Annotated in this window: 45 protein-coding genes (1 of these 45 running past the window's edge); 20 read left to right on the top strand and 25 right to left on the bottom strand. The window is 47.6% G+C overall.

Translation table 11 applies throughout. The features are described 5' to 3' along the window. The 6 genes from ACN5NT_RS07955 to ACN5NT_RS07930 form a co-directional block, all read left to right on the top strand. Window positions 1-307: the end of an amidohydrolase family protein gene (locus ACN5NT_RS07955; RefSeq protein WP_419175070.1), read on the top strand. The gene continues 1,007 nt to the left of window position 1, outside the view; 307 of the gene's 1,314 nt are visible here — the last part of the coding sequence; its start codon lies off the left edge, out of view; it ends in the stop codon at window positions 305-307. Window positions 308-461: 154 nt separating this feature from the next. Further along, window positions 462-656, top strand: coding sequence for a twin-arginine translocase TatA/TatE family subunit (locus ACN5NT_RS07950; RefSeq protein ID WP_136797873.1), 195 nt, complete (start codon window positions 462-464; stop codon window positions 654-656). A 60-nt stretch (window positions 657-716) separates the two neighbouring features. Further along, window positions 717-962 carry a twin-arginine translocase TatA/TatE family subunit gene (tatA, locus tag ACN5NT_RS07945; protein WP_136797874.1) on the top strand — a complete coding sequence of 82 codons (246 nt, stop codon included), beginning with the start codon at window positions 717-719 and terminating at the stop codon, window positions 960-962. A 667-nt stretch (window positions 963-1,629) separates the two neighbouring features. Next, a complete protein-coding gene (locus ACN5NT_RS07940) occupies window positions 1,630-2,772 on the top strand; it encodes a class II glutamine amidotransferase (protein ID WP_136797875.1) in 1,143 nt (380 codons plus the stop codon). Continuing rightward, the gene (locus ACN5NT_RS07935; RefSeq protein ID WP_419175069.1) at window positions 2,730-4,370 is read left to right on the top strand and encodes a glutamate synthase-related protein; all 1,641 of its coding nucleotides are present in this window, start codon (window positions 2,730-2,732) and stop codon (window positions 4,368-4,370) included. The genes ACN5NT_RS07940 and ACN5NT_RS07935 overlap by 43 nt, the downstream gene beginning before the upstream one ends. A 67-nt stretch (window positions 4,371-4,437) precedes the next feature. Then, window positions 4,438-6,795, top strand: a complete 2,358-nt coding sequence (locus ACN5NT_RS07930) for an FAD-dependent oxidoreductase (protein ID WP_419175068.1) — start codon at window positions 4,438-4,440, stop codon at window positions 6,793-6,795. A gap of 69 nt (window positions 6,796-6,864) precedes the next feature. Here ACN5NT_RS07930 and ACN5NT_RS07925 read toward each other — a convergent pair whose 3' ends face one another. After that, window positions 6,865-7,371 carry a methylated-DNA--[protein]-cysteine S-methyltransferase gene (locus ACN5NT_RS07925; protein WP_419175067.1) on the bottom strand — a complete coding sequence of 169 codons (507 nt, stop codon included), beginning with the start codon at window positions 7,369-7,371 and terminating at the stop codon, window positions 6,865-6,867. 357 nt (window positions 7,372-7,728) lie between these two features. Here ACN5NT_RS07925 and ACN5NT_RS07920 point away from each other — a divergent pair, with 357 nt between their 5' ends. From ACN5NT_RS07920 to ACN5NT_RS07910, 3 genes are all read left to right on the top strand, one after another. Next, a complete protein-coding gene (locus tag ACN5NT_RS07920) occupies window positions 7,729-9,804 on the top strand; it encodes a metallophosphoesterase (protein ID WP_136797879.1) in 2,076 nt (691 codons plus the stop codon). 425 nt (window positions 9,805-10,229) lie between these two features. Then, window positions 10,230-10,916, top strand: a complete 687-nt coding sequence (locus ACN5NT_RS07915; RefSeq protein WP_136797880.1) for a TIGR00153 family protein — start codon at window positions 10,230-10,232, stop codon at window positions 10,914-10,916. Between the two features lie 9 nt (window positions 10,917-10,925). After that, window positions 10,926-12,191, top strand: coding sequence for an inorganic phosphate transporter (locus ACN5NT_RS07910; RefSeq protein ID WP_136797881.1), 1,266 nt, complete (start codon window positions 10,926-10,928; stop codon window positions 12,189-12,191). 112 nt (window positions 12,192-12,303) lie between these two features. Here the strand turns inward: ACN5NT_RS07910 and ACN5NT_RS07905 are convergent, their stop codons facing one another. Continuing rightward, on the bottom strand, window positions 12,304-14,040 hold the full coding sequence (locus ACN5NT_RS07905; RefSeq protein WP_419175066.1) for a penicillin-binding protein 1A: 1,737 nt from the start codon (window positions 14,038-14,040) through the stop codon (window positions 12,304-12,306). Window positions 14,041-14,293: 253 nt separating this feature from the next. Here ACN5NT_RS07905 and mutL point away from each other — a divergent pair, with 253 nt between their 5' ends. The 3 genes from mutL to trmFO all read left to right on the top strand — a co-directional run bounded on the left by mutL (window position 14,294) and on the right by trmFO (window position 18,242). After that, a complete protein-coding gene (gene mutL / locus ACN5NT_RS07900; RefSeq protein ID WP_419175065.1) occupies window positions 14,294-16,297 on the top strand; it encodes a DNA mismatch repair endonuclease MutL in 2,004 nt (667 codons plus the stop codon). Between the two features lie 101 nt (window positions 16,298-16,398). Then, on the top strand, window positions 16,399-16,848 hold the full coding sequence (locus ACN5NT_RS07895; RefSeq protein WP_419175064.1) for a 3D domain-containing protein: 450 nt from the start codon (window positions 16,399-16,401) through the stop codon (window positions 16,846-16,848). A 77-nt stretch (window positions 16,849-16,925) separates the two neighbouring features. Beyond that, window positions 16,926-18,242 carry a methylenetetrahydrofolate--tRNA-(uracil(54)-C(5))-methyltransferase (FADH(2)-oxidizing) TrmFO gene (gene trmFO, locus ACN5NT_RS07890; protein ID WP_136797885.1) on the top strand — a complete coding sequence of 439 codons (1,317 nt, stop codon included), beginning with the start codon at window positions 16,926-16,928 and terminating at the stop codon, window positions 18,240-18,242. Between the two features lie 29 nt (window positions 18,243-18,271). Here the strand turns inward: trmFO and ACN5NT_RS07885 are convergent, their stop codons facing one another. From ACN5NT_RS07885 to ACN5NT_RS07860, 6 genes are all read right to left on the bottom strand, one after another. Next, window positions 18,272-18,610 (bottom strand): EAL domain-containing protein, encoded by a 339-nt coding sequence (locus tag ACN5NT_RS07885; RefSeq protein WP_419175063.1) that lies wholly within the window; start codon window positions 18,608-18,610, stop codon window positions 18,272-18,274. 282 nt (window positions 18,611-18,892) lie between these two features. Next, entirely contained in the window at window positions 18,893-20,680 is a 1,788-nt protein-coding gene (locus tag ACN5NT_RS07880; RefSeq protein ID WP_136797887.1) for a DnaB-like helicase C-terminal domain-containing protein, read from the bottom strand. A gap of 38 nt (window positions 20,681-20,718) precedes the next feature. Continuing rightward, the gene (locus tag ACN5NT_RS07875; RefSeq protein WP_136797888.1) at window positions 20,719-24,111 is read right to left on the bottom strand and encodes a cyclic nucleotide-binding domain-containing protein; all 3,393 of its coding nucleotides are present in this window, start codon (window positions 24,109-24,111) and stop codon (window positions 20,719-20,721) included. 396 nt (window positions 24,112-24,507) lie between these two features. Next, a complete protein-coding gene (locus ACN5NT_RS07870) occupies window positions 24,508-25,107 on the bottom strand; it encodes a Maf family protein (RefSeq protein ID WP_419175062.1) in 600 nt (199 codons plus the stop codon). 122 nt (window positions 25,108-25,229) lie between these two features. Beyond that, complete coding sequence (gene fabL / locus ACN5NT_RS07865) at window positions 25,230-25,982, bottom strand: enoyl-[acyl-carrier-protein] reductase FabL (protein WP_136797890.1); 753 nt, start codon at window positions 25,980-25,982, stop codon at window positions 25,230-25,232. A gap of 58 nt (window positions 25,983-26,040) precedes the next feature. Next, window positions 26,041-26,982 carry a DUF362 domain-containing protein gene (locus ACN5NT_RS07860; protein WP_136797891.1) on the bottom strand — a complete coding sequence of 314 codons (942 nt, stop codon included), beginning with the start codon at window positions 26,980-26,982 and terminating at the stop codon, window positions 26,041-26,043. Here ACN5NT_RS07860 and ACN5NT_RS07855 point away from each other — a divergent pair. Then, window positions 26,981-27,247: a hypothetical protein gene (locus ACN5NT_RS07855; RefSeq protein ID WP_136797892.1), complete on the top strand. Its 267-nt coding sequence runs from the start codon at window positions 26,981-26,983 to the stop codon at window positions 27,245-27,247. The two genes, ACN5NT_RS07860 and ACN5NT_RS07855, sit on opposite strands and share 2 nt — an antisense overlap. 227 nt (window positions 27,248-27,474) lie before the next feature. On the opposite strand, the gene ACN5NT_RS07850 is transcribed toward ACN5NT_RS07855, so the two are convergent. Together ACN5NT_RS07850 and ACN5NT_RS07845 are read right to left on the bottom strand one after the other, a co-directional pair. Next, entirely contained in the window at window positions 27,475-28,656 is a 1,182-nt protein-coding gene (locus ACN5NT_RS07850) for a 3-phosphoglycerate dehydrogenase family protein (protein ID WP_419175061.1), read from the bottom strand. Between the two features lie 140 nt (window positions 28,657-28,796). Then, entirely contained in the window at window positions 28,797-30,542 is a 1,746-nt protein-coding gene (locus ACN5NT_RS07845; protein WP_419175060.1) for a DUF4080 domain-containing protein, read from the bottom strand. Window positions 30,543-30,673: 131 nt separating this feature from the next. On the opposite strand from ACN5NT_RS07845, the gene ACN5NT_RS07840 reads away from it, so the two are divergent. Further along, window positions 30,674-33,805, top strand: a complete 3,132-nt coding sequence (locus tag ACN5NT_RS07840) for a ChaN family lipoprotein (protein ID WP_419175059.1) — start codon at window positions 30,674-30,676, stop codon at window positions 33,803-33,805. A gap of 30 nt (window positions 33,806-33,835) precedes the next feature. Here ACN5NT_RS07840 and ACN5NT_RS07835 read toward each other — a convergent pair whose 3' ends face one another. After that, window positions 33,836-35,020, bottom strand: a complete 1,185-nt coding sequence (locus tag ACN5NT_RS07835) for a 3-deoxy-D-manno-octulosonic acid transferase (protein WP_167495789.1) — start codon at window positions 35,018-35,020, stop codon at window positions 33,836-33,838. 390 nt (window positions 35,021-35,410) lie between these two features. On the opposite strand from ACN5NT_RS07835, the gene ACN5NT_RS07830 reads away from it, so the two are divergent. After that, window positions 35,411-36,376 carry a peptidylprolyl isomerase gene (locus tag ACN5NT_RS07830; RefSeq protein ID WP_228721323.1) on the top strand — a complete coding sequence of 322 codons (966 nt, stop codon included), beginning with the start codon at window positions 35,411-35,413 and terminating at the stop codon, window positions 36,374-36,376. 96 nt (window positions 36,377-36,472) lie between these two features. Here ACN5NT_RS07830 and ACN5NT_RS07825 read toward each other — a convergent pair whose 3' ends face one another. Further along, window positions 36,473-37,240: a DUF169 domain-containing protein gene (locus tag ACN5NT_RS07825; protein WP_419175058.1), complete on the bottom strand. Its 768-nt coding sequence runs from the start codon at window positions 37,238-37,240 to the stop codon at window positions 36,473-36,475. Window positions 37,241-37,597: 357 nt separating this feature from the next. On the opposite strand from ACN5NT_RS07825, the gene ACN5NT_RS07820 reads away from it, so the two are divergent. From ACN5NT_RS07820 to ACN5NT_RS07810, 3 genes are all read left to right on the top strand, one after another. Next, a complete protein-coding gene (locus ACN5NT_RS07820) occupies window positions 37,598-38,146 on the top strand; it encodes a chalcone isomerase family protein (protein ID WP_419175057.1) in 549 nt (182 codons plus the stop codon). A 16-nt stretch (window positions 38,147-38,162) separates the two neighbouring features. Further along, window positions 38,163-38,711, top strand: a complete 549-nt coding sequence (locus ACN5NT_RS07815; RefSeq protein WP_136797900.1) for a DUF2878 domain-containing protein — start codon at window positions 38,163-38,165, stop codon at window positions 38,709-38,711. Window positions 38,712-38,920: 209 nt separating this feature from the next. After that, entirely contained in the window at window positions 38,921-39,484 is a 564-nt protein-coding gene (locus ACN5NT_RS07810; protein ID WP_419175056.1) for a hypothetical protein, read from the top strand. A 47-nt stretch (window positions 39,485-39,531) separates the two neighbouring features. Here the strand turns inward: ACN5NT_RS07810 and ACN5NT_RS07805 are convergent, their stop codons facing one another. The 7 genes from ACN5NT_RS07805 to ACN5NT_RS07775 form a co-directional block, all read right to left on the bottom strand. Continuing rightward, window positions 39,532-40,329, bottom strand: a complete 798-nt coding sequence (locus ACN5NT_RS07805; RefSeq protein ID WP_136797902.1) for a M55 family metallopeptidase — start codon at window positions 40,327-40,329, stop codon at window positions 39,532-39,534. A 47-nt stretch (window positions 40,330-40,376) separates the two neighbouring features. Then, complete coding sequence (locus tag ACN5NT_RS07800; RefSeq protein ID WP_419175055.1) at window positions 40,377-41,168, bottom strand: NlpC/P60 family protein; 792 nt, start codon at window positions 41,166-41,168, stop codon at window positions 40,377-40,379. A 29-nt stretch (window positions 41,169-41,197) separates the two neighbouring features. Continuing rightward, entirely contained in the window at window positions 41,198-41,971 is a 774-nt protein-coding gene (locus tag ACN5NT_RS07795) for an ABC transporter ATP-binding protein (RefSeq protein WP_419175054.1), read from the bottom strand. Next, window positions 41,958-42,833: an ABC transporter ATP-binding protein gene (locus ACN5NT_RS07790; protein ID WP_419175053.1), complete on the bottom strand. Its 876-nt coding sequence runs from the start codon at window positions 42,831-42,833 to the stop codon at window positions 41,958-41,960. The genes ACN5NT_RS07795 and ACN5NT_RS07790 overlap by 14 nt, the downstream gene beginning before the upstream one ends. A gap of 67 nt (window positions 42,834-42,900) precedes the next feature. Further along, the gene (gene nikC, locus ACN5NT_RS07785) at window positions 42,901-43,821 is read right to left on the bottom strand and encodes a nickel transporter permease (RefSeq protein WP_419175052.1); all 921 of its coding nucleotides are present in this window, start codon (window positions 43,819-43,821) and stop codon (window positions 42,901-42,903) included. Window positions 43,822-43,837: 16 nt separating this feature from the next. Further along, window positions 43,838-44,815, bottom strand: coding sequence for an ABC transporter permease (locus ACN5NT_RS07780; protein WP_136797912.1), 978 nt, complete (start codon window positions 44,813-44,815; stop codon window positions 43,838-43,840). Between the two features lie 241 nt (window positions 44,816-45,056). Beyond that, on the bottom strand, window positions 45,057-46,640 hold the full coding sequence (locus ACN5NT_RS07775; protein WP_419175051.1) for an ABC transporter substrate-binding protein: 1,584 nt from the start codon (window positions 46,638-46,640) through the stop codon (window positions 45,057-45,059). Between the two features lie 568 nt (window positions 46,641-47,208). On the opposite strand from ACN5NT_RS07775, the gene ACN5NT_RS07770 reads away from it, so the two are divergent. Both ACN5NT_RS07770 and ACN5NT_RS07765 read left to right on the top strand, forming a co-directional pair. Next, the gene (locus ACN5NT_RS07770; RefSeq protein ID WP_419175050.1) at window positions 47,209-48,369 is read left to right on the top strand and encodes an MFS transporter; all 1,161 of its coding nucleotides are present in this window, start codon (window positions 47,209-47,211) and stop codon (window positions 48,367-48,369) included. Window positions 48,370-48,890: 521 nt separating this feature from the next. Beyond that, on the top strand, window positions 48,891-49,319 hold the full coding sequence (locus tag ACN5NT_RS07765; protein ID WP_419175049.1) for an FKBP-type peptidyl-prolyl cis-trans isomerase: 429 nt from the start codon (window positions 48,891-48,893) through the stop codon (window positions 49,317-49,319). A gap of 556 nt (window positions 49,320-49,875) precedes the next feature. Here the strand turns inward: ACN5NT_RS07765 and ACN5NT_RS07760 are convergent. The 6 genes from ACN5NT_RS07760 to ACN5NT_RS07735 form a co-directional block, all read right to left on the bottom strand. Further along, window positions 49,876-50,802 (bottom strand): hypothetical protein, encoded by a 927-nt coding sequence (locus ACN5NT_RS07760; RefSeq protein WP_419175048.1) that lies wholly within the window; start codon window positions 50,800-50,802, stop codon window positions 49,876-49,878. Window positions 50,803-50,977: 175 nt separating this feature from the next. Further along, a complete protein-coding gene (locus ACN5NT_RS07755) occupies window positions 50,978-51,913 on the bottom strand; it encodes a retron St85 family RNA-directed DNA polymerase (RefSeq protein WP_419175047.1) in 936 nt (311 codons plus the stop codon). Window positions 51,914-52,095: 182 nt separating this feature from the next. After that, window positions 52,096-53,019 carry a retron St85 family effector protein gene (locus ACN5NT_RS07750; RefSeq protein WP_419175046.1) on the bottom strand — a complete coding sequence of 308 codons (924 nt, stop codon included), beginning with the start codon at window positions 53,017-53,019 and terminating at the stop codon, window positions 52,096-52,098. 59 nt (window positions 53,020-53,078) lie between these two features. Then, entirely contained in the window at window positions 53,079-54,365 is a 1,287-nt protein-coding gene (locus ACN5NT_RS07745; RefSeq protein ID WP_419175045.1) for a hypothetical protein, read from the bottom strand. Window positions 54,366-54,432: 67 nt separating this feature from the next. Then, entirely contained in the window at window positions 54,433-55,752 is a 1,320-nt protein-coding gene (locus ACN5NT_RS07740; protein ID WP_419175044.1) for an FRG domain-containing protein, read from the bottom strand. Between the two features lie 83 nt (window positions 55,753-55,835). Then, the gene (locus tag ACN5NT_RS07735) at window positions 55,836-57,398 is read right to left on the bottom strand and encodes a hypothetical protein (RefSeq protein ID WP_419175043.1); all 1,563 of its coding nucleotides are present in this window, start codon (window positions 57,396-57,398) and stop codon (window positions 55,836-55,838) included. Window positions 57,399-57,671 lie beyond the last annotated feature (273 nt).

Below are 57,671 nucleotides of genomic sequence, written 5' to 3'. Positions count from 1 at the left end.
GGACGCGGAAACCACTCTCACTGCCGCCACCATAGGTGGTGCGATAGCCTTGAATGCCGACCAGAATATCGGCACGCTGGAGGTTGGCAAAAAAGCGGACTGCATCGTCATCGACCTCGATCAGCCTCACCTGACGCCCTGTTATAATATACCATCACACATGGTCTATGCTGCACGGGGCGGGGATGTGCTTCACTCGGTCATTAACGGGAAGGTCGTCATGCGAGACAGGAAACTCACCACTCTTGACGAGGAAAAAATTCTCGCAAAAGCTGCAGCAATCGCTCAAGTCATAAAAAGCACATGACATAATTTGATAATTGTCAGGGCAATCGGCCGGGAATCCAACATCCTTGACTTTCTGTCGATTCTACTCTACATTCTAGTGGCACTTTTTTAAGACCATCCGTCTAGGCTAAAGATGGTCAGTTTATTGTAATTTCTTTCGCCGAGGTAAATATATGTTCGGACTTGGAATGCCGGAACTCATCGTTATTCTGGTTATTATTGTAATTATTTTTGGAGCAGGTAAACTTCCAGAGATCGGCTCCGGAATTGGTAAAGGTATTAAAAATTTTAAAGAGGCTACCCGTCAGGAAGAGGATCCCAAGAAAATTGATGAGGACAAGAAAGACAACAGCGACAAGACCGCTTAGTTTTTTGATCAAACCTCTTGCTACATCGCATTAGAAGCAACAGCCCCTTAGGAGCAAATCATGTTTGGACTCGGCACACCTGAGCTAATTGTAATTCTTGCCATAGGAGTGCTCGTTTTCGGTGGCAAAAAGCTTCCAGAGATCGGACACGGACTTGGCAAGGCCATCTCCTCTTTCAAAAAAGGCGTCAGTGACGTTGAAGGAGAAACCAAGAAGATCGTCGATGATATCCCAGGCGTCAAAGAAGCCGCAGAGATCAAAGAAAAAGTTGATCAGGTCAAAGACATCGGCCGCATTTTGAAATAGCCCCTTTCACTCTGATTTTTAAACGCCAGCATACTCTGCGACTCCATCGCTAAGGTAACTGGCGTTTTTTATTTCCTACCACTCCCCAGGCACCGGCATCTCAAGCAGCTGTGTTGGGCCTGCATTTCTTCTCAACTGCAATACTTCCGTCGGCAGAGAATCATTCACTCCACCCGGGTCCTGCAAGGTGAGCCCTCCAACTGGTATTCCACCAGATCAGGCTCAGTTCAGATCATAGTGCCACCTTTACGATGAAACTCAATATACAGTTCCTGGCACCAACAGCCTAATCTTCACATTTCACGAGATAAACAGGGCGCCTGCCCCATCTTTACAGATAAAAAATCCTGATTTTAACCAATCCGTACAATTTTTCATTGAATGACCTCCCTGCTCCTCTTACTCCGTAATTGCCCATACCGACAATTGAGCACCTCTTTTTTTACATTTTTGAATATTATTCTGAATTTTTGCCAGAAATCTGACAATATAGTATTTTTCTTGACTTTCTCTGGAATTTTATTTAAATCTACAAATCCAACTTCGCAGTATCGTAATTTTCTAGTCTTTGTTCATCCGGCAGGAATCCCCGTCCCGGCTTGTACCTCATAGACGCGTTTAACATAGCCCATCCGGGCTACTTTCTTTATTTTCAGCAGGAGAAACCATGTGTCGCTTAGCTCTAAAAACAGCGAATGAACCATTCTCCCCGTACGAAGTGATACAGGCAATGGAAGCCATGCAGGAAGGTTATGATGGCTCCGGGCTTGGACTGCTACTTCGCGGGATGGAGTTTGAAGATTTCAAATACAATCCGCGCTTCCCGATTCTTTCCGGAATCGCACATTCTAAAAAAGCGGAACAGCGCATGGATGAGTTCATGGATGAACGCGGATACGAGCTCAAATATGACCATCGTTTCACCATGCGTCCGGAACTCATCGAAGCCAAAGACCGCTACAGATACTTTCTTCGTGCCTACCGCATGCCTGTTGAATTTAAAGACAAACCGCAGGAAGAGCGCGAAAGGGAATTGCTACTCACTCGTCTCGCCTTAAGAAAGCTGGGTGAGGACAACAACAACGACCTGACAGTATTCTCCTTCTATCCTGATGTTGCGATGATCAAGGAAGTCGGTTGGCCGCTTGAGATCGGTAACGCACTCTCTTTATGGGACGGCCAGATCAAGTCGCGTGTCTGTATGGCCCAGGGTCGGCAGAACACCAACTACGGCATTAACCTGTACGCCTGCCACCCATTCTTCATCGAAGGTATTGCCACCATGACCAATGGTGAGAACACCGCCTTCGTGCCCATTAAAGATTGGCTGCTTGGCAAAAACATCCCAGGGTACATTGGCTACCAGAGTGACTCTGAAGTATTTGCCCATATCCTGCATTACACACTCAAACAGCTCAAGCTGCCGCTTGAGGCGTACAAACATATCATCACTCCACTCAGTTCCAAAGAGCTTGAAAAGCATCCCCAGGGAGAGTTCTTAAAAGGTCTGCGCAATGTTTGTCGTCGCCTGGTAATCGATGGTCCCAACGCTGTCATCGGCACCCTGCCGGACGAAACCTGCATGCTGGTAATGGACCAGAAGAAACTGCGCCCGGCAACCGTTGGCGGCCGTGATGGCGCCTGGGCCATTGCCTCAGAGATTTGTGGCGTGGACGCACTGGTTCCCGACCGGGACCCATCCCTCGACTTCCAGCCAATGCGCGAACATACAGTTATCATCCCTCCCCATAGAAAGGAATTAACCATATGGTCTCAACACAATCAGTTACCGTTACCCCAAGCAGCCTAAGCTACACTGATTTACAGTGGATCATCCAGCATCGGGAGGATCGCTGTACCCTGTGTGGAAAATGTACTGCCATATGCCCAAAAGGTGCAATTCACCTCACCTACCGGAGACAAAGAGTCCCTCGTGTAGATGTGCTGAGCAAAAAACGTGGCAGCGATTATAAAACCTTCGTCGGAATTCGTCAGAGAACCAAGATGGCTAATGCCTGCATTGGCTGCTCCATGTGTTCCATGGTCTGCCCCAATGAGGCAATCATGCCGGTGCCGAATTCCAACGAAAATCGTTCAGTATTCTTCAACAACCAGAAAGGTGAACCGAACAAGCGCGGCGGCCGTAGAAATGTTGAGGGTCCGACCCTGCTCGATCGCATCATGTTCGACCGTATTTCGATGCTGACTGACCCTGCGCTCGATGCAGGTCGTCACGAGTTCAATGTCACCACCACCCTCGGTCGCGTACTTTCCCCAGAGGATTTTCTCGACAGAACCATTAACGGCGGCTGGATACCACCAACCCGCGAAATATTTCCGTTCGTGATCGGCTCCATGTCCTTTGGTGCGCTGTCGCCAAACATGTGGCTCGGAATGCTGCAGGGTGTCGCCTACTGTAATGAAGTACTCGGTATTCCGGTCGTCATGTGTACCGGAGAGGGCGGCTGCCCACCTTGGGTATTAAGAAGCCCTTACCTTAAATACATTATTTTGCAGATAGCTTCCGGCTACTTCGGCTGGGATGAGATCATCCGTGCCATTCCGGAGATGCAGTGCATGCCTGCAGCCATCGAGATCAAGTATGGCCAGGGTGCCAAGCCTGGAGATGGCGGACTGCTCATGTGGTATAAAGTTTCCAAACTGATTGCACGCCTGCGTGGTGTTCCGGAAGCTGTTGATCTGCCTTCACCTCCTGTTCATCAGACTCTCTACTCCATTGAAGAGAGTGTCATGAAAATGGTTCAAACCCTCTCCACAGCGTTTGAGCACAAAGTGCCGGTATATCCTAAAATTTCCGCATCAACTTCTGCCAAATCCGTATTGAACAACCTGGTTCGTAACCCATACGCAGCCGGCTTGATGATAGACGGTATCGACGGCGGAACCGGAGCGGCTTATAACGTCTCCATGGATGCCACCGGTCATCCGGTCGCTTCCTGTGTCCGCGAGTGTTATCTCGATCTCGCAGCACAGGGCAAGCAGAACGAGATCCCGATCTTTGCAGCCGGCGGTATCGGCAAAAACGGTAACGTTGCCCAGAACGGCATGGCTCTCGTTATGCTCGGTGCATCAGGTGTCCATATCGGTAAATATATCATGCAGGCCGTCGGCGGCTGCCTCGGCAACGAGAAGAACCGCTGCAACGTCTGCAACACCGGTATCTGCCCGAAGGGCATTACCAGCCAGAGCCCGAAACTTTACAGACGTCTTGACCCGGACAAGGTCGCCGAACGCGTTGCAGACGTATATATGTCTATCAACACTGAGGTCAAGAAGATCATGGCTCCGCTCGGACGCTCCCAGTGTTTGCCGGTCGGTATGTCCGACGCCCTGGGTATCGCAGATAAAGCTGCCGCAGAAAGGCTGCAAATCAAATACGTCTGCTAGACCGACATAATGAACAAAGACGTAACGGAGTTCAATATACTCCGTTACTTGACATGAGGAGTTATCAGTGACTACGACTGTTATAAAAGGTCTCGACAACAACGGAATACGCATCAGCTCAATGAAGTTTGAGAAGATGGTTCGCTCTGCTGCGTCTGAGTCCTCATCCCTGCTATTAGAAACATACGGCCAGCATAATATCGGTATCCGGCTTCAACACGAGGACGGACTCGACATCAATGTTAAAGGCCCATCCGGGCAGCGTCTCGGCTGTATGGGTTTACCCGGCACCTCCATCAAATGTGAAGGTGCAACTTCAGACGACCTCGGTTACCTGAACATCGGCGCGGAAATTACCGTTATCGGTGATGCCACCAATGGCGCCTGTAACGCCATGGCCGCTGGTAAAGTATACGTTGCCGGCTCAATTGGTGCCCGCGGTCTCACCATGACCAAGTGGAACCCGGCCTATGAAAAACCCGAGCTTTGGGTTCTCGGTTCGACCGGTGACTCTTTTGCCGAGTTCAACTGTGGCGGTATCGCTGTAGTTTGCGGTATCGATGCCAAAACCCCGGAGAATGTCCTCGGCTACCGTCCCTGTGTCGGTATGGTTGGTGGTACAATCTACTTCCGCGGTGAAACCGACAGCTCATTTTCCCGTAACAATGCCCGGCTTGATGTACCTAACGACGAGCAATGGCAGTGGCTTACTGAAAATATGGCCGGCTACCTGCAGAAAATTGGCCGGGAAGAATTGCTTGAGACCCTCACCAAGCGTGATGAATGGCAGATCCTGATCGCCATTACTCCACAGGAGCGCGCCCTGATGTGGTCGGGACCTATGCCTATGGCTGAGTTCCGCAACGAGCACTGGAACAAAGCTTTCGGCGGCGACCCGCTGCGCGATCTGGCCCCGGGCCTTGATCGTAGCCCGATTACAGCAATCGTCACCGACGACCTGCGCCGCAAAAAACCTTTCTGGGCCAATCAGGAATCAGCCGCCCCTTGTACCTACTATTGCCCGGTACATATACCGACCATTGACCGGCTGAGACTCATTCGCGAAGGAAAAGCGGATGAAGCTTACGAAATGCTGCTCCGCTACACCCCGCTGCCAGCCTCCGTCTGCGGCGCCGTATGCCCGAACCTCTGTATGGAGAACTGTTCCAGAACAGGTGTTGACGACTCCATCGACATGCATATTCTCGGTCGGGCTGTCGGTAACTTTCATGCCCCTGAAGCTCAAGCATCTACCGGCAAAAAAGTGGCCATCATCGGTGGCGGCCCTGCAGGAATGAGTGTTGCCTGGCAGCTGGCTCTGGCCGGCGTCCACGCACATATCTTCGAATCAGGTGACCAGCTTGGCGGTAAGCTTGCCCAGGTTATCCCCTGGGAGAGACTCCCCCGGGCTATCTGGGACATTGAGATTGAGCGTTTTAACTCCATGGAAAACATCGAGGTAAGTCTGAATACCGAGATGAGCAAGGAGAAGTTCACCGCATTACAGAAGGACTACGACTACGTAGTTATTGCAATTGGTACTCACGAGCCTCGTCGTCTGCAGTTCCCTGGTCACGAGAATGTAACCGCCGCGCTGGACTTCCTCAAATCAGCCAAGAGCAGCTCACCGATGGAAGTGGGCCGTGAGGTGGTTGTGATCGGTGCCGGTAATGTGGGCTGTGACGTTGCCTGTGAAGCGTATAGGCTTGGTGCAGAGAAAGTCACCCTGGTGGATATCCAGAAACCGCTTGCTTTCGGCAAGGAAAAAGAGGCAGCCCAGGAACTTGGCGCCCAATTTCGCTGGCCTGTTTCCACTAAGGAAATCACCAAAGAGGGGCTGATAACCGCCGAAGGTGACCTGATTCCGGCTCAATCGGTCTTTATCTCTATCGGTGATGTACCGGCTCTCTCGTTCCTGCCTGATACCGTAGAGACAATCACAGTGGGCGGTGCCGCCTGGATCACCACCAACAAGGCTCATGTCACTTCCAGTGGCAATGTACTCGCCGTCGGTGACGTGGAAAAACCAGGACTTGCCACCAACGCACTCGGTGCCGGTAAGGAAGCTGCCGAATTCATTATCGCCCAGTGCAAAGGTGAAGAGTTCAAACCGTTTAACAAATCGGTTATCAGCAAACGAGCACTCACCATTAATCACTACTCTCCTTGTTCCAAGGGATCGACCGAAACGGATCAGGCGGAACGATGCCTCTCCTGCGCTTCGTGTCGTGACTGTCATCTCTGTGAGACCATCTGTCCCACCGGGGCCATTACCCGCCGCGAGATAATTATCGGTTCGCAGAACGGATATGAATTCAAGTCAGATTTCGACTTTGAATATGTCTCCGACGATAAAAAATGTATCGCCTGTGGATTCTGTGCAGATACCTGCCCTTGCGGTATCTGGACCATGAACCCGCTGTAGCAGTCAATCTGCTTCCGATATATTCAGCCGATCTACCGTTTGTTCAGCGGTGGATCGGCTTTTTTTCCCTTACCAAAGTCGATCACGCCGCTCATGGCTGAGCAGATACGACTTCAGCTCCACACCGCTTGCAAAGCCTGTAAGTTTCCCTCCCGCTCCCACTACCCGATGACAGGGTATAATGAGCGGAATCGGGTTTTTGTTTGCTGCCTGCCCTACTGCTCGGCTCAATCCCGGACTCCCTAGTTTTGCAGCTATTTGCCCATATGTTAACACTTGGCCATGAGGAATATCCTCTATGATGTGCCAGACTTTTCTTTGAAATTCTGTGCCATTCAGCTGTATTGGCAGGTCAAACGAACGTAATCTTCCATTTATATATTCCTCAAGTTGCTCATGTGCCCTACGGTGGAGTTCACACTCGCTATGACGGGGATTACGTTGTGATAACAGTCGCTCCTTTTCGATAGACCCGATAATAAATTGTAAAGATTGCAGGCTTTCACCATCACTCGTCAAAAATATCCCTGACAACGGTCCCTGATCAAGCGAACAGAAGGTTTGTATACAATTCATGGTTATATATGTGGAAAATTAAATTATAATAATAAACTCTGATTCCCCACAATCTTCAGCTTAAAGAGGTGAGAAGAGAGATGCGGCAGATTGGCATGTGGCCCTCCGGAAATCGATTCATTATATTGAGTTGCCGGGAACACTTCTTTAGCTTTGGGCTGTTACTCCTCCCCCCTAACTACTTGCTCCTCACGCCTCGATTCGTGAAGCTGGGCTTTAAGGGGAATCAGATCATTAATTAAGGTGAGATATACGACACTTTATATCCCATTGCGTTGACAGCAAAGACAAACAAAGTGTATTCTTGGCAGGAAGTTATGTTACATTTCTATTAACGCTTTAATACCCCTCGTGAAAATGCAAGACCCTCTACATAAAATACTGGTACCGATCAAGGATATCCAGAATATTCGCGGCGTGGCGATGCCCATTGGTCTGGAATACCTGCAACTTGTGGTAACCGGGCCACCGGGAGCTGGAAAATCGTATTATATCAACCAGATCAAAGGGTGGCCTAACGAAGGGTATATCGACCTTACCCGAAAAGGGTGGTGGAAAGACCAGACGCTGATCTACAGGCCGCGGGAGGTCCACCTCGGCATGCCTTTTGCCGGGCACAAAGAAGCTCTTACTGTCTTTGAAAAGGAATGGCTGGAGCAGGATCCTCCGCCACCAATCGAATTTGAACGCCTCAAGATTCCGCCTAAAAAGCAATATTTTTTCCAGACCAACTGGCGGCAACGGTATATTTTCGAATTCCTTCTTCCCGACTATGAGACAATTTACAGACGCCGGAAAGAACGTCAGAGCCGCGGTTATTTTCCAGTTGATACAGAATTAACCGAGGAAATTGTTCAGAAACAGATCCAGGCATACCAGGAAATTGCCCTCTATCTGCATCGGGCTGGTTTAAATGTTTATATTCGCATAGGGCTTGAGGGCAAGCCGATGCGTATAGCCGAAAAGGGCGTTGCCACCATACCTAAATGGGCGATCAGTTATAGCCCACCACGCCCGAGCCTTAAAACCTGGGCAGGCTGGAAGCAGGTCATTGGTATGAAACAAGGCAATTGGTTTACTATCACCAATGACATACGTCGTATCAGGGGGATCAATAGAATCGCCCATGATGGCCGAACATTCGAAATGCTTCTTGGTGACCAGCGCCTCTGCTTCCACCCTGAAATTCCACTGGGAGTCAAACGGAAAGATATACGAAAGAGCTGGATCATCAACACCCCCCAGGCATGCTCAAGCACAGACCCCACCGGTTTTGTCCGCATCGCTCCTGGTGAAACGGTGATCCTCGGTAAAGCCAACAGCGAATACGACACTATTCTTCAGTTCTCGGAACAAGTAGCAAATCGCCACGCCACTATCACAAATAACAGGGGAGATCTGACCATAACCCCGCTTGACGAGAAATACGGTGTCAAACTTGTTCGTTTTGATGATCTGGACTACCGGGAGCAGGTCGAGGCAAATCGACAGAAAGCCTTTATCACCATACGGCATCTTTATGGAGGCCCGATCGCTTTGCTTGAGCCTGATGTGGCGCTAAAACGGATTCAGGAACTCAACACCCTGATGGATAATGAACCAATGCGTCCACCCAGGCGAGACGGCATGCCAGGAGGAATCATTGAACTCGATCAGCGCGCGTTGCCCCTGATTATCGGTGATCTGCATGGAATGGTTGATAACCTGCTAAAAATTATCGCCGAGAACTGCCTGCTCAATTGCCTGCAATCTAAATCAACGACAATCATAATTCTTGGCGATGCAGTTCATTCAGAACTCCTCGACGAGATGGAGTCAATGGATAGCTCAATCCTGTTGATGGATCTGATCATAACACTCAAACTTCGCTTTCCTGAAAACTTCTTCTACATACGCGGAAACCACGACACTTTTGCCACGAATATCAGTAAAAACGGTATTCTTCAGGGAGTGCTGATGCGTAACCGCCTGGTTGAACTCCGTGGCGAAGAATATGCGCAGGAGATGGAAAAGTTGTATGACAAACTCGCCTATGTCGTCAAATCCAAACACTTTTATGGTTGCCACGCGGCCCCACCACGTACTCAGGTCACGTACGATGACATAGTACATATCGCCGACAATCCCGTACTCATCAGAGAAGTGACCAAAAACAGGCTCCAGCGGCCTCATTATCTGGCAGGATACACCAAAAGCGATGTTAAAAAATTCAGGAAGGCATTGAAGGTTAAAAAAGGAACACCTTTCATAGTCGGTCATACACCACTTGACCCATTCGGCTCAATCTGGAAAAACGTTGGCTCAATCAAGAACCACCATATTATCTACAGCGCCCATCAAGAGGGTCCCGCCATTTTACAACAGCTGAAAGGTGGCCTTATCCCTCTGACCTACCCTGCAGAGCCTCTGACCAAACTGATAAATAATATCTGACTTTCATTGCCATGTTCATACAGGCCGCACAATGGTTGTCATATTGGACTCCAACTGGAATCATCGCCACCTGCCCCTGGTCACACCCGGCGGTTGTTCCGCCGTCAATCCCGGTTGCTCGTCTGCCGGATCCCGCACATTACCTCCTGATCAATTCCTGCCAATTTCTTTGTGTAATATAGTTTTCTTAACACAATCTTAATATTCAGTATTTTTTCAAAGATTCCATAACTAACTGGTCCAACGTACTTATTCAATTTATCTACCCTTAATTGCAGCCCAATATTTGATTGGCAATTCTTGATAGTTCGGTTTAGTTTAACCTGTTTTTAATATTCGCCTAATATTAGTGTTAGGAGAGAGACAATTCTAGCTTGAATTGAACCAAAATGCCTGATGGCAAAAAAACAAAAGTGAAGAGGTCAATGATCATGCGATCAACTACGCCCCTGTCGGGCCTGTTCCGACGTTCACCGTTTAAGCCGATTCAGGAACACATGCGTGCAGTGTTCTCCTGTATCTGTCTGGTACCACCCCTATTCGACGCAATCTATGCCAAGGATAAAGGACAGACCAGAAATTTATCCCGACAAATCAGTGAACTGGAAACTGAAGCGGATAAAATCAAATCCACCTTCAGACTTAACATGCCTACCTCGTTATTGATGCCGGTAGACAGAAAAGATTTACTCGGTCTTATCAGCGATCAGGACTCCATCGCCGACACGGCAGAAGCTATCAGTCAGATAGTCACCTTCAGGGATATGATTGTCCCCGACAAACTCAAATCCCATCTTGACGAGCTGCTTGAGGGAACCATGGAGGTAACTTCCGAAGCCAAGGAAATGATTGAACAACTCGACGAGTTGCTGGAAGTTGGCTTTGGAGGACGTGAAATGGCACGAGTCACCGAAATGATTGCCGGTGTGCGCCGCAGCGAACACAATATCGACGCCATCCTCCATCGCGCACGCAGGGCGCTTTTTGAAATTGAGGCTGAATTAGATCCAGTTTCTGTGATGTATTGGTACAAGATACTCGAACTTCTTGGCAACATTTCAGACCAGTCTGAGAATATGGCTGACCGCGTACTTTTGTTCCTGTCCAAATAAGAGGGGAAAATGGAAATTATTGCTACTTATGGAACCGCCATGGTCATCCTGGCGGTTATCTTCGGACTCTACATGACCTGGGGTATTGGCGCCAATGACCTTGCCAATGCCATGGGAACCTCTGTTGGTGCAGGTGCCATCACCGTAAAACAGGCTATATGCATCGCCATTATCTTCGAATTTATGGGGGCTGTACTGGCTGGAGGCCATGTTACCTCAACAATTCGTAAAGGCATCATCGATCCCTCCGGTATCGCTGCCAATCCCGAAATCCTTGTTTATGGTATGCTGGCATCGCTTCTGGCTGCTGCACTATGGCTGATGATTGCCTCTACCAGAGGTTGGCCTGTTTCAACCACACACTCCATTATCGGCGCGCTTATCGGATTTGCTCTCGTTGGAATCGGACCCGAAGCCGTTAAATGGAGCAAAGTGGGCAGCGTTGTTGCCAGCTGGGTAATATCCCCTGCTATTGGTGGCACGATTGCCTTTTTATTGGTGATGAGCACCAGAAAGCTTATTTTCGACACGGATCAGCCACTAAGGAACGCCAAGAAGTATGCGCCGGCTTACATTTTCATGGTGGGCTTCATGATCTCCCTTGTCACCCTCTTCAAGGGACTCAAACATCTGAACGTTGATCTCACCGTCCTCCAGAGTTTTGCCGTCGCGAGCATTATTGGCGCAATGGCAGCTGCGCTGGGCTGGTACTTCATCAGAAATATTAAAGAAGATATCGGCACCAACCGGGAAACCCACTTCGCCAGTGTGGAGAAAGTTTTCAGCCCGATGATGCTCTTTACGGCCTGCGCCATGGCCTTTGCCCACGGCTCAAACGATGTGGCAAACGGAATCGGACCGCTCGCTGCTGTAGTAAGTATTGTCGGTTCCGGTGGTGAAGTTATGCAGGAATCCGATCTGCCTGTCTGGATTCTGCTGCTGGGTGGCGGTGGTATCGTGCTCGGTCTTATCACCCTCGGCTACAGGGTTATGCTTACTGTCGGTAAAAAGATCACAGAACTCACACCATCCCGCGGCTTCTGTGCTGAACTTGCAGCGGCAACCACAGTAGTCCTCGCCTCCAGGACAGGGCTGCCGGTTTCCACCACACACATCCTGGTAGGTTCCGTACTGGGTGTAGGTTTAGCCAGAGGAATCGGCGCGCTTGATCTCCGAGTCGTCGGAAACATTATTATTTCCTGGGTGGTCACCTTGCCGGCAGGCGCTGTCATGGCCATGCTGATATTCTTCACCCTGAAAGGTATCTTTGGTTAACCTGGAAGTATAGAGCAGGAAAAGATTCAAGCCCGACCGGTATTTTTACCAGTCGGGCTTTTTTGTTACCTATACAACAATCCGAGATGCGATTTCCAGGTCTCCTGATTTTTCAGCGGGCAGAGCCCCCCCGGGCCTCTGCCATAAAATCCCTCCAGATGGGTACAGCCGTTCTTCCACCGTTTTCCTTGTCGCCAAGGGTCTGATTCAGATCATGGCCGACCCATACTCCACTGATATAGTTACCGTTAAAGCCAACAAACCAGGCGTCTCTGTTTTTATCGGTGGTACCGGTCTTACCACCTGTTGCGCCGGGCAAGCCACCGGCACGCTTTCCGGTACCATTGGTCACCACCTCTTCCAGCATGGCTTCCATGTTGAGTGCGGTCCTTGGTGTCATCGCCTGAACCCTCATGGGCGACTCCCGCCAGAGCTCTTTGTCCTCCACCACAATGCGGCGAATAAATGACGGCTCGGTGTAAATACCACTGTTGACAAATGGTCCATAAGCAGCAGTTATCTCGAGCAGAGAAACATCCACCGTACCAAGAGCCAGGGACAGATCTGGTGGCATCTTCGCGGTAATGCCAGAGGCGTCAGCCATGGCATGAACTCGTTTGACCCCGACATTTTGCATCAACCGGACAGCCGCAACGTTATAGGAGTTTGCCAGTGCATTCTTTAAGGTGGTATCCCCATGATATGTTCCGGAGTAATTCTTCGGCTGCCAGACGCCATGTTTACCGCCGGAAATAGAAAGAGGTGCATCACTGATGATGCTGAGCGGTTTCCATCCATCCTGAAGAGCGGCGGCAAAAACGAAAGGCTTGAAAATTGAACCTGCAGGCCGTTTTGCCTGGACCGCCCGGTTAAACGGTGATGCAAAATAATCAGCCCCCCCGACCAATGCCCTTACCCTGCCGTTGCTGCGCTCGATACACACCAGTGCCCCCTGCGGTATCCGGCGCGAATTTACATCCCTCAGCGCCTGACGGACACCTGCAGAGCGCAGTCCACTGACCACCGCTTGAGTAGCACTTTTCTGTAATTTCGGATCGAGGTGAGTGTAGATTCTCGCGCCCGCTTCCTGCAGTGGACGACCTAAGATCTCAGTTGCCTGCTTTTTGACCACATCGAGGTAATAACCGTTGACCGGGTCAAATCCCCGCTTGCCAGCTCTCAAATTCAGCTTGGAAATATAGGCGACCCTGGCCTTGTCCGGAGTAATATAACCGTCATCCGCCATCCTGTTGAGTACATATCGTTGCCTCGCCCGAGCTCTATCCAGATGCTTCAAAGGAGAATATCTGGTGGGTGCCTGCGGCAGACCGGCAAGCAGCGCCACCTCTCCAAGAGTTAGCTGCGAGGCCGATTTACCAAAATAGACCTGAGAAGCGGCCTCCACCCCAAAAGCACCCTCACCCAGGTATATCTGATTGAGGTAGATATAGAGGATCTCCTTTTTCGTCAGAAGAGTATCTATTCTCCAGGCAAGTATCGCCTCCTTGAACTTTCGGATATATGTTTTCTCAGGGCTAAGCAGCAAGCCGCGAGCCACCTGCTGGGTTATAGTGGAACCTCCCTGGCTCTTGCGACCACTTTTCAAATTTACCACCAGGGCACGCATTACCGAGATAAAATCAAGCCCCTTATGCTCATAAAAACGGCCATCTTCCGCAGCTACAAAAGCATCCGGAAGCAGTTCATGCATGGCCTCAAGCTCCACAACGGTTCTGTTTTCCGCAAAGACCCGCTCGATAACTCTGCCGTGCCGGTCATAGATTATAGAGGCCTCAGCCGGTTGGTAGTTGGCTACTGTGCGAATATCCGGGATCTGCAAGCTCTTCATTATAAAGAGAGAACTGCCCAGAAATATAGTGAGCAGCAGGCAGATTGAAAACAGAAACCCGATTATATGTTTCTCATTACGCGGTTTCCTGCGAGGCTGGGTTGGCTTACTGGAAGCCTTGGATGACTTGCTTTTCTTTTCGTCTGACACAAGGAGAATAGTGTTGGTAAAAATTGGCTCTTTCTGTATCTTTAATGACCAGACCCAAATGTACCATTTACCTTTCAACAAGCAACTCTAATTCGTTTCATTCATGGCTAAAATCCGTATCCTGCCTGAGCAGTTGGCAAACCAGATAGCTGCAGGCGAAGTAGTAGAGCGCCCGGCCTCCGTCGTCAAAGAACTGGTTGAAAACAGTCTTGACGCAAGTGCAGACCGCATTGAAGTTGAGATCGAGGGTGGCGGCACCCGGCTCATCCGCATCATTGACAACGGTGAAGGAATGGATGAGGACGATGTGCTACTCAGCCTTGAGCGACATGGTACTTCTAAAATACAAACCGATAAGGACCTGAACGCCATCAATACCCTCGGGTTCAGAGGGGAGGCTATTCCCTCTATCGGTTCCGTTTCCAAAATGACCATCACCTCACGCCGACACGATGCCGACCTCGGCACTCGCGCTGAAATTCAATTCGGCAAGCTGACCAGGGTCCACGAAGCTGGCTGCAGCGTTGGGACTATATTTGAGATCAAAAACCTGTTCGGCAACACACCTGCCAGGAAAAAATTCCTGCGTACCATGCGTACCGAACTCAATCACATCGATGAGGTCATCCGCAATTACGCCCTGGCAAACCCTGATGTCACCTTCTCCCTGACAGTTAACTCAAAGCGTAACCTCTATCTGGATAACTCCCTGACTCTTCAGCAGAGGCTTGCTCAGCTGATCAACTACACCGGCAGGTTCATACAGGTTGGCGACGATCAGGTTCATTCCCCCGAACGGAGGGTCTATGGTTACCTGATCCCGCCGGAACGTCTGCATACGGGTCCCGCGCGGCTTCGCCTTTTTGTCAACGGTCGGGCAATCAAGGACAGGATGATGGTTCACGCTGCCGCGGAAGGCTTAAGAGGCTTTCTGATGAAGGGCAAGAACCCGGCGGGTTTGCTGCATCTGCTCTTGCCCGCAGATGAAGTGGACGTCAATGTACACCCTGCCAAGCATGAGGTGCGGTTTCGCGACAGCCGCAGTATCCACGCTCTCATAACCGAAACAGTGGCCAAAGCCATGCTGGGGGAGCAGAGAAGGCTGCAGACTGCAATGTTCGGTTCTTCCCGATCCGAGACGACAACTATTCCGCTGGAACGAGAGCAGCCGGCAGGCAACCCGTTCGTGCCTCTTGAATCCGAACCCAGCCAGGAAGATCTGATAGATAAAGCACAGGCAAGCCCCCTCTCTTTTCCAACAACTGCGACATCCGACCAACCGGAACAACAGTCGCCCGCAAAGCCTGAAGCTGATTTTTTCAAACCAACCTCAAGCGGCATGAAACCTCAGCTGGACGCGAATGATTTTCAACCTGCTGCCTTTGAGCCGGAAACATCCCGATTCAGCACCCGGGAGCCACAGACCGAAAAGCTTCCACCTGTCCCTCCTATTCCCGCTGAACCATTGCAGGAAAAGGCGAATACAGTCTCATTCCAGCAAACATCATTGCTGCCGGAACAGAATAACGGCCATGGCTTGCAGGTAATCGGCCAATTTGCTGACCTTTATATTTTTTGTAAAAGCAGTGAAGGGTTACTGGTCATTGATCAGCACGCCGCCCATGAACGCTTGATATACGAGGAACTTCGCCAGCAATATCTCAGTAGAAATACCGCCAGCCAGAACCTGCTCTTCCCTGAAACGATTGAGTTGACACTTTTCCAGTCTCAACTGGTGGAAAAGCATCAGGAGGAACTGGCACACATGGGGTTTTCCATCCGTGAATTTGGTGGTAATTCGTGGATAATTTCTGCCGTTCCTGCCATAACCGGAAAAGTCGGACCGGCAGATCTATTCATTGACGTGCTCGAACAGTTCGGCAGTGAAAGTTCACGTCGGGAATCTGGTGATATTGTCGATACTATCCTCGCCACCATGGCATGTAAAGCTGCAGTAAAAGCCGGCACCACGCTCAGTGTAGAAGAAATTGATGCGCTTCTAATGCGAATGGCCAGGGCGAATCTCTTTTCCCATTGCCCGCACGGCCGACCTGTCGTAAAACAATTCAGCCCTGAAGACTTGAAAAAATGGTTTTACAGAACATAAAAAGCCCTGTCTGCTCCACGCCTCTACCCACAGCATGTGTCATCATTATTGCAATTTTTCTGACAATGCTTGGTGGCTGTGCAAAAAAACCGGTCGGCAAAATGATTGAAACTACTGCCTATTGCGGCTGTGGCCAATGCTGTGGCTGGGAGCGCGGCAGCTGGTCGAAGCTGAAGCTCGATGTGTGGAACAGATACGTAAGCCAGGGGCATCAGGCCGGACAACCGTATAGTGGACGAACTGCCAGCGGCACCAAACCCAGCGAACCACAGCCCGGGCTCTTTTCCATGGATTCTGCCGCAAAACCATGGACCATCCCTTACAGGATGATGCCCTGGGCTATCATGGCCGATGAGGGAACCATAGCAGCCGATACCCGCTATTACCCTTTCGGCACCAGGATGTATGTTCCAGGCTATGGCTGGGGCCGGGTCGAGGACCGCGGCGGAGCAATCAAGGGCAGCAACAGGATCGACCTCTATTTCAAGTCGCACCAGGAGGCCCTTGAGTGGGGCCGAAAACGACTTAGAGTAGAAATTTACTACCCATAACATAAACAACCTGCAGACCAGGTTTACAAAGCACTATCGCTTACCTGACCGGGCTGCACGTATTCTCTGAAAATATTATGAAGCATATTGAAATTATCGGCGGAGGTCTTGCCGGCAGCGAAGCCGCCTGGCAGGCAGTCAAACGAGGTTGTACCGTTACCCTGTACGACATGAAACCCCACAGCTTCAGCCCGGCTCACAGTTCCCCTGATCTGGCCGAACTGGTCTGCAGCAACTCCTTTCGTTCTGACGATATCGGGTCTGCAGTCGGTCTTCTAAAAGAAGAGATGCGCCGCTGCGATTCGCTCATCATGAGGGCCGCAAATGAATGTAAGGTTCCTGCCGGCAAGGCACTGGCTGTCGATCGCGAGCAATTTTCAGCCTATGTCACCGAGGTCCTGAAAAATCACCCGGATATTGAGATTGTTCACAAGGAAATAACCGAGCTGCCTTCGCCAACCGAAAACACCGTTATTCTGGCCACTGGTCCACTTACTTCCGAGAACCTTGCTGAATCTCTTATCAGGCTGACCGGCAGAGACCGCCTCGCCTTTTATGATGCCATAGCCCCAATCGTCAGCGCAGAATCGCTCGATAAAGAAATCGTCTACCAAAAATCACGATACGATGACGGCCCGGGCGACTATCTGAATTGCCCCATGAATCAGGAACAGTACCTTCATTTCATCACCGAACTGGCAAACGCCCAGTGTGTACCTTTGAAGGAGTTTGAAAAACCAAAATATTTCGAAGGTTGCCTGCCAGTTGAAGTAATTCGCTCCCGAGGCGATGAAACCTTGCGTTTCGGCCCAATGAAACCTGTTGGTCTCGCAGATCCAAGGACCGGTGAAGATCCATACGCTGTAGTTCAGTTGCGCATGGAGAACACGGAAGGTACCACGTACAATATGGTCGGCTTTCAAACTAAATTGACTTACAGCGAGCAAAACAGGGTATTCCGGCTCATCCCCGGGATGGAAAATGTTGAATTCGTACGTTTCGGTTCCATCCACCGCAACACCTTCATCTGCGCCCCCGAACTGCTGGAGCCAACCCTCGAATTCAAATCCCGCCCCGATATGCTGCTCGCCGGTCAGTTATCCGGTGTGGAAGGGTACGTCGAATCCGCAGCGATGGGTATGCTGGCTGGAATCAACGGAGCCAGAAAAGCAAACGGTCAATCACCTTCCGTGCCACCGCCCGAAACCGCACTGGGAGCCCTGGTGAGGCATCTGACGGAAAGCGATCCCAAACATTTTCAGCCCTCAAATGTCAACTTTGGCCTGTTTCCAGCCTGGAAAAAGAAAGTACCGAAACGGTTTCGCGGCGAAAAGCGAGCAGAGGCGGGCCTGGATGCACTTAAAAACTGGCTTGAAAGTGACCAGATCATTTAAGCCCTGCAGTCTGTCGGCGTCTCGTCAGCTTATCTCAGTTCAAGGCATGGGTAGAGTATCAAGCAATGCCACATGATCATATCGGGCGGGTTCATTTTCTGCAGAATACAATAAAAGTACGCTGGAAAGTGAACATAACGAGACTTCCCACAGAACGCTATAATTGGTTGGGTCCTGGCGCCACACATCTTTAATACCGATGACTCATTTCCCCAGGTCTTGAGCATTTCCAAAAACTTCCTGGCCGAAACCGGCTTGGCAAAGACGTACCCTTGAGCCTCGTCCACGCCCATATCGTGAACGAGGTTCAACTGCTCCAGTGTTTCCACACCTTCTGCCAGCATCTTGACGCCAAGGGTGTGCCCCATTGCGATGACAGGAAGTAACTACACTGGTGAGCACACCTGCTGTATCCGGCAATTGCATTTTTGGCAACCGCTCCAGTACAACTTGCTGAATTACTTGTAAATGTCAACCCACTGTTCATTTTCCCGTCGGGCAATGATTCCGGAGTCTACTGATAGATTAACTTTATCAAGTTCCTTTTCAGGATCTCCAACAAAGGTCCAGCTCAGGAAAGACGGAGAAAAGGCAATTGGTGGCAATTAAGATAATAACTGAAGAATACAGTTATACGAAGGGTGAACGAATTAAATGCTTTCCGGCAGGGGCTCTTCAACAAAACCCCAATAAGGGTAATCAAGCCTGTACCGGGCAACAGCCCCAGGGCTATATTCTCTTGAGGCAACGATATGCAACACACAGGACCGGTTGCTGCCACCAGAGGTCTCATTAAAAAGGACCATGGCATTATCTGCGCTGTATTCGATATCGCCGGAACCCTTGAATACCCCGAGATGTGGCATCTCCGAATAGGCTTTCTCCGCACCCCGGGACAGCTCTGAGATCACCAGGAAAGACACCTGCATTTCATCGCGGATCGACTCAAGCTCACGCAACCAGGCGTCAATACCTGTTCTGCGCTCACTCAAATCCTTGAATGGCAGCTTATGCAAACTGTCTATCACTACGACCACATAATCTTTACGGGTCTCGTGCCGCAAAAAGTCGACATGTCTGCGCATCAGTTCCGGCTTAACTTTCCGGTCATTGATAACCCTGAAATTATCGAGCATACGTCTGAGCCTGGCCAGAGCTGACTGATATGCTTCATGCTCATCCGGGTCAAGGTTGGTACTGGTAAGACGCTTCACTTCCAGCCTGCTCAGGCGGCTCAGGATACGTTGATATACCTGCTGGCGACCATTCTCAAAATCGTAATAGAGCACAGGCACACCTGCCTGGGCCATCTGGCTTGCAAGCTGAATAGCGAAAGCCGACTTACCTACCTTGGGAGCGCCACCAATAATATTGATGCCATGAACACCATCCAGTGCAGAATCAAATAGCGGGAAACCTGTTCGCAGCCCTTCATAAGCTGCGCCACCCTTGTCTTTCAGCCTCTGAATAAATTGCAAATATTCCCGTTCAGGTGAGGCAAACGGAGAAAAAGCAGTGGAGTTGCGGATCATTTGACCGAAAACCTGCCGCACCCCTTTACCCTCCTGGCGAGCCAAATCGCATATGCCAAAGTTCCTGGCCGACTTCGACGGCCAGCGCAGAATACGCACCTTGAAACCTATACGCGAGGCCATCTCACGGGCTGCGCTCATTCCTTCTGCACTGTTTCTGATCAGCACGAAAACCGTTTTCACCTGGTGCAGTAACTCAGGGGTGATTGCGTCAAAGGCCTGATGATGTGGCACAGCGATACCGGGGTAGCCCATCTGTTTCAACACCAACAACTCCTGCTCACCTTCCACCAGAAACAAGGCTCCATCCGTACAGCGGGCAATATCGGTGAAATTAAAGATTCGATACGGATCGCTGCTGAAATGTTCTTCCCCCTGCCAGAAAAAATCATCATCCCTTTCCGGGTGAACACAGCGAATAGAGTAGCAATTCCCATCTGCCTGAATGTATGGATAGGTAATGTAACGACCGTTAAACCCCACTTGATTTTCGGCCAGCACCTCGCGGCTGACCCCAAGTTGCTGGAAAAAATCCAGTGGCTCTTCCCGCAACCGGTCCCGGCAGGAGATCATCTCCTCATTGGAGTTCCCCATGGGGAATTCAAGCAATTTTTTCGCGCTCTCCGCGTCTGGATCGTAACCGGGAACAGTCTCGGGCGAAAGCCCGGTCAATGTACCAAAGTATTGGCTGAAGCCACCAGGAATACATCGCGCTAAACATCTGAAATAACCGTGAAAGAAACTGGAAGGGTTCAGCGTGACCACAAGCTTTGCCGGTGGAGAACCGTTGCCGGTTCCACAAAATGGGCAGTCGGCGAGATAAATGCCACGATCCTGCCAATGGCCATCATGTTGCCGTAACTGGTCAAAGTAAAACCTGGAGACAGGATCGTCAGGGTTGCTCATGGACTTCTCTTGACTGGGAATTTTACCATCAGGGCAGATCAGCTCCCTGATATTGTGTCAGGAATTTTCCTGAGCGCAGCCAATCGTGTAATTTGCTCGATCTGCGCTTCAGTGAGACCTTTGAAAAAATGGGTATGAATGGAGTACTCCATCTGCATCACGTTTTTCTCACGCACCGCCACAATCTGACCGTGGAAGGTAATAGTCTTCTCGCCGCCTTCCCCATAAGGGAGAAACAGCTGTATGGAACGACCCAGCATAAGCCGGGCATTATCTTTTCTGGTAATACGCATCAACAGAGAAAGACCACCACGGGAAAGATCAATGAGTTCTCCCCTTAACTCGACACCAATGCTGCGCTCATCCTCGTTGAGCAGGGCCATCGTTACCCCTGTCGGCTCCAGTGGTTTCCGTAAATGCTCCCGCCTTTCTCTATCGCTGAGTTCAAAAAATTCCCCTGTACTCTCAAACTGTTCACAAAAATGCTTGAGTTTTCTTTCAAGTGCCGGAAAATTTTCTCTCAAGTGCTTGAGCTGTTCAAGCTGCAGCACAGCAACGTCAGTCTGGCCAAGTGCTGATGCGGAGAAGGTCCACGCAGACGCGTCGAAAAAGACATGGGCTCCAAGAATTTCACCCGGTCGCATCAGCTTGAGCAGCACCTCTCTATTCTTTTGACGGTAATGGAGCTTCGCACCACCGGAGTTGATAAAATAGAGCGCACCCTGCTCATCTCCCTGCTGGATAATGACTTCTTCATTGCCATAACGTTTTCTCTCAAGAGCATGATACAGAGTGCTGTACTCTTCAGTACTGAGGGAATCAGTTAACTCCAGCCAGGCATCCTGTTGCAGCCCGCCAACCGAAGTTTGTTTCTCATCCTCAATAAGTTCCGCTGCCCTCATGATATCCTTCAAGGCAAGCGGATCAGCCTGAATGAGCAATTCACGCAGCTTTTCTGCCTGAGGGAATCGTCTCTGCCTGGCCATATTACCAATCAGGCGTATCAACAACTCTCTGGCTGGAGCTTTTTTACCTTTATCCAGTAGCTCGTAAAGCTGCCGTTCTTCATCAAGCCCTGTTACCAACCGTGGCTCTTCACCCTTAGCGCCTTCAGGTTGTCGTCTGCCTCCCGCCCGGAACTGACCGGGTTTTACCTTCATGCGTACCGCTGCGGCTCGCTGGGAATCTTCCAGGTGGTTTACCGCCTCCCTGGCAGCGTCCCATACCGCACTGCCTATTTTTTTGGCCTGACGATTGCCGCGCTGTTCGATAAACTCCTGCAACACTCTCTCCGATTCAGCCTTAGGGCAGCGGGCGAGCACGCGACACGCACTTATAAGCAGGGTATCGCGGAATTCTTCACTGAAGTATTGATAATCCGCGAGAACCTGCTCCAATCCTTTTACCACCTCATGATCACTCATGGGAGCAAGCGCCTTCATGATCTGAAGCTTCATTGCCTCACCGGCGTCGCCCAGACCCTTCAGCAGGACATTTTTGCGTTCATCATCGCTAATCTTGTACAGGCAGTTGAATGCCTCTCGCTGAACACGCATATCCTCGTGCTGCAGATATGGATAGGCTGCGTCAAGGTGCTCTTTTCTTCCTGTCTCCCCCAACAACTTCAGCAAGTTGCGCTTGCCATACCAGGGCATTGGTTCTGCCAGGTATTCAATAATTATATCGGGCAGAAATTGTTCACCATAGGTAAGCAGATCTATGATTTTAAATCTGTTTTGAGCGCTTTCGGCCTGCATCATGCGCTCAACCAGAAAGCGTGATGCAACAGGGCCCTGCAATATAAGCCGACGTGATACAACCTCATCTTTGGGATTCTCAAGACATTCGGTCAATAGGTGAGCGAGTAGCTCCCTGTCGATTTTCCGGCCCTGAACCCTGCCGACCATTTCACGAATCTTGTCATGTTTATTGAGCTTGCCCGAACGAATACGATAGAGCATGGACAACACTCTGTCACCATTACGGTTCTTCCCATCCTGCCAGGACCGACCCATAAATGCCTGCAGACAGACACACGCTCTCTCATAAATACCATCCGCTGTGTCTGAATCCCTCAACCAGATCAGAAGAGGTTCGGCAATCAATTCGAACTGCTCCCAGTGTCCTTCAGCAATAAGGTTTTCACCGATCTGCACCAGGCTCCTGATAAGGCTGATCTGATCTTCAACACCGACACCGGCAAAATAGCTCGACAGCTTGTTCAGTACATCCCTGACCTCGGTCTCCATGCCGTCAGCTATCATCTTCTGTAGCACAAACGGCAAGTGGTCAATAAACTCTTCGCTGTCCAGGACGTCGATATTACCCTGCACCAGTGCCCGCAGTCCTGCCTGGACCCGCTGGGCTTTTCGTGCCTTTTCACCGGCATCAAGAATACTCTGAGCTTTCTCTTTGCCCAGGTTCTGTTTGCCTTTGGGGGTAGCCAGCAGCATTTTCACTGCGCCGTTCAAAAACTGAAGCTGCCGCGAATCACCCTTTTCTGTGAGTCGCAAACGGGAGCTTTTTTTCCTCAATTCACGAATAACACCTGCAAACTGTTCATATGAAATGTGCTGCAGCAGGAACTCACTGAAAATTCGACCACTTTCCACCTGAAATTCCTGGCTCATCAGCAGCGCAAGCACCGGCAATTCAAACTCCTGAAGTGCCATATTTGCAGCCGTCCGCATGAAATCCTGCCGCTGTTCGGCACCAGCAAGCTTTTCGTAGTTGCCAAGAATCTGGTTGAGAGCCGCGGAATTGGCAAAGACCTTATTTTGTCTCAACCCCTCCAGTATGCCACTAAGAGAGGCTATAAAAACCTGCCCTCCCTTTTCCGGCACAGTCAGCATCGAGATCAATTCATCGACTATAATTTTGCGGGATTCACGCCCGAGAAGAACATCGACCAGCTCTTTTGGGACCTGACGCATAACCGCGACACCCCCTTCAACAACTTCAGCCTCCGGCGAAACAGACTGGTCTGCCTCGACATCCTTCTCATCTTTGAAGAAATATTCCTCAACTCCAAGCTTTCTGACAAAACCGAGACCACCACCCTCCTGCTTAATCTGGTCGACCTTGCCACTGAAAACTTCAAGTAGCTTATTAAAGTTGTTTCGATCCAGCCCCGGCTGTATGGTGCATTTCCGGCTGCCCAAAAGCTCGAGTTGTCTATAGACAAGGAGATTGGATATGGAACGGATCGTTCCCTCAGAAAGCAATTCACCACAGAGCAGCAAATCATCACCGACCAGAGCCAGTGAAAAGTCTCCCCTATTTCGCAAATGGTGCTTTAGCGTTTTATAACCGCGCTCTACAGCATTGGTAACCTGGGGCGCATTCGCAGGAAAAGTGCGAATTGTTACGATGGTGTTATTGAGTGTTTTCAGCGTGGAAACATACTCTTGCTGAGTGGCTGCCTCAGTCATATAGCTCTGGCTCCTGTAACAGGGCTGTCAAACCGGCTTGTGCCTTGAATTAAGGATAAAAATAATTAAAGAATCTGGCGCAATACAGTTCGTAAAGAACAGTTGTGAATATCGTACTGAAATTTGCTCTGAATTCCAAGGGATATCAATAACATTCATACTATTCTTCTTTGTGTACCGATCCACTTCACATCAGCCATCAGCGTACCACAGAATGCCTGCAAACTGTTTTCCGCTTCAGTAAAACTGAATAAAGGCTAAGAAACAAACATTTACCAGCAAAAATTCACTCATAACGGGCTGTTGCAAATATGGACAACTCTTTTTTGCAAAAGAGAATACATCTCTATTCTCTGCTTATGCTCTTTGTACCATTTCTACAGTTACAGGTTCAACCTAATTGATTGAAGAGTCTATAATCTTTTCATTTTTTAAGACATTAATGGTTTCAGCCAAGGGGAGCCCAACCACATTGGTATAGGAACCGGAAACTCGCCCGACAAGGAAAGCCCCACTACCCTGAATACCGTATGCGCCTGCCTTATCTAAAGACTCACCTGTTTTCACATAGCTTCTGGCAACAGCTGCATCAAACTCAACAAAGTGTACATCTGTTGCCACAGACAGAACTACTTCCCTGTTCAACTGCCTGTTCAGGAGACAGATTCCGGAGCGAACCACATGGCTGCGACCGGAAAGCGCCAACAGCATTTCAACCGCATCCTGCTCATCAACTGGCTTGCCGAGTATTGTCTCACCAAGACAGACCGCTGTATCAGCCGCCACCACATATTCCCCCGGAAAGAGATCCGCCACCACAGAGGCCTTACGCTTCGCCATTCGCTCCACATAGAGTGTCGGGTCTTCGGCTGTCAGGGGCGACTCATCTATCTCCCGAGCTTCAATCCTGAAATCCAGGCCCAGGTCGGTGAGAAAATCTTTTCTTCGTGGTGAATTTGAAGCGAGAACAAATGGTTTGAGAGTTCTGTAAATCATAAATCGTACGTGCTTGAATTTTTTCTATATACCAAAACGACGAGATTTTTTAACTCCGGTCGCTTCGTCAATATCCTTATAAGGACAACTTTTCTGATATCCTGAAAGGTTAATGTACACTGTCAGCCATGAACAGCATAGCCTCCATCGACAATTATTACCTGCCCATGCACCATGGAGGCAAGATCGCTGGATAGGAACAAGGCGATATCAGCTACGTCACCGGGGGTTGTCAGTCGGCCAAGAGGAGTAGCTTCAACAGATTTCCTGAGAATTTCTTCCCGGTTGGGAAAATGTTTCAAGGCATCGGTGTCAACAGCGCCCGCACTGATGGTATTCACTAGAATACCTTTAGGTCCCAGCTCCACGGCAAGATGCCTCACCAGTGCCTCCAGAGCTGCCTTTGAAGCTCCCACAGTGGTATAATTTTCGATACCCCTGACCGCGCCCAGGCTTGAAATAGCCATTACCCTGCTTCCTGGCCTCATCAGGTGCATGCCATGCTGCACCAGAAACAAAAGAGCACGGGCATTAATGTCCATTGCCCAGTCCCAGTGCCGTGCAGTCAACTCCAATGCCGGCTTCAGGACACCGGAGGCAGCATTACTTACCAGAATATCAAGACGCCCGAAGATATGTTCAATCTCAGCGAACATTCTGGCAAGATCCTCTTCTTTAGCCACATTCGCCTTCACCACATGGCACCTGGCCCCAGCCTTCTCTACCAGTTTCGCAGTCTGTTCGGCATCGCCTTTATGACGCACGTAATTGACAACTACATCGGCCCCGTTCTCGGCCAGACGCAGAGCAACAGCCCGACCAATACCACGGGAACCACCGGTAATCAGGGCCACCTTTCCTTGTACATTTATCATTGGAAACATCCTTCGCCGGTTCAAATGTACTGTTGAAACTCTTTTTTATAGAAATATGTCAGCCGCGGAGAGCGATTTTCACTTTTCTTATGGTGCTCATCATAAGGCGAAAAGGATTGAATCGGATGGGATTCAATCCTTCCGGAGCCCGAAACCCTGAACCGTGGAAGCTTTCGGGATGCTCCATGACATAATCAATGCTTTTCGGATCTGCACCAGAGTGTTTGGCCGCAGCTGCCACCCGCCAAAGGGGGCTTTCATCGAACGGCAGTTCAAGAACGCTCAACAGGGCAGTATCCAGAGCCACCGCGCTATGAGCACCGCCCACACACCCGAGACTCAAGGGATCTCCATCCATCGGGCCGGATCGATGCATAACCCTGATGCCATCGACCAATGAAATATTGTCGGGCAAAATCTCCGACAGTTCCAGAAGAATATTGGCGAACTCGTCATGTGAGCTACCATGACGCATATGCAACCCGGCTTTTTGGATGCCCACTACTGTTCCAAACAGGTTTTTCACCGCACCTGTGACAAACATCTGGTTGTGTGCTTTCAGCTTTGGCAGATTCACCAGCAGATCACATTCAAATGCCTCTCTGGCAATACCCAGGGAAATGCCGTCCCCGACGACACGAACGACAGGACGACTGAAATTTACGGGTTCACATCCGATATCCGCCAGTAGATCAGTCATACCATAATTATCCATCACTGATCTGGTGGAACCAAAGGCTGGAGAATCACCAATTGTAACCTTCGCCCCATGGTCTCTAAACCAAATAGCAGCAGCCCGTAAAAACTCAACGTTGGTGCAGGCAATTTCCTGCCCCCTGCTACTGACGAAATTGGGCTTAAGCAGCACCCGCAACCCGCTGGTATTTTGCGGTAATACCAGTGATGACATAACGCTATTCAACGTATCGCCGAGTCTTGCCCGTTCGTAATCGGGGCACCGGCTGAGAATAACCTGGTGTTTTTTCTGGTATGAAGTCATGGCGGAAGGTATCAACGGTGAAATCGAATTATATACAGGACGATCAAGCCCATTGTTCAATAGAGATAAGAACGCGACCCGTGATGAACAAGTCTCACAGGCGGAGCATATCAGTGGGAAAATAGCTGGAGGTAATGCGACTGTTCACAGCCTTGAGACGAAATCTTTCGGCTGGATAGTACAACATCGGAAGGATAAAAAAAGAAAAACCGACCGAGCGGGGAGCAAGGTCGGTCTTTCTCAGGAGAAAGGAGAGAAGAGATAAAAGCATAATAACCCTTGCACCATCCGTGCCACCTCGCGCAACAAACATGACTTAGACTTATATATCGGCCACTTACACTATTGAACACTCTTCCCGTGGCAGCTTAAAATAGGCCAAATCATACAATTTTTTGTACATTAGCAGTCATCACCGCCAATTTTTCACACCTGTCACAAAATAACAGCAACCTACGCGTCATGTTTTTTTTACTACGACGGCAAACGGCCTCAGTCAGCTGTTTTGAAGTGAATCAACCTGGTTCTTATAACATCTTCATTTTTCTCGACTTCTATGACAAGCTGTGCTGGAATATCCCCTTCCACATCAATAATATTATAGCCAACAGTCCCATTGGACCGGTTCAGATAACTGGTAATGTTTATCTGGTGATTGCCAAAGACATTTGAAACGAAGGCGATCATCCCCGGCACATCGCGATTGATCACTATCAGGCGGGTGTGGATATCATCGGTGGGTATGGATTCTATATTAGGAAAATTTACACTGTGCACCACGTTACCGTATTTCAAGTAAGCTCTCAGCTCTTTAGCAGCCATTTTGGCACAATTTTCTTCCGATTCTGAAGTGGAGGCGCCGAGATGAGGTGTTGTCAGCACTTTCTCATGCCCCACATTCCGTGAGGTAGGGAAGTCTGTGAGGTAGGCTTCAAGCCGATTCTGATCAAGCGCCTCTATAACCGCCTCTTCATCCACAATCTGCTCCCTGGAATAGTTGACCAGGATAGAACCTTTTTTCATTTTGCTTATAAATTCAGCATTTATAAGATACCTGGTCCTGTCATTCAAGGGCAGGTGAATCGAAACGATATCTGCGTCGCCAATGGCATCCCTTAAAGTACCGCAGAGTCTCACTGCAGGGAAAAGCTGATGGATATTTTCTACTGCAGGCGATGGATCGTACCCTTTCACGTTCATGTGTCGCTGGATTCCGCCGTTGGCCAGCCTGGTACCTATCTGCCCCAGGCCGACAACCGCCAGATTCTTGCCACCGATCTCCTCTCCCTTGAAGGCGGCTTTACGCTGCTCAACCACTTCACCTACCTGGCCTGGTTTCAAATCGGCAAGAGACTCACAAAAGCGAATACCCCGATAAATATTGCGCTTCCAGACGCCTATCATCGGAAATACCAGATCCACCACGGCATTGGCATTGGCACCCGGAGTATTGAATACACAAATACCTCTGCTGGTAGCCTCCGCAACGTTGATGTTATTTACCCCCGCACCAGCCCTCGCCACGGCATAGAGCGAAGGATACAGGCCAACATCAACCTGCGCACTCCGCACCAGAATGGCATGGGGATTTGCCTCGTCGGCGGTTACGGTAAATTCCTCCCCGAGCAAACGCAGTCCCTCAGGAGCGATGACATTCAGTTTCTTTATCCTCATGCTGACCATTGCTCCTCCCCCCCCTTTGCCGTGGCAAATTCAAAAGGTTTTAGTCGTTACCGCTCATTGATATACTTCCCCGTCGATTGCCCGGAGTTGCTGTGCCTGTCTCATTTGCCGGATTGTATTCATCCCGATTTTCAGCCTGCCGGAAAACTCAGAACTGCATTGTGCCCATAAAGAGTCTTTTCGCGCTCCTGCAAAAATGCAATTCGCAACGCCTGAGCACCCCTTTCGTCAAGTTGCAGAAATCTCGCAGCCTGACTGGAAATTTTCAAAAACACCGACCGCTTAAAAAACTGATTTCGGTTTTTATATGCAAACACTCCGGTAAAATTGTCTGGTAACTCTTTGAATAACAGGTCCCTGGTTGCGACCATATCCTCCTCATTTTCAGGAATATCCAGAAAATCGGGAAGCTTTCGAAAGCCGCAACGCAGCCAATCGTATCGCAATAGCTCAACAATCAGTTCCCGATCTGAACGATCCTGACAGAGCTGATACAGAATCGAACAGAGGGTCTCCTGGGTCAAGGCTCGATGCAAAAACCCGCTTCGCTCCCCCACTTCAAGTAACCTGCTAAAAAAATTGTAAATATCTTCATCCTGCAGGCGCAAATATGCCCAGAACGAGACAAAATATCGATTATTATAAAATTTTTCCACACACTCACACAACCAGTACAGTTCGCTGACCTGCTCATGATTGAGCCATTTATTGGCAAATATCGAATATGGTGGATGACTGCTGTGTCGGTAACCATATTCATCAGCCCCATGGCAGATAGGCGTGTCTGGTAAAATTTTCAACAATCCCATCTGAATATAGTGGGCTCCCATGGCAAAAACATCTGCAAACGATCTGGCAAAACTTTCTTCGGTCTCGTATGGCAGGCCGAGGATGAGATCCACATGAAGATGAATGGTGTTCAACTCCGCCAGGCGCTTGATGATTGGGTGCACAGCCACCTTATCAATTCGTCTGCGGATAGCTGTCAGCGTCTCATCATTGGTTGACTGAATACCGATCTCGAACTGAAATCGCCCATGCTCCACCTTTTTCAGCAGTTCATGCATCTCTTCACTAAACCTATCCGGTGCGATCTCGAAATGAAACAGGGTGTCGCAATCCTGCTCGATAAGAAATTCCCAGATGGCGTAGGCCCGCTCCGGTATGTCGTTGAAGGTTCTGTCAACAAAGCGTACAACTTTCGGTTTATACTTGAGAATATCCAGTAGCTCAGCTTTTACCTGCTCAAGATCCTTATGAAAAAGCCCTCTTTCAGCCGCTGACAGGCAGTAGGTGCATGCATAGGGGCAACCTCTTGATGTCTCATAATAAATATGCCGGTTTTTCAGGTGATCCTCAAAATCATCTTCGCAAAAGGGATAATCAAGTGTCCTCTTTGGCAGCTTAAAAAAAGATCCCTGGTATTTCGGCTTGAGTTCACCGCTATCGAGATCAGCATAAAATGCGGGATCAATTCCCTCAAACTCACCCACAACCATACTGCACAGCCCTTGTTCAAGGCTCTCCGAAAGCACCCCTGCCTGTGGGCCTCCGACTACGATCCGACAATCCGGCAGACAGTTCCGCACGTCTCGCACCAGCTGCTCTGTTTTATCGCTGTTCCAGATAGCTGCCGAGAAAAAGACCCCAAAAGGCTGATCCTCTGTGATTCGCAGAAGGCTTTCGTACATATTGTCGTTGATGGTCAACTGCAGAATTTCAATTTCTGCCTCGGGATAATTCCTGCGCAATTCATTGCGCACATAAAAAAGTGCCAGACATGAATGTATGAATTTGGCATTGAGGGCTACCAACTTGATTTTACGGCCCGATTGAAGATCGTTGTTTTTTTCTTGGCGTTGCGCCTTCATTATCATTAGTTTCTACTCGGATGAAATAATTTGACGTTTTTTCTGCTATGAAAACAATATAGTGAAGTGGGAGTGACGGTCAAGTCTGACGGCAAAACCTCTTCTTCATAATCTGAGACAAAAATTTAAGGCCTATCATGAATTCCAGCCACATCCAGCATACACAGCGAGTGATGGCGCACCCGCACCGGCCGCAATCTTCCATTTTGATTCTGCTGTTTACGCTGCTGTCACTTGTCTTTACCACAGCTCTTTCTTGTCTCGCGGCAGCTGAAAGTGAGAGCGAATCAGCAGATTATCATCTTGCCATCAGCTTTGATCTGGTGCGCGGAGAAATCACGGGAACGGCGCAAATATCAATTCCGGCGGGTGAAGAATTATCGCTGAATCTTGGCTCGCTGAAGATAACAGGGAAAATGCTGAAAAGGCAAGACGGCAGCAATCAGTCAATTACCCTGCCACAGTCAACCTCTTTTTCAATTCCGGCTGCGAACCAGGCCAGAGAACTTTTCCTTTCCTATACCAATACCTTTTCGCTGGATGATGAAAACCTGATAAGTGAAAAAGGAATAACCCTGCTGAGTGATTGGCATCCGGTTCCGGATAAGAAGATGCGCTTTACTCTTTCGGCCCGTTTACCTGAAAATTTCACAGCCATTACCGAATCAGACTATTTCCCGCTCGTCCGGGATGGCAACCAGTTCTCGGCCACTTTCAGCAATGCCTTATACGGTTTGCATTTTGCCGCAGCGCCCTATTCTGTTTCTTCGCTAAAAGTCCGCCAGGGGCTGCAGGTCTACGCCCTCTTTTTCCCGGAGGATGCCTCACTTGCCCGGGGCTATCTCAACAAAGCGCGTGACTATATTTTGAGATACGAGAGAGAAATAGGTCCCTTTCCATATAACCACTACGCGATTGTGGCCAACCGCCAGCCCACGGGGCTTGGAATGCCCACCTTCACCCTGCTTGGTCAGGCTGTGCTGCGTCTGCCCTTCATCAAGGATACCTCACTCGGCCACGAAATCCTCCACTCGTGGTTCGGAAACAGTATCGAGGTTGATTATCAACACGGAAACTGGTGTGAAGGTCTCACCTCCTATCTCGCCGATCACGCCTACCGAGCCGACCGTGATGAAGGGATGGCATACAGGAAAGAGGCTGTGCTCAACTATCTCAGCTACGTCAATCAGAGCAATCAGATGCCTCTCGCATCTTTTACCAACGCCAGCCATAACCAACCACTTGCTCAAGCGCGCCGGGCAATCGGCTACTCGAGGGCGATGATGCTGTTTCATGAATTGCACAGCCGCCTCGGCAGTGAACTTTTCCTCAAAGGCATCAGGACATTTTACCAGGATTATCGTAACAGCAGCGCTTCGTGGCACGATATCGAGGGAATCTTTACTCAAACGTCCCAGCAGGATCTCAGCCGTTTTTTCAATGAACGATTGAGCCGTGAAGATAAACCGAATCTTGCGATAGAACAGGTTACACTTCGTTCTTTTGCTGACACCCATGCACTCAACTTTAAATTGAGGCAAAAGACCCGGGAACCATACCAGCTGCACATCCCCGTACGTGTGGCCACCACCCAGGGAGAAGTTTGGTTTACAGTGAAAACTGAAAATATCGAACAGGAAATCACTCTCGAACTGGACAGCCCTCCACTGGGCTTCACCCTTGACCCGCAATATGATTTTTTCAGGATGCTGTCAGAAGACGAACGTCCGGCTGTCTGGTCACAATTTATGGGTGCTACTGAGAAAATCGCCCTGTTCTCCGGCGCCGACACACCACACGAGTACCAACCTCTTCTTGAACAATTACAAAATGATAGTTTAAAAATTCAAAATGACGATTACACGGGCAATAGCGAGTTAGCTGAAAGCAACCTGCTCTTTCTGGGCCTGGCTGGAAAACATGTCCAGAGTCTTTTCGGCAGCCCCAGTCATCCCGGCAACGGATTTACCCTGGAGGTACGTCCCAATCCCCTGAATCCAGATCATGTCACAGTACTCGTCACCAGCAGCGGACCGGCACAAGCAGCCTCGGCCGCGTCAAAGCTCAGTCACTATGGCAAATATTCTTTTCTGCATTTTGAAAATGGTCATATCAAGGCCAAAAGAATAAACGACAGCTTCAATGGCATTCAGATTGCCATCGAGCACCTTCCCCGGGGCGGTGCCACCAGCAATCTCCAGAGTTTTGGCACGATCGCCGATCAGCTTAGCAACAATGATGTCATTTACCTGGGTGAGCAGCACACCTCAATGAGCGATCACCGCCTGCAGCTACGGATTATCGAGGCAATCCACGCTAGACATCCCGATATAGCCATTGGTATGGAGATGTTTCCGTACACCAGTCAGGAGGCGCTGGATCAGTATACTGCATACAACTCTGCCATGACCGAGAAAGAATTTTTAAAAGCTTCCGGCTACTTTTCGGTCTGGAGTTACGATTATCGCTATTTTCAGGATATTTTCAGCTTCGCCCGCAAAAATTCCATCCCCGTCATCGGGCTCAATCTGCCGAGGGAAACAGTTTCCACCGTCTACTCAAGCGGTGGAACAGATGCGCTCTCAAAAGAAATTCGCGATAGCCTGCCCCAGCAAAGAGATCTCTCACTACCAGGCTACGCCAGACAGCTTCGTCAGATGCAATCGCTACACCAGCAGGGTGGGCACGGCTCGGGTTATGCGTCGGGCTTTATCCAGGCACAATCGCTGTGGGACGAGACCATGGCTGAGGAAATCACAGATCACCTCAACAAAAATCCCGGCCGCAAACTCATCGTGCTTGCCGGCTCCCAGCACACCAGAAAAGATTTTGGCATCCCACCGCGGGTTGCGCGACGAACCAATGTAGAACAGGCTTCAATACTGAATATCTTCAACGGCACGACACCGGACAACCTTGCCGATATTGCCGACTATTTCTTTCTGGTAGAATCACTCGAGCTGCCGGAACCGGGCAAGATCGGTATAAGTATCAACGAGCCCACAGCAGCTGATGCAAATCTGCTGACAATCTCAGCGTTTAACCAGGCAAGCAAGGCGGATGAGGCAGGACTGCGCATCACTGACAGCATCGTTGCTATCGATGATTTCCCAATACATTCCATGGAGGATGTACGGATTGCACTCTTCGCCTCATTGCCCGGCGATGTGGTGCAACTGAAAATACGCCGTACAGAAAACGGTTTTGACAAGGAAATTATGTTTGAAGTGGAACTGATTAAACCGGTCAGAGAACAAGCTCACCCGTAACTGATGAGTACCAGGGAAAGGTCGGTATAGTTAACTCGAATGGAGAAGCGATGCCACCAGCCCTGCCTGCCTTTTAGCCGCTCCCTGTTGAGAGACGGCAACCTGACCGGCACGCTGACAAAGCAGTTGATACTCCTCACGATGATTGCGAAAATAGGAGATTTTATCGAAGATGGCCCTGCCGCCAGTCACTGGCAGGCCGGCCTCTTGCAGATCCATCATCTCCACCGCATCGCGAAAATCCCCCATACTCGGTCCATACATAACAGTACGTCCCCACATCGCTGGTTCCAGTATATTATGGCCGTTACGTTCAACCAGGCTTCCACCGCAAAAGATATAATCAGCAATTGAATATATCTCAAAAAGCTCTCCAAAAAGGTCGACGATAACGACATCGTGCTGTCGCACGTGCCCTTCTTTCAGCGCGCTATAGCGATCAAAGCGTACTCCATGCTCCATGAGCATCGTCTCCACCTGTTCCAGCCTGTGCAAATGACGCGGGGCGATGATCCAGACGAGCTCTCCGCTCAGTTTCAAGGCCTTGTATACCGGAAGCAGAATATTCTCCTCGCCGGTATGGGTGGAGCCGCAGACGAAGACCTCTGTCCCCTCGACTATCGACAGCGTTTTTCGGCAACGGTCCCGCACGTCGGTCGGGCTTTCAGGCAGTTCCCGATCATACTTCAGGTTGCCGGTGACAATAACTTCTTTAGGACCTATACCCAAAGAGACATAGCGTTCCTTGTCCGACTCGCTGATCATGGTGAGGACGGTGAAGTTTTCCACCACTTTTTGAAAAAGCCAGGCATGCTTCTGATAGCTGGTTACAGATTTATCAGACATCCTGCCATTGGCGAGCAGCGTCGGTATAGAGCGATTATTCAGTCTGCGCAGCAGCACCGGCCATAACTCAGTCTCCAGACACACATACACATCAGGATCGATTTTTGAGATCACGCGTCCCGCTATACCCGGCACATCCAGCGGGGCCAGCTTGCAGATTACATCGTCGGAAAGCAACTCGACAGCAAGCTTTCTTCCGTGTATTGTCATGGTGGTGACAACGTATTCCGCCTCGGGAATCTCTTTGCGCAATTCAGCTATCAGGATATCGGCAGCATGTACTTCACCGACAGAGGCGGCGTGCAGCCAGATGCGGGCTTTACCTTTTTTCCGGGCAAGCCTGCCATATAATCCCAGACGCTGATGCACTCCCTCCCTGTGTTTTCCCGTAATGAGAACATAGGCGAGTGTAAAAGGCAGTAAGAGATAAAAAAGTAGTGTCAGTATTAGCTGGTACAGAGTATACAAACGGTTCCTCTTTGGGGGACCTAAGTGTTAACGGGTTGCCTGAATAAGCCGGATGTGTTTACCACCGGCCTATAAATCAGGTCAATAAACCCCTAATGCGAACCATCGTCAACAACCAAAGCGTTGTAAAATTCGACATGTCCATTTGCATGTCCTATTTATATCAGGTAATTACTCGAAAAATGCTCTTTTTTTAAGGAACCACCCTTTTCAAATGGAGAAACCATGCGTAACGTATCAATTTCGTTTGTACTCATTCTGATTACGTTAATTTTTATCGGAGAACCAATAATGGCAAGAGAAAATCTTCAGGACGGCATGTACGCCAAGTTCAACACCTCTAAAGGTGAAATCATTTGCTCCCTCGAGTTTGAAAAAACTCCCCTTACAGTAACCAACTTCGTTGGCCTGGCTGAGGGCACCAAAGAACTTGGCGGCGGCGCCAAAATGAAGGGCGACAAATACTATGACGGCCTCACCTTCCACAGAGTCATCCCTGACTTCATGGTTCAGGGTGGTTGTCCGCTCGGTTCAGGAACCGGCGGACCCGGCTACACCTTCCCTGATGAGATTGATCCAAGTCTGAAGCATGAAGGCCCCGGCATTCTCTCTATGGCAAATGCAGGACCCGGCACCAATGGCAGCCAGTTCTTCATTACCCACGTACCAACCCCATGGCTGGACGGCAAGCACACTGTTTTCGGCAAGGTAGTTGAAGGCCAGGACATTGTTAACGCTATCGCCCAGGGCGACACTATCAACAGCGTGGAGATTATTCGCGTTGGCGCCAAAGCTGAAGCGTTCAAAGCTGACCAGGCCGCTTTTGATGCACTGCTCGCTAACTTCGAAAAGAACCAGCGCGACAAAGAGCTTGCCGCCATGGAAGCTGAGGTGAACCTCATCAAGCAGAACTGGCCTGATGCAGTAAGCACTCCTTCCGGTCTCAAGTATGTTCTGGTCGAAGAAGGTAAAGGCGATGCCACCCCTTCATCCGGCGCAATGATCAAAGCTCACTACACCGGAAAGTTGCTGGACGGCACCAAGTTTGATTCTTCCTACGATCGTGGCACCCCAATCGATTTCCCAGTTGGCCAGGGACGGGTTATCAAAGGCTGGGATGAAGCATTTCTCGGCATGAAAAAAGGTGAGAAGCGAGTGCTGATTATCCCGCCTTCCCTCGGTTACGGTCCTCAGGGACGTGGTCCTATTCCACCAAACGCGTACATGATCTTTGACGTGGAGCTTGTTGACTTCTAACAGCAACTCTCCAGGTAGCCCGATTTTTTTCATGACCGGGCGAGATACCAGTACTGCCTGAGCGGGGCCTGTCGAATGCGACAGGCCCCGTTTTTTTTATATCTTCTCGGTGTATTTCTGCTCGGGATTTTCGCCAAAGCCGTTCACCGCCTGTTCGCTTCTCTTGTTACGGAGAGTTGACCAGAATGGCCTGAACAAAGAACTGTTCTCACCAAAACTGCATAGCTGCTCAAACATCGGCTTGGTCACTGTCAACGCCATCACCTCCGGTGGCAGATGCTCCCGCATCAGGATATCCGTAGAACCGATTATCGCCTGGGGAACATTCAGATCTTTGAAAAGTGCCGCAAGCTGGCCACAGCCCGAACCAAATGAAGAGATAATCGGTTGAGCATCGGCTGGGCCATTTTCGTATTCACAACCTGTAAGCAGCAGGCTCAGCTGGTCAGGATTGACATACAAGGTGATTGTTTTCAAATACCTGTCCTGCCCCTCTTTCAGCGGGCCGACGATAAGATGGCTCTCCTGCGGCTCGTGGGGGGGATGGTCTTCCAGCCAATTTTCCATGAGTTCGGCCGTCGCCTTGAGCCCCTTTCGTTGGCTGTAGAAGTGCCTCATCTTCTCCTTCGACGTTGCCTCTATTCCACACAACCAGTATACCGCCCCACGACACCCTTCACTCTCCCGGTTAACCAACACGCAATGGCCTTTCTGCCAGTTTTCATAACTGGAAAATATACAACGCCTGGCAAGCACCAAAGGTGCGAACGGCAGGGTATGAGGAGCATCATAGACTCCAACAACGGGTGTTTCTATCCCAGCCAGCTCCAGTATACCGGTTGCTCTTTGTCGCAGTTCAGTCATGTATCACTCTTCCCAGCTGAAAATTTCACTCAAATAACGTACCCAGCGAGCTCTGTTTCACAAAGACAGACGAAATGGTCAGACAGAACACCGTTGGTTCCGGTTTAAAGTCCATCTGTAAAGGCATACCCTCTATTCCATCACGTTTCACTTGCCCTAAGCAAGTAAAAACAATCATTCCCTTTAAATATCAAGCTTTTTTGCCCTTTTTCCAGTTTAGGGACCGACATGGTAATGATAGGTTTCACTACCATTTCATAGCCAATGTTTCCACATTGTTAATTCTCTGCAGGTTGCTACTTTGTTTATGTATGAAACAGTAACTACAATGTTCCACGTACCCAACTGGAGAGAGTCATGAAAAAGATATCCTTATTTATACTGACAATAGTGATGAGCACTTTACCTCTTTCCCTGCAAGGGATGGAAATTTATAACATGCAGCTCCAGGGCTCCGGCAGCGTCCGTTACATGGGTTTTATCAAGGTCTATGACGCCCATCTCTACACCGACCCTACAACCCTGCCCGGAGAGGTGCTCTCCCCTGAATCATCACGATGCCTGAAATTAAATTATGCAGTCAGCCTGACCAGGGAAAATTTCATTGAAGCCGCAGAAAAAATCCTCAATCGGCAGCATGATCCGCTAACTATCAGCAAAGTGCGTCCCCAGCTCGATCTGCTTCACCAAAATTACACAGAAGTCGATGACGGTGACAGTTATGTCCTCTGCTACAATGGAGAAGCTCAGACCACGCGACTGTTTCGGAATGGAATCGAACAGGTTGTCATCCCCTCCGCTGATTTCGCTGCTGTATATTTCGGTATCTGGCTGGGAGAAAAAGAACCGCTCAGTGACAACCTAAGAGCTAATCTGCTTTCAGGTCTTCGAGGAAAAAAGAGCTGAGCGGCTGGTAAATACAATGCAGACACTCGCAAACATAAGGCCCCTTCCTAAACTGTGGATGATCGTTACAAATTTCGCCGTTTACCAACTGAACTGGCTCATTTGCATATTCGGCCAGAATTCTTTTCTATGGCTCGCCCTGCTGCTTATTGCATGTCACATGCTTGTTTCACCATCCCCAGGCAAGGACATGGTGCTGATGGCGATTATTACCATCTGCGGTATCACTCTTGATGGGCTGCTCAAGGCTATCGGGTTTTTCTCATTTTCCAGTGATTTCTGGCCCATCCCGCTCTGGCTCATAACTGTCTGGATGACATTGGGCCTATTGCCAAACCACAGCCTGAACTGGCTGAAGGGGCGATGGCTGCTGTCAGCACTGCTCGGTGCGATTGGTGGCCCTGTCGCCTACTGGGCTGGTGTCCGGCTTGGAGTTGCAAGCTTCAACTGGTCCACTCCCAGTTCTCTTTTGCTGCTGGCTCTTCTCTGGGCCTTATTCTGGCCATTGATGATGTTCTGTGCCTCAAAAGTGTCCCCCAAGACTGAAGTAACTGTGGCGAAGTAACTGTGGCGAAGTCCCTTCCCGAAACAGGTGCTGCCAACTTTACTTGTTGGTACCGGCAACCTATTGTCTGTATTAATGGAAGGGAGTGATTGGAGTACTTCCTTGTTGGCACCCCAGGTTCCAGCTGCATCAACGTCACCAATCGTGATGACTGCTCATTGCCCCGGCAGGGCAGGTCTGTTTTCAACCTTTGTTTCGATGTGTTAGCTATGAGACATTATTTTCCTAAATCCAATATCACCGCACCACTCACTCTGGCTCTCGTCGCACTTGTTATGGCGCTGACTACTTCTGTTCCTCTGGCACGGGCCGGCGAACAGCAGAACTGGACAGGTCATATTGATAACCAGGCATATCTCGACAGGTACTACGGCAGAAGTTCAGAACCGACATCAAGCTACTCGGGTGGAAGTTCGACAGGTTACAGCCATCGCCCCGGCTATGGTGGAGTCACCACCATAGTTGTAGAGAAATCGCGGTATAAATCCAGTCATGGGATCGTACACAGAAACGGCAACTCCTCCTTTATCTATCATGACGGCTATCGACCCAATTATTACAAGCCGGGCCACCCGAAATACAAAAGGAATTATTACAAACATAGCAAACCGAATTACGGCAAGCCTCACTATAAAAAACACCATCCCCCTGCCTATGTTGTCCCGAGACACCCAGGTTACAAATCAAGAAACAACCAGCGATATCCAAAATACCGAATACAAGTACCGCGCAAACATGGTTATTCAAATTATCGCAGTGGTTCCCGTCGCTAACCTGAGCAGCAGTTGGTTTTCGGAGTTATGAAGAGATATGGGAACAGTTAGAGGTTGAAGAGAAAAAGTCTCAATACGTCAAAATAATTATCTGCTTCATAGGCTATGGCGTGTGATGAAATACGTCTTGCCCCGGGAAAGAACGACGCCTTATAGGCATCCTGATGGTTAACATAGGTGATGCTTGTCTCGAACTTTTCTGGCATTTGCTTACGACAGGCCGCACTATCAGCCTGCATCGCTTTCCTGGCCCCCTCCTCTATCTTGTCAAGAACAACCAGTGGGTGAAGGTTTACCGTTGACCCACCAGAGCCAGATTTTACTGCAACCGTTTCCAACTCTGGTATCAGTTCTTGAGCCAAGGTGCAGATTTGTTTATCCCCCGAGAGAAAGATAACCGGCACATCTTCCAACCAGGCAGTATGGGTGTTCATGAGAAATTCAGAGACCAGCATGCCATTGATAGTGATTTCACTCACTCTGGAAGTCATGGTGTGGGCAAGTGGATTCCCGTCGCCGCCTGCCTGGGAGTGGTAACCGATCATCATGACACCATCAAACGAAGAATCCAACTCCTGCATCATCATATAGGGGTGCCGGGACCAGCCCCGAACCAATCTGACCTGCTTCGGTAACTCTTCTGCGATCAGGTTACGGGCCGAATTATGGGCATCCCGCACATATATTTCCGTTGCGCCACCGGCAATTGCGCCTTCGCAGGCGGCACACACTTCACGGGTCATCTGCTTCTGAAACTGGGCGTAATTTGCTTTGTCTGATTCAGTTTCATCCCAGGCGGTTACCCCGCACACACCTTCAATATCAGCACTGATAAATATTTTCACACCAAACTTCCTTATTGATAGTAATTATATATCTCTACCTATATAGCTCAGCCCAACGGATAACGGTTGACTGACACAAAACTCTCCAGATGTTTCGGGGAGAAATCTGAGTCTTCCGCTGAAAAGCTATTTTCTCTCACCATGCCATAGGCGTGGATAAATCGGTTGTCACCGAGGGAAATGGCTACGTGAGTCACCCTGTCTGGACTCTCACCAAAGAAAAGTAGATCACCCGCGCTTGCCTTGTGGTGATCTTTCGAGACCAGATTCAGCTTCTGCTGCATATTGGCATCCCTGGGTAACTCTATCCCGTGGAGCCCAAACACTGTCTGCACAAAGCCGGAACAATCAAAACCTTTAGGTGTTCTTCCGCCCCAGCTATACTGGTAGCCAAGGAACTCCCTGGCGAGGCTCACGATACTCGCGGTGCCAGCCGGGCCTATTTCACCGAAATGACAGCTTTCCAGCCAACCTGTTTCACCACCAGGCAATACAACTTGAGCCCATCGCCTTTCTTCAGCCAGGACAGGAAGCCTGGAACCAATTACCACATCCCGTAGAGCTGTTGATGCGCGATCAGGCGCTGAAAAGATCCGTTCGTTATGACTCCGAACCAATCGCCATTCAAGTCCCTGAGCTTTTTCCATTCCGGATTGCGCCAACTGCCTGCTGCTCACCCAGCTCTGGTAACCATCCCGCTGCCTGATTCGGCAAAACTCCGCTTCTTCCTCCAACAACTCCACCCGCTCCCAGAGCAGTCCCTGACTCACGATCTCACTGCAATAATCAGGCTGCTTATAATGGTTGCTGACGCTTACCTGTATTACCGCCTGAATCATCACTTTCTCCTCCGCGCTCTTCACTTTGTTTAAAAGTCCTGAAACTGATCAATAACCTCCCGGTCATAGCCTTTGCTGGCAACCAGGAGCTGACGCGTATAGTTCTGGGTAAAGTCCATTGCCTGCAACTGCTTCCTGCTGATTGTCTCAACCATCTGACCGTGGTTCATCACCAGAATATCATCACACATATGGGAAACCACAGCCAGGTCATGGCTCACCAGCACATAGGTAAGGTTTCGCTGCTGGCGAATATCCTCTAATAGGTTAAGTACTTCTGCCTGGATAGAAACATCGAGTGCAGAGGTTGGCTCATCGAGCAGAATCACTTCCGGCTCAAGAATCAAGGCCCTGGCTATTGCCACTCGTTGACGCTGCCCGCCTGAAAGCTGGTGAGGAAAACGAAAGCGAAACTCCGGCCCCAGCCCCACCTCTTCGAGCACTTTTTCCACTCTTTCATTTTCGTTGCCGAGTTTATGAATGGACACAGGCTCTTTGAGAGTGCGGTCTATGGTATGCCTTGGATGCAGCGATCCGTATGGATCCTGAAATACCATCTGCACGTTGCGGCAGAATTGCAGATCCCGCTTTGGCCCGAGCCTGGCACCATCAATTTCAATTGTCCCGGTCCAGCTTTTGACAAGGCCGGAGACACAGTTCAACACTGTTGATTTGCCGGAACCGGACTCACCAACCAGGCCAAAGCTCTGTCCCTTTGATACAGAAAATTCCACACCACGGACTGCATGATTTTTCTGCAGACCACGGCCGAAGTAGACATGTAAATCCTTAACCTGCAACATTGTCAATACCTCCAGTCCAACCTGAGTCAAGCCAGGCGTCATCACGCTGCAAAATTGGCAGCCGTTGTCGCTCACCTTCTATTTTCGGCAGACAATTGAGCAAGCCACGGGTATATGGGTGGGTCGACTGGTGAAGCTTATCTGCGTCAACAATTTCCATAATCCGTCCATGGTACATAATGATAATCTGGTCGCAAAAGGAGGCGACCAGTTCCAGGTCGTGGGAGACAAAAATAAGGCCCATCCCCCGCTGGGTTACCAGGTCATCTAAAATCGCCATAATCTGCAGCTGAACTGTCACATCAAGTGCTGAAGTTGGCTCATCAGCTATCAACAAGCGTGGTTCAGGTATCAGCATCATGGCTATCATTATACGCTGGCCCATGCCACCTGAGACTTCATTGGGATATAAAGTGAAAACCCGCTTCGGATCACGAATACGCACAGCTTCAAGCATCGACAGCGTTCGCTCTTTCGCCTCCTTCCTGCCCACCTTGTGATGGGTAAGATACGCTTCCATGATCTGTTCCCCGACAGTGCGGACAGGATTGAGTGAATATTTCGGATCCTGCATGACCATGGAAATTTCGTTACCACGGATTTTACGCATCTCTTTTTCACTTAAATCGGGCAGATTCTGGTCATCGAAGACGATTTGGGTAGCCTCAACCCGTGCATGGGGAGGCAAGAGACGCAAAATGGCCCGGCCTGTTACGGATTTACCCGAACCGGATTCACCGACTATACCGATCTTCTCCTTTCCCATGGAAAAGGAGATATCGCGGACCGCCTGCACATCCCCTCTGGGAGAGGGAAAAACGACATTCAATTTTTTTACAGTAAGCAATGGTTGCTGTTTCATACAATTACACTTCTACGCTCTCAAGGTTGAGATGTTTATTCTTTAACGTGTATTTCACTGTGTACGCCTATTTTTCACTGCGTGGGTCAAGCACTTCCCGCAGGCCATCCCCAAGCAGGTTGAAAGCAAGGCTTACCAGGAAAATTGCCATACCCGGCATGGTGATCAGCCACCAGTGGTCAAGAATATAGGCTCGGCCGCTGGCGGTCATGGCTCCCCACTCAGGAGACGGCGGCTGGGCGCCAAGGCCTAGAAATCCCAGGCCCGCAGCAGTCATAATTATGCCCGCCATATCAAGCGTAACCCTGACAATGAGCGAAGACATGCAGAGCGGCACAATGTGTTTGGTGATTATCCTGACCGGTCCCGCGCCCTGCAGTCTGACAGCCTTGATAAAATCTGAATTTCTGAGAGTTATGGTCTCACCCCTGGCAATTCGGGCATAGGGTGGCCAGGAAGTGATGGCAATGGCTATGACCGCATTCTCGATTCCCGGCCCCAGTGCTGCCACAAACGCCAGAGCTAAAATAAGCTTGGGAAATGCCAGGAAAATGTCGGTAATACGCATCAGTACGGTATCGATAATACCGCCGAAATAGCCGGAAACCGTACCTATGAGAATGCCCACCGGGGCGGCAATTATAGCTACCAGCCCGACGATGTAGAGGGTCAGCCTCGAGCCCCAGATAATGCGGGAGAGAATATCCCTGCCTACCTCATCGGTCCCCATCCAGTGCACCGCAGAAGGTTCCATAAGCCGGTTTGTCAGATTGGTCTGTACCGGGTCAAAAGGGGCCAGCAGAGGGGCAAACAACGCCACTGTGATCAGTGTCAAAATTATCAGCAGACCTAGCACTGCCAGGTGATTTTTTAAAAATTCTCTGGATATCAGATATGTTCTGCCTGCCGCAGCATGAAACGGCGAAGTCGGCGTATCTGTCAACAGCCAGCTCCGAACTGTATCCAAGCGTAGAGTTTTACCTGTCATAACGTCTGTCCACTCCCTAGTTCCTTGCTCTTGGGTCCATGACCTTATAGAGAAAATCTGAAAACAGATTCACCCCCAGAAATATCGTTCCCACAACAATGGTGGAACCAAGTACCGAATTCATGTCTGCATTCAGCAGGGAGTTGGTAAGATAGAGGCCAAGCCCCGGCCAGGCAAAGACCGTCTCTGTAAGAACAGAACCTTCAAGCAGTGTTCCGAAACTGAGAGCAACTACAGTAATCAGGGGGATTGCGCAATTACCGAGAGCGTGCCCCCATATCACCTTCCACTCCGGCACACCCTTCACCCTGGCAGTCAGAATATATTCCTGTCTCAGCTGCTCCAGCATAAAGGAGCGGGTCATTCGTGAGATATAGGCCAGGCTGAAATAGCCGAGAAGAGCGGCAGGCAGAATTATGTGTGAAACTGCATTCCGAAAGATTTCCCATTCACGGGCGATTATCGAATCGATCAACATCATGCCGGTTACAGGATCTACGATATCTTCGTAAAAGACATCTATTCTTCCAGGCCCCGGCAACCAGTCGAGATGAGCATAAAAGACCATCAGACCGATAAGGCCGAGCCAGAAGATTGGCAAAGAATAACCAAGCAGGCCAACCACCCTGCCCGCATGATCAATAAAGCTGCCCCGGTGCACTGCTGAAAAAACACCCAGAGGAATCCCCAGTACCACCCCGAGAATCGTGGCGATAATTGCCAGCTCAAAGGTCGCGGGAAAAACCCTGATGATGTCTTCTAAAACCGGTCTGGAAGTAAGGATAGATACACCGAGATCACCCTGCAGCACCTTGCCCAGATAAATGAAGAACTGCTGCCAGATCGGCAGATGCAGCCCCATGGCAATTTTGGCAGCTTCATAGGTCTCGGCGCTGGCCTTGTCGCCCACCATAGAAAGCACAGGGTCGATGGGTACGATTCGACCGATCAGGAATGTAATGAGTAACAGCCCAAAGAAGGTAATTGCCACCATCAACAGCAAGCGAAAGCTTTGATTTGCTGCTGCCAGGAGGCGGTGTTCCGATAACTCGCGCGCCATATCTACTACTTTTATAATAAAGGAAACGGTTCTCCCCGGCGTATAAATCAACCGGGGAGGGAGGTACTTTTCAATCAGCGTCAAGAGTGTCGAAGAATTGCCCTTTTCGCCTCAGTAATAATGAGTTGGCTGAAAAGGGCTTAGTCCGACAGACTCCTGGCTCAGGAGTATAATACTACTTTTTAACCGTATGCTGATAAAAATTACTGTCGAAGCTTGGTCCGAGGATAAAGCCATCAATATTGTTTCTCTCAGCAATGACCTCAATATCCTGGAACATGATGACGAACGGAGAAACCTGCTGGTGCTCACGCTGCAGATCAAGATACATCTCGGCACGCTTCTTGGTGTCCTTCTCCAGTACGGCAGCATCCGCCACTTTGGTCATCTCCGGGATATCCCAGGCATTACGCCAGGCAAGAGGCTTAAAATTCGCCTCATCGGAATTATCCGGGTTGCGGGCAAAGGTGTCGGCATTGGTGTGCGGGTCCATATAGTCCGGTCCCCATTTGCCGATATAGATATCGTGGTTTCGGGCACGGTACTTGGTGAGGGTCTGCTTGCCATCACCAGGAATAATTTCAAGCTTGATACCGGCCTGGGCAAAATTGGCCTGGATGGCAAGCGCCATGGAAGGAACCGGTTCGGTATTTCTGGTGTCCATGGTAATGGTGAAACCATTTTCAAGACCAGCCTTTTTCAACAGCTCTTTCGCCTTTTCAACGTCGAGAGAGAATGGAGTTTCGGTCAGGGCACCAAGAAAGCCGTTTGGCAGAAAAGCCTGGTGAACCGTCATTCTGCCTTTGAGGAAGGTATCTGCCATACCCTTATAATCGATCAGATACTTCAGCGCCTGGCGTACCTCAGGGATTTGCAGGTATTCGTTTTTCTGATTTAAACCGAGATAGTAGATACCACCCTTGGGTCTGGAAACGATTTTCACATCGGGATTGGTTTCCAGTCCCTCAATATCATTTCGCTCAAGGTTTCTGGCAATATCAATATCTCCCTTTTCGAGAAGCAACCGCTGGGTAGCCGGCTCGGAGATATGTCGAATCATGACTCGCTTGAGATTGGCCTTCTCCCCCCAGTACGCATCATTGCGATCGAGGGTCAGGGATTCAGCTGGCTTCCATTTTTTCAAGATGTAAGGACCAGAACCGGCATAACCTGTTCTAAGCCACGCATGCCCGTAATCACCATCCTTTTCGTGGGAAAGAGCGAGCTTCTTATCTATGATAGAACCGGCTGTAGAAGTAAGGCAGTACAGGAAGAAGGTCGGAGCATACGGTTGATCAATGACTACCTGTACGGTGTAATCATCAAGCTTCTTGATAGTGTCCGCCATATTTTCAGGGGTAAAGCCAAACTGGGTCAAAATGAACGCTGGCCCTTTATTCAACGCCACCACCCGTTGCAGAGAAAAAACAACGTCATCCGCACTGATCGGGTTACCGGAGGCAAAAGTCATCCCCTTGCGGATGTTAAAAGTGTAGCTCAAACCATCTTCGGAGATATCCCAGCTCTCCGCAATGCCGCCATAAATATCGCTGACATTGTCCACATCGTAATTAATCAGTCTGTCATAGGTATTGGCGGCATATTCAGCACCGGAAAACTCAAAAATCTCTGCAGGGTCAAGAGTAATAATATCGTCAATTGCAAACCCCATCACCAGATAGTCTTTCGGGGTCTTGGCATAGGCCACCTGAGCAACCCCAATTACCACCAGACACGCCAGAATCAGCAGTCTTTTCATGTTTCTCTCCTCTTATTTGTTTGTTAGCAAGGTTTACCAAAACGTCAACCTAAACGGTCAACCAGTAAACCTTCCACTCATGCATTCAAAACAGGTAGAACCTTGAACGTACTGGCTGTACAGCAATATCCATTCCTGAATAATCAATAACCCTCCAAGAATATTATTTATTCGAAAATCCGTTTTTCTTTCTGTGTGCTCCAGGCCAGTACTGCCTGTATGTTGTTACATCTTTGTTCGAGGTGTGCAGAAAAGTTACATTTTTGTCTTGCCCAGGCAGGGGGCTGCGGTTCAACCTCTCTAGCTGCAAGAGGGGCTGTACCATGCAGAATCTGTCTACCTAGTCTAACCTTCCGACAAAATTATTAACAAATCCAGACTACTAAATCTATATAATTATGTACCTTAATCCATCAGCACAGCATGTTATATGACAGAATCTTCATATAGCATGCGCGTCACGCTTACGTAAATTACGCTTGATGTTTTCTGCCTTTAGTGGGAAATACTAAAATAACAAGTGTAATATCAGCACATAAGGCAATGTATAACTACAGACGGGGAATGCATGACTGATACGAGTTCAAACATAGGGACCATAAAACTACAGCTTGCCGTCTTTGCTCTGGTTTCAGCCTCATTTACCAACATTTATCTCACTCAGCCAATTCTTCCTGTGCTGCAACAGGAATTCGGTGTCAGCACTATTCAGGTCTCGTTTACCGTTTCGATCGTCATTTTTGGTATAGTTCTCTCCAACCTCTTTTTCGGCTACCTTTCCGATAAAATGCCGATCCACCCCATACTCCTGATTGGTGGAATCTGTGTTGCACTGGCAGGATTATGCGCAGCCCTGACCCACGATTTTCGTCTCCTTGTCACTGCCCGCCTGGTCCAGGGGCTTTTTATTCCAGCGCTCACCACAAGTCTGGCCGCCTGGCTCGCCCGGACTCTCCCCATGGAACGACTGAGCGTGGTAATGGGTTCATATGTCAGCGCCACTGTACTGGGTGGACTGGGAGGAAGACTGCTGGGGGGGTGGATTCACCCACCCCTGCACTGGCGTTACGCCTTTTTTTCCGCTGCCGCCCTGATTCTGGTGACAACTGTTCTGGCCCTGATCGTACTGCCCCGAACATCTCAACACGTCAATTCAGCTGGCAGTTCAACCACCTCCTATCGCTCACTGCTTTTCAATAAGGACCTCTTTCTCTATTACTGCTGTGGAGCCGGAGCCTTTCTGATGTTCTCACCCATCTTCAATTATTTACCGTACAGGCTGGCAGGTGCTCCATTTCACTTTTCCACTGAACTGATTACCCTGATCTACCTGGTGTATGTGCTGGGCATCTTTCTCGGGCCAATTGCCGGTCGCCTGAGCAATACCTACGGAGGCGGCACCACACTCATAGCTGGAACGGTCATCCTGGGCATCTCCCAGGCCCTGTTGCTCATCTCTTCGATATATTCTGTGATATTGGGATTGCTCGGGATATGTGCCGGATTTTTCACAATCCATGCTGTGGCGGTCGGGCTGTTAAACAGCAGGTTAAGTGACGGACACGGCAAGGCCAATGCCCTGTACGTGCTCTTTTATTATGGAGGAGGATGGCTCGGCATAACCGGAGCCGGATTCGCTTTTGAATACAAAGGTTGGACAGGCGTAATCTTTTTCGTGATGTGCTTTTTGGCGGTACCATTGATCACCGGTCTTAAAAACAGAGCATAACTTCTTCACCCCATTAGATCACCAGGCTGCCAGGCTGCCAAGCTGCCAAGCTGCCAAGCTGCACGTTATTACAGATTACTGGTATGAGAAAACTGGATTTGAGCTGACCTATACAAAATGTAAGGGTCTCTTTAACCTGAATTTTTCACCTAACACCAAGTACATTGCGATTTACAGTAGATATCCCAGCTGTGTTGATATCAAATTTTTTGAGGTTTGGAGTGGCTATCTCATCCAGCCACCAGTTGCTTCCAATCCCATGCCTTTACACGATATTTACAATATTTAATACTTATCATGGATATCCTCGATTGATTCCCCTATAATGGCGGTCGCCCTCCTCTGGCTTTATCATATCAAGAGGTATTGAGATACTCTCCATTTCTCAATAACACCAAGAAATTACCAAGCTGTTTTTGCTCTTTTTTCATGGTTCACAAGTGGTTAGCGGTAAATGTGCAGTTTCGTTTACGATGATTCTGCTCTATAAACAACATCTTTGAAAATTTGAGGATCAGGATATGTCTCAACCCAAATCTGGCGATACAGTAACCGTTCATTATACAGGCAAATTTGATGATGGAACCATCTTCGATTCATCCTATGATGGAGATCCCATTGTTTTTACCATTGGGGACAATGATCTTATAGAAGGATTCGAGGAAGGTGTTTTAGATATGCAGGTAGGTGACAAAAAAACGGTCATTCTCCCACCGGAAAAAGCATACGGAGAACGCACCGACGAACTCGTGATCGAGTTTCCTATCAACGAGATGCCTGAAGATCTTGAACTGACTGTCGGTGATGAACTCGAGCTGACCGATGAAGATGATCACGCCATTCTGGTCGTTGTGACTGAGCTCAAAGAAGACTCTGTGGTAGTGGACGGTAACGCCCCACTGGCTGGCCAGACCCTTACCTTTGATCTTGAGCTGGTCACCATCGGCTAACGCATAGTGTAATGGCTCAACGGCGTTTACAGCCAACAAGCGGGAAAGAGCATGTGCATACACTCTTTCCCGCTTACCACCCAATTCCAAGGCCTGCGGTAATCCCCCTGAAAACGCAAGGAGGGGGCTCCCACACACGCGCCTCCCTTTTTGAACACCGCCTCACCGTAATAGCTTTCATGTCATAATGAGGAGTACGTTTCGCTACATCTGCACGGAGCATCAGTGTTTGCTACCATTTACCTGCTTGAGTATTTGACGTGATGATTTGATGGTTGTCTTCATGAAACACATAGAAACTATACTGATCAAGTTGTGTGTCAGACTGTAGTCTGAACCCATTTGACACTCGGTAGAAATCTTCAACTACAACTAAGCCAATACATACTCCTGTGAAATTTGGTGCACTTGCAATTAGAATTCACCTCATTTGCGCTTAAAACTGTGGTCTGGCCCCAACTTTCTCATATTTTCTCATATTTTCTTAGTATTTTCTTAGTACTTTGTCCTTGTAGATTAACTTGTTAGCAAGAACAGGTGCTAGCCATATAGTCAGCTAATCTTGCATTGCATAAATATTATCTAATAGATTTATATTGAAAGCAGCAATCGCCATTGAACATATTACTAATTGACTCAATTCCTCATCATAAGCCCAATTTCGATATAATTCAAATTGGTCAATATTACTGTCGTTTATGAAAGCTTCTAACATGTCTATCAGTTGATAATATTTCGTACATAGTGAAGAATTTGATTCAAGAGGAAATACACCATGTTCTAGTTTAGATTTCTCTGATTTGAGTGACTTCAAAACAGATTCGACAACAGGGTAAATCTCAGAATAATTAGCAGTATACCTATATAACCAACCATTTTCCAACCATGCACTTTCCCATATTTTCTGCCAATTTTCGCTAGTAACTCTCTTGTTCATTTGGTAACAAGCCCAACGAAAACCAGGAGCTGTATTTATGCTTTTATTTAGCGGGGGAGTACCAAAGATACTTTCAAAATCACTATATTCACCATCTGCTTTCCTAAGAAGCTTATCGTACTCAGTTTCATTTAAATTACAAACACCTTCTCTAATAACTGAAAGTATTGATCGTTGAACATATGTGTACCTGTTTCTACGATTATAACCATAATTCGCTAGCATTTTGCTTGCATTAGTGAGGACATGTCGCAAAGGTCTAGGGTTATATCCTCCTAACTTACAATTATCTTTTACCTGAATCTCTCTCGCCCAATCTACCCACATAGAATAATTAAAATCTGAAAATTCCTTTGTTTGTGTTCTAAGCAATTGAAGTGCAGATGATAGTTGAGTCGCAGCTGAGTTATGGTGAGAGGCCAAAGCACTTTGCTTAGCTATGACTTTAGACTGCCTGCTGATTTGTAATGATCCAAAGGCAGCAATAGCAGCAGCTACTGAAGCGATAGCAGATAAGAATGCAGGTGCATAATCAATTAAGTTCATTTCATTCAGTACTCAACTGTTGTTTGTTATACAATTTCACAACACCTTAAATTTTGAAAAGTCTCCAAACGGGTGCGATTCTAATTTCATTATTTCCAGCGTTTAGGTAACCGGCGAGCTTCAGCGAGTCCGAGCGGAACGTAGTGTAGCGGTGTTAACCGATTAGTTATCTTGATTATTTTGCTTTTAATTGATCCCAGTATTTTTTCATTCCTAGGTGAGAACTTTCATCTACACTTTTTAAATATGCTAACCACCCATCAATTGATTCAACTGATGAATATTTAGAAGTGATTTTTTTCTTTGCTACAAGGTTATGCATGATTGCTCTCATTTGAATTTTCTTTTTTTTGCCGATACTAAATCCTGGTGCAGATGAATTTTTAACTAAACCTGTTACATGGCAACCAGCTTTTGGGCCCATATATCTTGTTTTAGAGTCATTTAACAAAAAACCTTCATCTTCAATTATTTTTTTTATAATTGGATATGTTAGATGTAATTTAGCAGGATTGTTTGAAGAAAACGTAAAGTCATCAGCATATCTGGTGTAGATGATGTTTCTTTTTGCTACTAAACCTGATATTCTTTTGTCAAGATGAGCACAGACTAAGTTTGATAATGAAGGAGATGTGACTCCTCCTTGTGGGAGGCCATTTTTACAGGTACATAGCCTTGCCAAAATTGAAGATGCATTTTTGGAAAACCCAGCAACTGAGAAGATTCTTTTTACTCGAAATGTCTTTATTGATGGAAAAAAATCTTCAATGTCTACGCAAAGAAAATACCTATTATACTTATGAGGAATAACATTGTCTATTAAGCCAACCCCTTGATTGAAGGCTGTTGCATGGTATGATGGTGAAAGCTTGTCTAGAATATTTCTTAATATCCAGGCTTGTATAGCTTTCATCTCTTTATTTGGTTGCATAATGAGCCTGGAGTCCCCACTTTTCTTTTTAATCTCATACCTTTTATAGAACTTGTATGGATTTTCAATCAAGGTATTCAATCTACCTGTATCAATATTGATAACCTCCGACAAAGAATCTACGTCTTTGAAAATTGGTAGATTAAGTAGTCTTAATGTTTCGTGATTTGCAGTAGTCATGGTTAAAAAATGGGAGAGTGTAGTTGAATTTACTCATGTTTAGCATTCCATGCTGTAGACAAACACTTTTGGCTACAGCATGGAATGCATTATATCTTTTCACACTTGGAAAGATATAATGCAGCAAGTATCAAGGCTTTATTTCTGAGTAGAGCAACTCCACTCAAGCTCATAGAGCTAGACTAAACTCGAACTACACTCTCCCAAAATTGAATAGGGGTTTCTTTACGTTTTCTTAATGTTAAATTTAAAGCATTGCATCTCTCATTTGATAAAAAACGATCTTTTTTTCTTCTTTCAAAATAATTTGTACATGATTGTAATAGTTGATCTTTGCCTGAGTTTGAAATAGAAAGTTGGCCATGTTTTAAGGATATCTTACCGCTATTGATTAATGTATTTATAATGCTCTCAGCAGATGTAATTACTGTTTCTGATGCACCTAATAAAGACACAATATTTGGTATGCTATACCTAGGTAGAGGCTCGAAGGTATGTACGAGTGAGAGATAAAACTCAGTAGATGCTAATGGATTTTCTAAAGTGATATCTCTTGTGCTATGCCTGTATACACTTCTACTCAACTCTGCCACTCGCTTTACAATTTCTTTTAGATTTGAGTGAGATAAAGGTGTAAAGCTTACATGGCTTTTGGTTTTATCTTTAAGATATCTTACAGGCCCAAGGTTCACAAAGCTTTTACCTCTTTGGTGCCTACTGTCGATAAGAACTACTAGTTTATCACTTAGTAGTGAATGGTTTGCAAAAGCACCTAACTCAACTAATGTACCTGGGCTTTGCAATATAATTACAATCACATGAACACTTTTTGCTAATAAATTTTCAAGAGAAAGTAAGTCATGCTTCTTATAGCCGAAGATAAGTTCCATAAACATATCTTCAGGATAGTGAATTGTATAGGTATATTTTGAACTCATACCTGTGAGTTCATTTCCGATATTTCTGCGAAGTTTGGCCTGCTCTTTGGTTGAACCTCCACACAAAAAAATAGATATTTCTGATGAATCATCTTTCTTTTCAAGAAATTCAATCTTCAATCTTTCTGTGATTTCTTTTACTTTTGTAGATGTGAGATTCATTTTCATGAGATAACGTTGCAATAACCGGCCCGCACGCTGTTGGCGGGTCCGAGTTTATTGGTTGGTCATGTTAATAGCTTGATTTCACTGCCAATAGTTGTGAGTAGACCACCGCCATCTTGTAGAAACTTAAAAAGTATTTCATTCTTATTATTTGTTGATTCATGAATTTTTGCAATTGACAATAGATCTACGGTTCTGATGATAACAATATTCATGTTCTTTGCATGCGTAATATTTTCTTGAGCAACCGTTGTTTCTTTTCTTTCATTTATATTTTCTAAACTCATTTGGTCATTAATCAGTAATAAACCTGGAGTTTTCGTATCTACACCTATTCTTTCCCTGTTTGAATCTAATTGGTTTATATATTTCCTTTTGATACCACCTTTTGTACCCTTAACTTCAACTACAACTAGTACTTCACCTTGACCGTCCCTGACTATTGCATCTTCCTTAAAATCTTCTACATCAGTAACTTTTAACTGAAAATATGAGCTTAGGAAATCTACAGCAGTATCTTTCAGCATGTCACCAGTTTGTGACAAGAGCCCTTTATATCCCTCAAATTGTTTGAGTTGGTTTTCAAGAGAAGATATTTTGGTGAACAAAGCTTCTATGTCTTTTCTCAACCCTATTTCTTGTGTGAACTCAAACTCATGAACCCAGCCTGGTATTTCATCTCTTCTTATTTGTAAGTAGGATGAAATACAAGTGGTTAATGTATTTACAAGGAGTTCGAAGTTTTCTTTTGTATAATTAGTAGTGCCGAACGGTAAAAGTAGATAACTGCCAACAAGGTCTATGCCTACAATACTATTTCGGAATTTTGCCAGAATTTTATTTTCGAAATCTTGTATGTAAGGAAGCTCAAACATGGTTTGCGCTATTCCAAACTTCTCTATATAACGTCTAAATGCATCATTGGTTGATTTGACAGAGGCAGTTCCTTTAAAAGCATGGCGACGAATATCAAATGAATTTAGAACTTTTTTCGCAATATCTGTATCTTTACAACTTTTTTCTGTTACATCACCATTCGGAACTCTATCAATAATTTTTTCAACTAGGAAACAGACCCAACCACCTTTGTTTACAAGGTTGTGGATTTGACGTTCTCGCTGAAGTAATTTAATTTGGTTGCATTGGACACTGACATAATTACCTTCCCAACTTGAGTGTTCAGAAAACGATTCAAATAAGCCGTTCGGCATTACTATACCATCATATGAATCTAGCGACTCAACTGAATCATAGCTTATAAAGAACGCTTTATTATCTGCTACTTTAAGTATATTGTCGTTTGGTACTTCAAAACCTTTTTTCTCAAAGCCAAAAAATGCTATTTTCATTGGTGTTATTCTTTAATCATAAAAATTTTATTGCTACTTGTGATATTGTATCAGTAAACATAACACTTCAATCAGCCAGAGCGTTAGCGATCGGCTGAATTGACTTGTTAAATTTGAATTTGTCGGCGACATACTTTGCAGAGTTCTCAATGTACGGAAATACCGTGCTCTCGTTAATATTCAGTAAGTCAAGCTCTTCTAATATGGCAGCCTTATTCGACACAGTGATTCTCGATACTTTTATCTCAGGAGTGCCCTCCTCATCAAAAACTGCATCCAAACCAAATAGAAGAAAAGCACCAGATTGTGATGAAATCCGGTCATTACTCTGCTTTCCTTTGACACAAATAATTTTCCTCAAGTCGTCTGGAAGAATAGCCGCCTCGAAAAATGGCTTTTCTTCTCGAATAAAATGAAGAAGCCGCTTTACCGGTGACTGTTCATTAAAACCTTCTTCATCAAAATTGATCGCACCTTTTTCTATTTGAGGCAAGCGAGCTAGGTTAGCAATGCAACTGGCAACATCTGAATCAAAATACTTTACATCTTTACGCCGTAATGAAAAAGTGATTACTTCGCCTTCGTCACCCCTAGCTGACTTACAAGCGAAATAAAGAGCAATTAGTGGGTTGGAAGTGATGTCTAGTAGCCGTGTCGGCAGGGAGTAATGCTGCATTCGCACGAGACTATCAAGAGTGTAAACATCCGACTGAAAATCAATGGAATTTGAAACCAACAACTCTCTGTACAATACATGCTCATTGTCCTTATACAGATAATTCCCTTCTCCATCCCTTCGAAACAGAGACGGTTCCAACTTATATTTTTTCTTGTTAGAATGGCCTCGGTAGAATACCTCATTCCCATTTCTTTCTTTGCTCGATAGTACCTTGGCAATAAAGCCCTGAACTGTTGTTACCTTAGGATTTTTAGACTTTTCTGCCGCTGGGCGTCCCTGTTTAGTTTTAATCGATGGTTCCTCTGTCTCCAAAATTCCTTCTGTTCGGAGCCTTTCAAATAGGTCTTCGTCTTTTACAGCCCAGTGTGTCCTGTTCATTTCCCAGCTGCGAATGTCTAGGAGCGGAGCTATCGGATTTATATCTTTAAATGGTATTGAATTTATGTTTTCTTTGAATTCAAACTCTATCAGCAGGTTACGCCCACGCTCCTTGATAGATTTCAGATAACCGATACGAACATCAGAATCTTCACCTTCATATGCGAACAAACAAGGGTAAGTCTTTAAATTCTCGATATGGCTGCTACTCAATTCTTTCAGAGCAGAAGCTATGTCTTCGTTTGTATATTCTAGGAAGCGACTCTTGTCAAACTCGTAGAATCCTTTATCCCAAGCGCCATCTCTTGCTGTTACTAACAGGTTGTACATGAAGTTCCGAATTCCTTGGTAAATTTAACGTTGAATTCACTGGTTTCGCGCTGTTTGCGAAATCCAGTGGAATGACTGGTTGGCTAAGCTTTATTTATTATATATTTACAATCATCGACAGGTTCCCATTCAACTTCAATAATATCGCCAGCTGAGAGATTGCATATATCTGACATGATTTTTGGAAGTGTCTCAGTCAACTGGTAGGAGAATGGTGGAACAATAATTTCCTGATTAAAAATGCTGATTTTTTCCTCTTCTGATTGGTCAAACCGAATGGCCATTGGTTTACCCTTTGCTTCAACTAGTTGATTTACATTTGAATAGTCATCTGATACGACCAACTCACACCTTGCTTTTCCATTTAATTCTTTAGCAGGTAAAGATATACCTTCGGACAAGACTCTATATATTTCGTTAATATGTGAATGAAATTCAGCGCTATATTCAAATGAACTATCGTAGCTTACTTGGTATTTTAGAATTTTACATATTGCCCGAACATCATGAATAAACGACAAATTGCTCAAGATTTTTAAGATAAAGTTATCGTTATAAATATTATCACAACAACCTTTAGAAATTACAAGACCTTCAACTTCAATAGAGATATGAAGTACCCATTTGTCTTTAATTTTATTATATAAATCGTAAGCTTGTTGGAAATATGGTAGTCTTTCTAGGGATATATTGTCCCATTTATCCAAATGAGTGGTAAATGTGAAATTCTGTTTATCAGGCTCACTTGCTTCTATGTTATGTCGTATTGTTAACTCAACAAGACCCTTTAGTGACTCAGTTTTACACGTAATTGCTTTCTTTCCAAGAATTGCTTTTCCCGTAAAATCATTAACATGATGAACTGAACTAGTTTTTGGACAAACAAGCCAAACTTTTATGGTAACGTCTTTTTCAAAGGACGAACTAATTTCAAATTGACCTTTTACATTATTTGCTATTTTTTCTAGTAGAGGTGAACCTTTAAATGATATTGCAGAACTATCAATGACTAATTTTTCACCAAAGTTTTCAAGATTTGTATATTTTTCAAAAAACTCTTTTGTATAGGGTGAAGCCACTTTTAACTGTGCGTTAACTTTTTCCTTAGCGTGTACCTCAAAATGTGTAACACCTCTGCGATATTCCGAAATTACTCGAAATCTTCGATCTAGTTTCTCTAATACATTCGATGTTGCTTTATGAGAATTCGATATTAGTCGTGGCAGAAATTGTTCGGAGTTACCGGTTAGAACGGAGGAGAGAGAATTTATGACATAGTTTTCATCCGGTAATTTGGTGCCTAATTCTTCACTTGCTTTTTTTTCGGCAATATTTTTACATTCTTGTAAGACTCTAACAGTATATTTTTTAGGATCATTATCAATATCTCTTGAGCAATTCGAGCATAACCAAATAGCGTTAGAGATATCTTTTCTCTCCTTTGGGCTTAATAGTTCATCGTATCTAGGACCACCAGGGGATGCTGCAGTAATGTGTGCAGCCACCCCAATATTATTTATTTTATCTGGATCTTTGGTTGGTCCAGTTGTCGGAACTCTACAATCAGGATTAGAACAACGATTGTTTACCCTTGATCTTAATATTTCGATAACTTTATTTGAGAAATTATCTCTTTTAGTTGCCATGACATATAGTTTTTAAGAGCCAACAAGTAATTATCCGGAAGACCGACTGAAACGGACCACAACGGACCTCTCATCCTTCAATCAGCGCCATCCAGATTGTAAGTAGTTAGGAAATCTACATAAATAGATTGTGCTGATCAAAGCAAGCTGTTAGTGTTCTGCTTCTGGGTAACACCACAAGAAATCATGTTATACGCAATTCACTCCCATGGATTCGGAGGCAGTCATGCTGGTTGTACCTACAGAGGTCAGAGTCAGGTATGCTGAGTTTCT

Origin of the sequence: Desulfosediminicola sp., assembly GCF_048381775.1 — a bacterium.
Lineage (GTDB): Bacteria > Desulfobacterota > Desulfobulbia > Desulfobulbales > Desulfocapsaceae > Desulfopila > Desulfopila ganghwensis.
The sequence above is the reverse complement of the archived record's forward strand: the minus strand, read 5'-3'. Positions and strand labels throughout refer to the sequence as shown.

Bases quoted from the DNA above. Each gene is read 5' to 3' on its own strand.
- ACN5NT_RS07950 (WP_136797873.1), top strand. From the start codon at position 462: ATGTTCGGACTTGGAATGCCGGAACTCATCGTTATTCTGGTTATTATT.
- tatA (WP_136797874.1), top strand. From the start codon at position 717: ATGTTTGGACTCGGCACACCTGAGCTAATTGTAATTCTTGCCATAGGA.
- ACN5NT_RS07940 (WP_136797875.1), top strand. From the start codon at position 1,630: ATGTGTCGCTTAGCTCTAAAAACAGCGAATGAACCATTCTCCCCGTAC.
- ACN5NT_RS07935 (WP_419175069.1), top strand. From the start codon at position 2,730: ATGGTCTCAACACAATCAGTTACCGTTACCCCAAGCAGCCTAAGCTAC.
- ACN5NT_RS07925 (WP_419175067.1), bottom strand. From the start codon at position 7,371: ATGAATTGTATACAAACCTTCTGTTCGCTTGATCAGGGACCGTTGTCA.
- ACN5NT_RS07920 (WP_136797879.1), top strand. From the start codon at position 7,729: ATGCAAGACCCTCTACATAAAATACTGGTACCGATCAAGGATATCCAG.
- ACN5NT_RS07915 (WP_136797880.1), top strand. From the start codon at position 10,230: ATGATCATGCGATCAACTACGCCCCTGTCGGGCCTGTTCCGACGTTCA.
- ACN5NT_RS07910 (WP_136797881.1), top strand. From the start codon at position 10,926: ATGGAAATTATTGCTACTTATGGAACCGCCATGGTCATCCTGGCGGTT.
- ACN5NT_RS07905 (WP_419175066.1), bottom strand. From the start codon at position 14,040: ATGAAGAGCTTGCAGATCCCGGATATTCGCACAGTAGCCAACTACCAA.
- mutL (WP_419175065.1), top strand. From the start codon at position 14,294: ATGGCTAAAATCCGTATCCTGCCTGAGCAGTTGGCAAACCAGATAGCT.
- ACN5NT_RS07895 (WP_419175064.1), top strand. From the start codon at position 16,399: ATGATTGAAACTACTGCCTATTGCGGCTGTGGCCAATGCTGTGGCTGG.
- trmFO (WP_136797885.1), top strand. From the start codon at position 16,926: ATGAAGCATATTGAAATTATCGGCGGAGGTCTTGCCGGCAGCGAAGCC.
- ACN5NT_RS07885 (WP_419175063.1), bottom strand. From the start codon at position 18,610: ATGGGGCACACCCTTGGCGTCAAGATGCTGGCAGAAGGTGTGGAAACA.
- ACN5NT_RS07880 (WP_136797887.1), bottom strand. From the start codon at position 20,680: ATGAGCAACCCTGACGATCCTGTCTCCAGGTTTTACTTTGACCAGTTA.
- ACN5NT_RS07875 (WP_136797888.1), bottom strand. From the start codon at position 24,111: ATGACTGAGGCAGCCACTCAGCAAGAGTATGTTTCCACGCTGAAAACA.
- ACN5NT_RS07870 (WP_419175062.1), bottom strand. From the start codon at position 25,107: ATGATTTACAGAACTCTCAAACCATTTGTTCTCGCTTCAAATTCACCA.
- fabL (WP_136797890.1), bottom strand. From the start codon at position 25,982: ATGATAAATGTACAAGGAAAGGTGGCCCTGATTACCGGTGGTTCCCGT.
- ACN5NT_RS07855 (WP_136797892.1), top strand. From the start codon at position 26,981: ATGGCGGAAGGTATCAACGGTGAAATCGAATTATATACAGGACGATCA.
- ACN5NT_RS07860 (WP_136797891.1), bottom strand. From the start codon at position 26,982: ATGACTTCATACCAGAAAAAACACCAGGTTATTCTCAGCCGGTGCCCC.
- ACN5NT_RS07850 (WP_419175061.1), bottom strand. From the start codon at position 28,656: ATGAGGATAAAGAAACTGAATGTCATCGCTCCTGAGGGACTGCGTTTG.
- ACN5NT_RS07845 (WP_419175060.1), bottom strand. From the start codon at position 30,542: ATGATAATGAAGGCGCAACGCCAAGAAAAAAACAACGATCTTCAATCG.
- ACN5NT_RS07840 (WP_419175059.1), top strand. From the start codon at position 30,674: ATGAATTCCAGCCACATCCAGCATACACAGCGAGTGATGGCGCACCCG.
- ACN5NT_RS07830 (WP_228721323.1), top strand. From the start codon at position 35,411: ATGGCAAGAGAAAATCTTCAGGACGGCATGTACGCCAAGTTCAACACC.
- ACN5NT_RS07825 (WP_419175058.1), bottom strand. From the start codon at position 37,240: ATGACTGAACTGCGACAAAGAGCAACCGGTATACTGGAGCTGGCTGGG.
- ACN5NT_RS07820 (WP_419175057.1), top strand. From the start codon at position 37,598: ATGAAAAAGATATCCTTATTTATACTGACAATAGTGATGAGCACTTTA.
- ACN5NT_RS07815 (WP_136797900.1), top strand. From the start codon at position 38,163: ATGCAGACACTCGCAAACATAAGGCCCCTTCCTAAACTGTGGATGATC.
- ACN5NT_RS07810 (WP_419175056.1), top strand. From the start codon at position 38,921: ATGAGACATTATTTTCCTAAATCCAATATCACCGCACCACTCACTCTG.
- ACN5NT_RS07800 (WP_419175055.1), bottom strand. From the start codon at position 41,168: ATGATTCAGGCGGTAATACAGGTAAGCGTCAGCAACCATTATAAGCAG.
- ACN5NT_RS07795 (WP_419175054.1), bottom strand. From the start codon at position 41,971: ATGTTGCAGGTTAAGGATTTACATGTCTACTTCGGCCGTGGTCTGCAG.
- ACN5NT_RS07790 (WP_419175053.1), bottom strand. From the start codon at position 42,833: ATGAAACAGCAACCATTGCTTACTGTAAAAAAATTGAATGTCGTTTTT.
- nikC (WP_419175052.1), bottom strand. From the start codon at position 43,821: ATGACAGGTAAAACTCTACGCTTGGATACAGTTCGGAGCTGGCTGTTG.
- ACN5NT_RS07780 (WP_136797912.1), bottom strand. From the start codon at position 44,815: ATGGTGGCAATTACCTTCTTTGGGCTGTTACTCATTACATTCCTGATC.
- ACN5NT_RS07775 (WP_419175051.1), bottom strand. From the start codon at position 46,640: ATGAAAAGACTGCTGATTCTGGCGTGTCTGGTGGTAATTGGGGTTGCT.
- ACN5NT_RS07770 (WP_419175050.1), top strand. From the start codon at position 47,209: ATGACTGATACGAGTTCAAACATAGGGACCATAAAACTACAGCTTGCC.
- ACN5NT_RS07765 (WP_419175049.1), top strand. From the start codon at position 48,891: ATGTCTCAACCCAAATCTGGCGATACAGTAACCGTTCATTATACAGGC.
- ACN5NT_RS07760 (WP_419175048.1), bottom strand. From the start codon at position 50,802: ATGAACTTAATTGATTATGCACCTGCATTCTTATCTGCTATCGCTTCA.
- ACN5NT_RS07755 (WP_419175047.1), bottom strand. From the start codon at position 51,913: ATGACTACTGCAAATCACGAAACATTAAGACTACTTAATCTACCAATT.
- ACN5NT_RS07750 (WP_419175046.1), bottom strand. From the start codon at position 53,019: ATGAAAATGAATCTCACATCTACAAAAGTAAAAGAAATCACAGAAAGA.
- ACN5NT_RS07745 (WP_419175045.1), bottom strand. From the start codon at position 54,365: ATGAAAATAGCATTTTTTGGCTTTGAGAAAAAAGGTTTTGAAGTACCA.
- ACN5NT_RS07740 (WP_419175044.1), bottom strand. From the start codon at position 55,752: ATGTACAACCTGTTAGTAACAGCAAGAGATGGCGCTTGGGATAAAGGA.
- ACN5NT_RS07735 (WP_419175043.1), bottom strand. From the start codon at position 57,398: ATGGCAACTAAAAGAGATAATTTCTCAAATAAAGTTATCGAAATATTA.